This window comes from Arthrobacter sp. StoSoilB22, from assembly GCF_019977315.1.
GTDB lineage: Bacteria > Actinomycetota > Actinomycetes > Actinomycetales > Micrococcaceae > Arthrobacter.
The window spans coordinates 681,764-738,629 of sequence record NZ_AP024652.1 but is presented as its reverse complement, the minus strand read 5'-3'; the positions used below and the strand labels follow the sequence as shown (position 1 = coordinate 738,629).

At 62.7% G+C, this 56,866-nt stretch carries 54 protein-coding genes (2 of these 54 cut by a window edge); 33 read left to right on the top strand and 21 right to left on the bottom strand.

What is annotated here, in order from left to right:
- The 5 genes from LDN70_RS03545 to LDN70_RS03525 all read left to right on the top strand — a co-directional run.
- A protein-coding gene (locus LDN70_RS03545) for an MFS transporter (protein ID WP_223941751.1) crosses the window boundary here: on the top strand, window positions 1-1,191 show its 3' portion. Its footprint begins 210 nt before the window's first position; 1,191 of the gene's 1,401 nt are visible here — the last part of the coding sequence; the start codon falls outside the window, past its left edge; it ends in the stop codon at window positions 1,189-1,191.
- A 145-nt stretch (window positions 1,192-1,336) separates the two neighbouring features.
- Window positions 1,337-1,999: a response regulator transcription factor gene (locus tag LDN70_RS03540; RefSeq protein WP_166841351.1), complete on the top strand. Its 663-nt coding sequence runs from the start codon at window positions 1,337-1,339 to the stop codon at window positions 1,997-1,999.
- Window positions 1,996-3,408, top strand: coding sequence for a sensor histidine kinase (locus tag LDN70_RS03535; protein WP_223941750.1), 1,413 nt, complete (start codon window positions 1,996-1,998; stop codon window positions 3,406-3,408). Before LDN70_RS03540 ends, LDN70_RS03535 begins: the two co-directional genes overlap by 4 nt.
- Window positions 3,401-4,378, top strand: coding sequence for a TAXI family TRAP transporter solute-binding subunit (locus tag LDN70_RS03530; protein WP_223941749.1), 978 nt, complete (start codon window positions 3,401-3,403; stop codon window positions 4,376-4,378). Before LDN70_RS03535 ends, LDN70_RS03530 begins: the two co-directional genes overlap by 8 nt.
- Before the next feature lie 65 nt (window positions 4,379-4,443).
- On the top strand, window positions 4,444-5,280 hold the full coding sequence (locus tag LDN70_RS03525) for a hydroxymethylpyrimidine/phosphomethylpyrimidine kinase (RefSeq protein WP_446698031.1): 837 nt from the start codon (window positions 4,444-4,446) through the stop codon (window positions 5,278-5,280).
- A gap of 96 nt (window positions 5,281-5,376) precedes the next feature.
- On the opposite strand, the gene LDN70_RS03520 is transcribed toward LDN70_RS03525, so the two are convergent.
- Window positions 5,377-6,309 carry a cytochrome b/b6 domain-containing protein gene (locus tag LDN70_RS03520; protein ID WP_223941748.1) on the bottom strand — a complete coding sequence of 311 codons (933 nt, stop codon included), beginning with the start codon at window positions 6,307-6,309 and terminating at the stop codon, window positions 5,377-5,379.
- Window positions 6,310-6,611: 302 nt separating this feature from the next.
- Here LDN70_RS03520 and LDN70_RS03515 point away from each other — a divergent pair, with 302 nt between their 5' ends.
- Window positions 6,612-7,226 carry a TetR/AcrR family transcriptional regulator gene (locus tag LDN70_RS03515; protein WP_166841347.1) on the top strand — a complete coding sequence of 205 codons (615 nt, stop codon included), beginning with the start codon at window positions 6,612-6,614 and terminating at the stop codon, window positions 7,224-7,226.
- 50 nt (window positions 7,227-7,276) lie between these two features.
- Here LDN70_RS03515 and LDN70_RS03510 read toward each other — a convergent pair whose 3' ends face one another.
- Window positions 7,277-7,660 (bottom strand): DUF1304 family protein, encoded by a 384-nt coding sequence (locus LDN70_RS03510; RefSeq protein ID WP_142936711.1) that lies wholly within the window; start codon window positions 7,658-7,660, stop codon window positions 7,277-7,279.
- A gap of 226 nt (window positions 7,661-7,886) precedes the next feature.
- Window positions 7,887-9,401: an XRE family transcriptional regulator gene (locus tag LDN70_RS03505; protein WP_142936712.1), complete on the bottom strand. Its 1,515-nt coding sequence runs from the start codon at window positions 9,399-9,401 to the stop codon at window positions 7,887-7,889.
- Between the two features lie 145 nt (window positions 9,402-9,546).
- Here LDN70_RS03505 and aceA point away from each other — a divergent pair, with 145 nt between their 5' ends.
- Entirely contained in the window at window positions 9,547-10,863 is a 1,317-nt protein-coding gene (gene aceA, locus LDN70_RS03500; RefSeq protein ID WP_223941747.1) for an isocitrate lyase, read from the top strand.
- A 221-nt stretch (window positions 10,864-11,084) separates the two neighbouring features.
- On the top strand, window positions 11,085-12,737 hold the full coding sequence (gene aceB, locus LDN70_RS03495) for a malate synthase A (RefSeq protein ID WP_223941746.1): 1,653 nt from the start codon (window positions 11,085-11,087) through the stop codon (window positions 12,735-12,737).
- Between the two features lie 203 nt (window positions 12,738-12,940).
- Here the strand turns inward: aceB and LDN70_RS03490 are convergent, their stop codons facing one another.
- Window positions 12,941-14,134 (bottom strand): MFS transporter, encoded by a 1,194-nt coding sequence (locus LDN70_RS03490; protein ID WP_223941745.1) that lies wholly within the window; start codon window positions 14,132-14,134, stop codon window positions 12,941-12,943.
- Between the two features lie 82 nt (window positions 14,135-14,216).
- On the bottom strand, window positions 14,217-15,434 hold the full coding sequence (locus LDN70_RS03485) for an ROK family transcriptional regulator (RefSeq protein WP_223941744.1): 1,218 nt from the start codon (window positions 15,432-15,434) through the stop codon (window positions 14,217-14,219).
- Between the two features lie 218 nt (window positions 15,435-15,652).
- On the opposite strand from LDN70_RS03485, the gene LDN70_RS03480 reads away from it, so the two are divergent.
- From LDN70_RS03480 to LDN70_RS03455, 6 genes are read left to right on the top strand one after another with little or no spacing between them, the layout of a single operon-like run.
- A complete protein-coding gene (locus tag LDN70_RS03480) occupies window positions 15,653-16,432 on the top strand; it encodes a sugar phosphate isomerase/epimerase family protein (RefSeq protein WP_142936716.1) in 780 nt (259 codons plus the stop codon).
- Window positions 16,429-17,550: a Gfo/Idh/MocA family protein gene (locus tag LDN70_RS03475; protein WP_223941743.1), complete on the top strand. Its 1,122-nt coding sequence runs from the start codon at window positions 16,429-16,431 to the stop codon at window positions 17,548-17,550. The genes LDN70_RS03480 and LDN70_RS03475 overlap by 4 nt, the downstream gene beginning before the upstream one ends.
- 17 nt (window positions 17,551-17,567) lie before the next feature.
- On the top strand, window positions 17,568-18,731 hold the full coding sequence (locus LDN70_RS03470; RefSeq protein ID WP_223941742.1) for a Gfo/Idh/MocA family protein: 1,164 nt from the start codon (window positions 17,568-17,570) through the stop codon (window positions 18,729-18,731).
- Between the two features lies 1 nt (window position 18,732).
- A complete protein-coding gene (locus LDN70_RS03465) occupies window positions 18,733-19,734 on the top strand; it encodes a sugar phosphate isomerase/epimerase family protein (RefSeq protein WP_223941741.1) in 1,002 nt (333 codons plus the stop codon).
- Window positions 19,735-19,738: 4 nt separating this feature from the next.
- Complete coding sequence (locus LDN70_RS03460) at window positions 19,739-20,758, top strand: Gfo/Idh/MocA family protein (RefSeq protein WP_223941740.1); 1,020 nt, start codon at window positions 19,739-19,741, stop codon at window positions 20,756-20,758.
- On the top strand, window positions 20,755-21,225 hold the full coding sequence (locus LDN70_RS03455) for a heme-degrading domain-containing protein (RefSeq protein WP_142936721.1): 471 nt from the start codon (window positions 20,755-20,757) through the stop codon (window positions 21,223-21,225). Before LDN70_RS03460 ends, LDN70_RS03455 begins: the two co-directional genes overlap by 4 nt.
- Here LDN70_RS03455 and LDN70_RS03450 read toward each other — a convergent pair.
- Together LDN70_RS03450 and LDN70_RS03445 are read right to left on the bottom strand one after the other, a co-directional pair.
- Complete coding sequence (locus LDN70_RS03450) at window positions 21,222-21,593, bottom strand: type II toxin-antitoxin system death-on-curing family toxin (protein ID WP_142936722.1); 372 nt, start codon at window positions 21,591-21,593, stop codon at window positions 21,222-21,224. The genes LDN70_RS03455 and LDN70_RS03450 overlap by 4 nt on opposite strands.
- On the bottom strand, window positions 21,590-21,796 hold the full coding sequence (locus LDN70_RS03445) for a ribbon-helix-helix protein, CopG family (protein ID WP_223941739.1): 207 nt from the start codon (window positions 21,794-21,796) through the stop codon (window positions 21,590-21,592). The genes LDN70_RS03450 and LDN70_RS03445 overlap by 4 nt, the downstream gene beginning before the upstream one ends.
- 177 nt (window positions 21,797-21,973) lie before the next feature.
- On the opposite strand from LDN70_RS03445, the gene LDN70_RS03440 reads away from it, so the two are divergent.
- Window positions 21,974-23,005, top strand: a complete 1,032-nt coding sequence (locus LDN70_RS03440; RefSeq protein WP_223941738.1) for an LLM class flavin-dependent oxidoreductase — start codon at window positions 21,974-21,976, stop codon at window positions 23,003-23,005.
- A gap of 333 nt (window positions 23,006-23,338) precedes the next feature.
- A complete protein-coding gene (locus LDN70_RS03435) occupies window positions 23,339-23,509 on the top strand; it encodes a type II toxin-antitoxin system RelE family toxin (protein WP_353618875.1) in 171 nt (56 codons plus the stop codon).
- 17 nt (window positions 23,510-23,526) lie between these two features.
- Here the strand turns inward: LDN70_RS03435 and LDN70_RS03430 are convergent, their stop codons facing one another.
- Window positions 23,527-24,195: a response regulator gene (locus LDN70_RS03430; RefSeq protein ID WP_223941737.1), complete on the bottom strand. Its 669-nt coding sequence runs from the start codon at window positions 24,193-24,195 to the stop codon at window positions 23,527-23,529.
- The gene (locus LDN70_RS03425) at window positions 24,192-25,772 is read right to left on the bottom strand and encodes a sensor histidine kinase (protein WP_223942586.1); all 1,581 of its coding nucleotides are present in this window, start codon (window positions 25,770-25,772) and stop codon (window positions 24,192-24,194) included. Before LDN70_RS03425 ends, LDN70_RS03430 begins: the two co-directional genes overlap by 4 nt.
- 298 nt (window positions 25,773-26,070) lie before the next feature.
- Here LDN70_RS03425 and LDN70_RS03420 point away from each other — a divergent pair, with 298 nt between their 5' ends.
- From LDN70_RS03420 to LDN70_RS03405, 4 genes are read left to right on the top strand one after another with little or no spacing between them, the layout of a single operon-like run.
- Entirely contained in the window at window positions 26,071-27,075 is a 1,005-nt protein-coding gene (locus tag LDN70_RS03420) for a Bug family tripartite tricarboxylate transporter substrate binding protein (RefSeq protein ID WP_142936725.1), read from the top strand.
- Window positions 27,072-27,575, top strand: coding sequence for a tripartite tricarboxylate transporter TctB family protein (locus LDN70_RS03415; RefSeq protein WP_142936726.1), 504 nt, complete (start codon window positions 27,072-27,074; stop codon window positions 27,573-27,575). The genes LDN70_RS03420 and LDN70_RS03415 overlap by 4 nt, the downstream gene beginning before the upstream one ends.
- Window positions 27,575-29,167, top strand: a complete 1,593-nt coding sequence (locus tag LDN70_RS03410) for a tripartite tricarboxylate transporter permease (protein ID WP_223941736.1) — start codon at window positions 27,575-27,577, stop codon at window positions 29,165-29,167. The genes LDN70_RS03415 and LDN70_RS03410 overlap by 1 nt, the downstream gene beginning before the upstream one ends.
- Window positions 29,164-29,556, top strand: a complete 393-nt coding sequence (locus LDN70_RS03405) for a universal stress protein (protein WP_142936728.1) — start codon at window positions 29,164-29,166, stop codon at window positions 29,554-29,556. The genes LDN70_RS03410 and LDN70_RS03405 overlap by 4 nt, the downstream gene beginning before the upstream one ends.
- 94 nt (window positions 29,557-29,650) lie before the next feature.
- Here LDN70_RS03405 and LDN70_RS03400 read toward each other — a convergent pair whose 3' ends face one another.
- Complete coding sequence (locus tag LDN70_RS03400) at window positions 29,651-30,979, bottom strand: NosD domain-containing protein (RefSeq protein ID WP_223942585.1); 1,329 nt, start codon at window positions 30,977-30,979, stop codon at window positions 29,651-29,653.
- A 332-nt stretch (window positions 30,980-31,311) separates the two neighbouring features.
- Between LDN70_RS03400 and LDN70_RS03395 the strand changes: the two genes are divergently transcribed.
- The 8 genes from LDN70_RS03395 (at window position 31,312) to LDN70_RS03360 (ending at window position 40,163) form a co-directional block, all read left to right on the top strand.
- Entirely contained in the window at window positions 31,312-32,586 is a 1,275-nt protein-coding gene (locus LDN70_RS03395) for an ABC transporter substrate-binding protein (RefSeq protein ID WP_223941735.1), read from the top strand.
- A gap of 88 nt (window positions 32,587-32,674) precedes the next feature.
- Window positions 32,675-33,562, top strand: coding sequence for a carbohydrate ABC transporter permease (locus LDN70_RS03390; protein WP_223941734.1), 888 nt, complete (start codon window positions 32,675-32,677; stop codon window positions 33,560-33,562).
- Complete coding sequence (locus tag LDN70_RS03385; protein ID WP_223941733.1) at window positions 33,562-34,494, top strand: carbohydrate ABC transporter permease; 933 nt, start codon at window positions 33,562-33,564, stop codon at window positions 34,492-34,494. The genes LDN70_RS03390 and LDN70_RS03385 overlap by 1 nt, the downstream gene beginning before the upstream one ends.
- An 85-nt stretch (window positions 34,495-34,579) precedes the next feature.
- On the top strand, window positions 34,580-35,629 hold the full coding sequence (locus tag LDN70_RS03380; protein ID WP_223941732.1) for a LacI family DNA-binding transcriptional regulator: 1,050 nt from the start codon (window positions 34,580-34,582) through the stop codon (window positions 35,627-35,629).
- Window positions 35,630-35,670: 41 nt separating this feature from the next.
- A complete protein-coding gene (locus LDN70_RS03375; protein WP_223941731.1) occupies window positions 35,671-37,230 on the top strand; it encodes a glycoside hydrolase family 32 protein in 1,560 nt (519 codons plus the stop codon).
- 12 nt (window positions 37,231-37,242) lie between these two features.
- The gene (locus LDN70_RS03370; protein WP_223941730.1) at window positions 37,243-38,178 is read left to right on the top strand and encodes a carbohydrate kinase family protein; all 936 of its coding nucleotides are present in this window, start codon (window positions 37,243-37,245) and stop codon (window positions 38,176-38,178) included.
- 35 nt (window positions 38,179-38,213) lie between these two features.
- A complete protein-coding gene (locus tag LDN70_RS03365) occupies window positions 38,214-39,554 on the top strand; it encodes a NosD domain-containing protein (protein ID WP_223941729.1) in 1,341 nt (446 codons plus the stop codon).
- Window positions 39,555-39,632: 78 nt separating this feature from the next.
- Window positions 39,633-40,163, top strand: a complete 531-nt coding sequence (locus LDN70_RS03360; protein WP_166841335.1) for a GNAT family N-acetyltransferase — start codon at window positions 39,633-39,635, stop codon at window positions 40,161-40,163.
- Here LDN70_RS03360 and LDN70_RS03355 read toward each other — a convergent pair.
- Both LDN70_RS03355 and LDN70_RS03350 read right to left on the bottom strand, forming a co-directional pair.
- Entirely contained in the window at window positions 40,160-42,295 is a 2,136-nt protein-coding gene (locus LDN70_RS03355; RefSeq protein ID WP_223941728.1) for an amylo-alpha-1,6-glucosidase, read from the bottom strand. The genes LDN70_RS03360 and LDN70_RS03355 overlap by 4 nt on opposite strands.
- Window positions 42,292-43,413 (bottom strand): glycosyltransferase family 4 protein, encoded by a 1,122-nt coding sequence (locus LDN70_RS03350; RefSeq protein WP_223941727.1) that lies wholly within the window; start codon window positions 43,411-43,413, stop codon window positions 42,292-42,294. Before LDN70_RS03350 ends, LDN70_RS03355 begins: the two co-directional genes overlap by 4 nt.
- Before the next feature lie 148 nt (window positions 43,414-43,561).
- Here LDN70_RS03350 and LDN70_RS03345 point away from each other — a divergent pair, with 148 nt between their 5' ends.
- Window positions 43,562-44,260 carry a DsbA family oxidoreductase gene (locus LDN70_RS03345; RefSeq protein WP_166841332.1) on the top strand — a complete coding sequence of 233 codons (699 nt, stop codon included), beginning with the start codon at window positions 43,562-43,564 and terminating at the stop codon, window positions 44,258-44,260.
- 30 nt (window positions 44,261-44,290) lie between these two features.
- Here the strand turns inward: LDN70_RS03345 and arfA are convergent, their stop codons facing one another.
- The 7 genes from arfA to LDN70_RS03310 all read right to left on the bottom strand — a co-directional run bounded on the left by arfA (window position 44,291) and on the right by LDN70_RS03310 (window position 52,382).
- Window positions 44,291-45,829, bottom strand: a complete 1,539-nt coding sequence (arfA, locus tag LDN70_RS03340) for an arabinosylfuranosidase ArfA (protein WP_223941726.1) — start codon at window positions 45,827-45,829, stop codon at window positions 44,291-44,293.
- A 48-nt stretch (window positions 45,830-45,877) separates the two neighbouring features.
- Window positions 45,878-46,780 (bottom strand): carbohydrate ABC transporter permease, encoded by a 903-nt coding sequence (locus LDN70_RS03335; protein ID WP_223941725.1) that lies wholly within the window; start codon window positions 46,778-46,780, stop codon window positions 45,878-45,880.
- A gap of 2 nt (window positions 46,781-46,782) precedes the next feature.
- Entirely contained in the window at window positions 46,783-47,703 is a 921-nt protein-coding gene (locus LDN70_RS03330) for a carbohydrate ABC transporter permease (RefSeq protein WP_223941724.1), read from the bottom strand.
- A 35-nt stretch (window positions 47,704-47,738) separates the two neighbouring features.
- Window positions 47,739-49,073: an extracellular solute-binding protein gene (locus LDN70_RS03325; protein WP_223941723.1), complete on the bottom strand. Its 1,335-nt coding sequence runs from the start codon at window positions 49,071-49,073 to the stop codon at window positions 47,739-47,741.
- Between the two features lie 239 nt (window positions 49,074-49,312).
- Window positions 49,313-50,314, bottom strand: coding sequence for a LacI family DNA-binding transcriptional regulator (locus LDN70_RS03320; protein ID WP_223941722.1), 1,002 nt, complete (start codon window positions 50,312-50,314; stop codon window positions 49,313-49,315).
- A 155-nt stretch (window positions 50,315-50,469) separates the two neighbouring features.
- Window positions 50,470-51,261, bottom strand: coding sequence for a TIM barrel protein (locus LDN70_RS03315; protein ID WP_223941721.1), 792 nt, complete (start codon window positions 51,259-51,261; stop codon window positions 50,470-50,472).
- On the bottom strand, window positions 51,258-52,382 hold the full coding sequence (locus LDN70_RS03310) for a Gfo/Idh/MocA family oxidoreductase (RefSeq protein WP_223941720.1): 1,125 nt from the start codon (window positions 52,380-52,382) through the stop codon (window positions 51,258-51,260). The genes LDN70_RS03315 and LDN70_RS03310 overlap by 4 nt, the downstream gene beginning before the upstream one ends.
- 107 nt (window positions 52,383-52,489) lie before the next feature.
- On the opposite strand from LDN70_RS03310, the gene LDN70_RS03305 reads away from it, so the two are divergent.
- Both LDN70_RS03305 and LDN70_RS03300 read left to right on the top strand, forming a co-directional pair.
- Window positions 52,490-53,488, top strand: a complete 999-nt coding sequence (locus LDN70_RS03305) for a LacI family DNA-binding transcriptional regulator (protein ID WP_223941719.1) — start codon at window positions 52,490-52,492, stop codon at window positions 53,486-53,488.
- A gap of 80 nt (window positions 53,489-53,568) precedes the next feature.
- Window positions 53,569-54,273: a TetR/AcrR family transcriptional regulator gene (locus tag LDN70_RS03300; protein WP_166841326.1), complete on the top strand. Its 705-nt coding sequence runs from the start codon at window positions 53,569-53,571 to the stop codon at window positions 54,271-54,273.
- Here the strand turns inward: LDN70_RS03300 and LDN70_RS03295 are convergent, their stop codons facing one another.
- Window positions 54,274-54,921, bottom strand: a complete 648-nt coding sequence (locus LDN70_RS03295; protein ID WP_223941718.1) for a LytR C-terminal domain-containing protein — start codon at window positions 54,919-54,921, stop codon at window positions 54,274-54,276.
- Window positions 54,922-54,943: 22 nt separating this feature from the next.
- Window positions 54,944-55,243, bottom strand: a complete 300-nt coding sequence (locus tag LDN70_RS03290; RefSeq protein ID WP_024819465.1) for a type II toxin-antitoxin system VapB family antitoxin — start codon at window positions 55,241-55,243, stop codon at window positions 54,944-54,946.
- Between the two features lie 145 nt (window positions 55,244-55,388).
- Between LDN70_RS03290 and LDN70_RS03285 the strand changes: the two genes are divergently transcribed.
- Together LDN70_RS03285 and LDN70_RS03280 are read left to right on the top strand one after the other, a co-directional pair.
- Entirely contained in the window at window positions 55,389-56,309 is a 921-nt protein-coding gene (locus tag LDN70_RS03285) for a Cof-type HAD-IIB family hydrolase (protein ID WP_223941717.1), read from the top strand.
- Between the two features lie 241 nt (window positions 56,310-56,550).
- Window positions 56,551-56,866, top strand: partial view of a stealth family protein gene (locus LDN70_RS03280; protein WP_142937104.1) — the 5' portion only. It continues 1,100 nt past the right edge of the window; only the first 316 of its 1,416 coding nucleotides appear in the window; its start codon is at window positions 56,551-56,553; its stop codon lies beyond the right edge, outside the window.

Here is a 56,866-nt window from a genome sequence, read left to right as displayed (position 1 = left end):
TTCCTCATGCGTCCCATCGGTAGCTGGTTCTTCGGCCGCTATGCCGACCGGAAGGGCCGCAAGGCTGCGCTGACGCTCAGCGTGACGCTGATGTCGGCCGGTTCCTTCGCCATCGCGATCCTGCCGACGCAGGACGTGATCGGCCTCTGGGCCCTGATCCTGCTGGTGTTCATCCGTGTGGTGCAGGGCTTCTCGGTTGGCGGGGAGTACGGCACCAGCGCTACCTACATGTCCGAGGCGGCGACGGCCAAGCGTCGAGGCTTCTTCTCCAGCTTCCAGTACGTGACGCTGATTGGCGGTCAGATGCTGGCACTCCTGGTGCTGGTCATCCTCCAGAACACCATGAGCAAGGAAGACCTGACAGCGTGGGGCTGGCGGATTCCATTCGCCATCGGTGGCGTCGCTGCTTTGGTTGTTCTCTGGCTCCGCCGTTCCATGGAAGAAACGCTGTCCTCCGATCAGCTCCGCGCCGCCCACGTCAAGGTTGAGGGCGAGGCCCAGCCTGGCACTATGAAGCTCCTGCTCACCAAGCACTGGAAGCCACTGCTCATCTGCATCGGCATCACCCTTGGCGGCACCGTGGCGTTCTACACGTACACCAACTTCATCCTGAAGTTCATGAACGATACATCCGGCATCGCCAAGACCGATACCTCAGTGATCAACTTCTGGGCGTTGTTGATCTTCATGCTGCTGCAGCCTGTGTACGGCCTGATCTCGGACAAGGTTGGCCGCAAGCCCTTGCTGATCTGGTTCGGCGTGACCGGGGTGCTGTTCACCTGGCCGCTACTCTCCGCCCTTGCTGGAACCAAGGATCCGTTCGTGGCGTTCCTGCTGATGTTCGGCGGCCTGCTGATGGTGGGTGGCTACACGTCCATCAACGCGCTGGTGAAGGCTGAACTGTTCCCGGCATCCATCCGTGCCCTCGGCGTCGGGCTCGGATACGCGATTGCCAACTCGCTGTTCGGTGGCACGGTTCCGCTGATCGGTGCGGCCCTGCAGAAGTCGGGTCAGGTGGACCTCTTCTTCACCTACGTGACGGCCGCAATCTTCATTTCGCTGCTGGTGTACATCTTCGCCCTCAAGAACAAGAAGGCGACGCACTTGGATGCGGAGCAGGGCAACGCCTTCGTCGCCAAGGGCACCGCAAAGGAAACCGACGACGGCATGAAGGCTCGCGTCGACGCCTAGCCTGCCTGCCTTGTGAGGCCCGTTCTGCGCACTTTGGATACTCCGAAGGGCGCAGAGCGGGCCTCGCAACGTTAAGCTCTAGTAGCGAACCAGCCCAGCGAACCCCACCAGTGAAGCCAGCCCAGCGAACCGAAGGACCCAGACAGTGCACGTGCTCATCGTCGAGGATGACGACGCCATGGCGTCGGCCTTGAGCGCTGCCGTCGCCTCCGCTGGCCATAAGCACACCCGGGTTTCCCGCGGCGAGGACGCACTCCTGGCCCACCGCCAGCACGAGGTCATCCTCCTTGACCTCGGCCTTCCGGACCTGGATGGCTTGGATGTCCTGCGGAAGCTCCGCCAGGTCACGCAGATCCCCATCCTGATCCTGACGGCCCGCGACGACGAACGCAGTGTGGTTCTTGGACTTCGTTCGGGAGCGGATGACTACCTCGTCAAGCCGGTGAAGCTCGTGGAATTGCTGGCCAGAATCGAGGCCGTGACGCGCAGAACCAATCGGGCGGGCAATGCAACGCCGCACAGCATCGTGCTCGGAGAACTGGAAGTAGACCTCGATCGCCGCACGGCCGCCGTCGGGGAAAGACAACTGGCCCTGACCGCCACGGAGTTCGACCTCCTGAGCCTCCTCGTCAGGAACGCAGGCTCGGTTGTCACGCGTGAGCAGATCCTTGACGCGCTCTGGGGCGACGCCTTCCTGGCCCACTCACGTTCTTTGGACGTGCACCTGACCGGCCTCAGGTCCAAGCTCCAGCTTCCCGGATTCATCATCAACGTCCGCGGCGTCGGCTATCGCGTCGAGCAACCGTGAAAGTCCGCGTCCTCGGCATCCTGAGCCTGCTGGTGGTGATCATCGTGGTGACGGTATCCAGTGTGATCCTGACCTCGGCCAGCCGGGAACTCACCCAGGAACTACAAATCAACCGCGTCGCAGCCCTGAACCGCTTTGCGCAACTGGCCAGCGAAGCTGCGGAGGATAACGACACCACCCAACTCCAGCGCGAGATGGACCGATACTCAGAGCTATATGATGAAGGAATTCTGATCCGGCTCCAACAGAAAACCCTCCGTTCCGGCGGCCTCAGCGAGGACCAGCCCGAGGTCAGGGATGCTCTGAACCGGGCGAGCCTCAACCTCAGCGACACCACGCTCAGCCCCATCCGTGCCTTTGGCTCCGGCGGGGACACTATTTCAAGATCTTTCGGCACCGCCAGCCAGGTACTCGGCGAGGTAGTCCTTGAAGTGGACCTCGACGCGGCCCGGCAGAAGCTACGGGAGCGCTGGCTCGCCGTCGGAACCGCCGCCTTGGCGCTGGGTGCGCTGCTCCTGCTGGCGGCATCGCGCATCACCGGCTGGGTGCTACGCCCCGTCCACAGACTGAGCAAAGCTGTCCACGAGTTGGAATCCACGGGCAAAACCAGCCAGCTTCCTGAAGCCGGTCCGCCTGAGCTGCGCGAGCTGAGCCGCTCCTTCACCACTATGGCCGACGCCGTGACCGAAAGTATGGAGTCGCAGCGCCGGCTCATTGCCGACACTTCACATCAACTCCGGAACCCTGTTGGCGCGCTGCGCCTGCGCATCGATCTGCTGCAGCTCGCCTTGCGATCGGAACCCGAGAAGGAGGCAGCCGCCGGCGTCGTTGCGGAACTCGAGCGGGTGGAGGAAATGCTCGACGGCGTGCTGAAGCTGGCCGCGGCGGAACACCGCGCCTTTGAGGGGGCTGCGCGCGTGCAAGAAGCAGAGCACAAACGCTTGGCCGTCATCGACCCCTACCCGGTCCTGCAGGGTGAAGTGGAAAGGGCGGCGCCGGCCGCTCACCGTGCAGGATCGCAGCTGACGCTGTTGGCCCCAACCTCGGAAAACCACATCATGTGCGACCCCGACGAACTCGCGCACATGGTGGGCGAACTCCTCGCCAACGCCATCAAGTACGCCCCCGCTGCGCGTATCTCCGTGGCGACCCAGCCGACGCAAGGCGGCACCGCCGTCGTGATTTCCGACGACGGGCCCGGCCTCCCAGCCGAGCAACTGGCCGCGTCCACCACCAGGTTCTGGCGGGCGCCGCAGCACAGCAAGATTCCCGGCAACGGTCTGGGCATGACCATCGTGGAGCGGCTGGCGCAGGCAAACGGTGGGCGACTGATCCTGGAGCCGGGCGATCCCCATGGCCTGACGGCCCGCCTCGAGTTCGTGAAACCCAAGGAGGGCACGCATGCCTGACTTACCCAGGTTCTCCCGGCGGAACGCCCTCAAAACCGCCATCGCGATCGGCCTGGGCGGCAGCCTGCTCGCGACGACCACCGCCTGCACGCCGGAGGAACCCCTGCAGGAGCTCACGGTTGCCGGTGGTGAATCCGGTGGCTTCTATCTGGAGTTCGCCACTCTCCTGGCAGGCCTGTTGCAGCGGGAGCGCATCGCCGAAAGGGCCGTCGCATTGACCACTGGCGGCAGTCTGGAGAACATCCAGCGGGTCTTATCCGGCGAGGCGACGTTCGCCGTCGCACTGGCAGATGCAGCAGCCCAGGCCGCTGCCACCAGCCGGACCGGAGAGGGTTTGGTGGCGCTGGGCAAGGTGTACCAGAACTATGTCCACTGCATCGTCCGCGAAGACAGCGGGATACGGACCCTGGCAGACCTCGCCGGGAAGACCGCGGGCGTGGGTGAAGTGGGCTCGGGGACCACCCTGACCGCTGGACGCATCCTGACTGCTGCGGGACTTTCTGAGCCGCCCCGCGCCGTGAAGCAAGTCAACCTCGGCCTAAACCAGGCCCTGGCCTCACTGCAGGACGGTTCAATAAACGTGATGATCCAATCGGGAGGAGTGCCCACCGCTCCCATCGCTGCCGCAGCAAAGGACATTGGACTTCGGCTACTGGATATTTCCGAGCTCATCCCGGCGACGCGGGCTCAGTCGGGGTTCTTTTACGATCGCGTCCTGATCCCCGCAAACAGCTATGGCAACGCTCCCGCCGTCTGGACGGTGGGCGTTGCCAACCTACTCCTGTGCCGCAGGGACCTGGCCGACCATGTTGTTCGGCAAACTGTGGAGGTGCTGGTGGAACAAGCCCAGGATCTGGTTCCCACATCCAGCACCGGCGTGCAATTCCTTAGCCCGGAGACGCTCATCAACACCGCGGGTATCCCGCTGCATCCGGCGGCCGAAGCTGCCTACAGGGCGCTGCACGGCTAGGCCTCACGAGCACCTTTCACGGGCCGGAATCGGCGTACGACCGGGAAACTGGCAAAATGGAAACCATGACTTCAGCCGTTGCCCCTGCCATTGCCCTGACCATTGCCGGCTCCGAAGCGACCGGAGGCGCCGGCGCGCAGGCCGACCTCAAGACCTTCCAGGAACTCGGCGTGTTCGGCATCGCGAACCTCACCTGCATCGTTTCCTTCAACCCGAAGGACAACTGGAACCACCGTTTTGTGCCGGTGGACCAGCAGGTCATCGCAGACCAACTGGAGGCCACGACGGCGGCCTACGGTGCCGCTTCCGGCGCACCATCGGTGCTGGACACCGTCAAGATCGGCATGCTCGGAAGCCCGGCAACCATCAGCACGGTGGAGAAGGCGCTGACTGATGGCGCGTTCAAGCACGTGGTGCTGGACCCGGTGCTGATCTGCAAGGGCCAGGAACCGGGACACGCGCTGGACACCGACCAAGCTTTGAAGGCACAAATCCTGCCGCTGGCTACCTTCGTGACTCCTAACCACTTTGAAGCCGAGTCCCTGTCCGGGCTCACCATCACCGACGAAGAGTCCCTCAAGGCTGCCGCCGTTCGCATTCATGAAATCAGCGGCGCAGCAGTCCTCGCCAAAGGTGGGGTGCGGCTGGAAGGCCCTGACGCCGTCGACGTTTACTACGACGGTGAGACGCTGGAGGTCCTGCGCGCCCCGAAGGTTGGCGAAGTGGCCGTGTCCGGTGCCGGCTGCTCGCTTGCTGCCGCTGTGACCGCCGAACTGGCCAAGGGCGCGACGCCCCTTGAAGCCGCCCGCACCGCGAAAGCTTTCGTGACTGCCGGTATCAAGAACCGGGTGTCCTCCGGCGCTCCGTTTGATGCACTGTGGCAGGGTGGGGCTCTGTCCTAGCCTCTCTCGTTACAGACGCAAGCAGCCGCCCCGGAAACACTTCCGGGGCGGCTGTTTTCTTTGCGCGAAGTTTTTCTTTGTGCGAACGTGGGGACGCTAACGCGAGACCTTGCCCATCAGCGAGGCAATGGGCCGCAGGAACAGTGGTCGGGCCAGGAACCAGGCCGCCGCGGTGAAGACAATGGACGCAGCGAAGATGCCGAAGCCCCACCAGCTGTTGTTATCGTCAGTGGACGCGTACATGTGGTTGAGGTTCCTGAGAGCGCCGGTTGCCAGCACCAGCGTGACGTGGACAATCACGAAGGCCACGAAGTAGATCATCACTGGGAAGTGGATCTTGCGGGCAAGCTCGATTGGGTAGAACTTGTTGATCGCGGCCCTCTTGGGCCACGCACCGGACATCCTGATTCCGGTAATGATGGCCAGCGGGGCCGCGATGAAGACCGTGATGAAGTAGGTCAGGAGCTGCAGGCTGTTGTAGTTGTTCCAGCCGTTTTCGACGGGCCAATTCAGCGAGGCGTATTGCAGGCCTGCTGAGACCGCGTTCGGGAAGACGTCCCAGTTGGTGGGGACAATGCGCAACCACTGGCCGGTGGCGAAGAGGAGCACGATGAAGATGATGCCGTTCAAGACCCAGAGTGCGTCCAGCGTCAGGTGGAACCAGAGATCCAGGCTGATCTTGGTGGGTGGGTTCTTGGTCTTGATGAGACCTTTGTTGTTTCTGGTCCAGTTGGCGGCCGGGCGGGTGGTGGTGCGTACCTGCCAGCCCGAACGGATGATCAGAACGATGAAGAACATGTTGAGGAAGTGCTGCCACCCGAGCCACGCGGGGAAGCCAGTGGGGGTGCCCTCGGGAATGGCCGAGTGCCCGGGGTAGTCCACCAGGAACTGCTGCACGGGCTGAAGGGTCCGGAGCCATTGAGCAACGAGCACCAGGATCAGTGCCACCACCAAAGCTCCTGCGGTGACGACGACGGGCTTGAACCACCTGTTCGACGTGATCCCGGACGACTTGCTTGAAACGGACATCAGGCCGCGTTCCTCTCTGGCTTGTTTGGCTGCGACCAGTTGGCGCTATATAGCGATTCAACCAGTTGCAGCCCGACGGTAAAAACGGCACCCGGGTTTCGGGGCGTCCTGCGTCAAAAATCGCAGCATTCGGATACATGCCGCAATGTGTATTTCTAGAACAGACTTCCAGAATTATTTCCCGCAGTTCAAGGCTCAGTCAAGACTTGTTGTTGGCTATGTGGATTCTTTCGGAGGTAGGATTCCAGAAAATAGCCGTCCGACACTCCGATCTACGTCCTGCCTGCGAGAGGAGCCCAAGCGTGGTCCGTAAGACGTCCGAAGTAGCCAGCAACGCGGGCTCGTGGCAATGGACCCGGACAGCAGCCACCCAACGCAACCTGCTGGACGCTGCCACCCACGTTTTCGTGGAACATGGCTTCACCGACGCGAGCATCTCCGACATTGTTTCCCGCGCGGGATCCAGCGTTGGCAGCCTCTACCACCACTTTGGTGGCAAAACCGAACTCTTCCTCGCACTTTGGGACGACTACCAAAACGAACACGAAAAGCTCGTTGCCGCGGCCGTGGCCAAAGCCCGGAAGGCCGGCGAATCCGATCCCCTGGCACTTTTCAACGTAGGCAGCCGGAGCTACTTCGACTACACGTGGAAGCACCGGGACCTGGAGCGCGTGTTCATCGAGGGCGACACTCCCCCAGGCTTCGAAGTCCTGCGGCGGGAACGTGGGCGCGAGTGGGTCCGGCAGAACACCGTGCTCCTCGGCGCCAGCGACGACACCCTGGGCCGACTCACCGTAGCCGTGATCACGGACATCGTGACTGTGTCCGGCCAGGAAGTTGCCCTGAGCGCCTCCAAGCACGAGGCCGACGAGGTTGTTGATGCTGCGGCCGTGCTGGTGAAGCGACTGGTCCGCTGATCCCTGGCTCGCCCGCTGCCCTTTGACCAGCCTTCGCCAACTACCACCCCCTAGCGAAATACAAGGTAAAAGACGATTGCCAACGCCGGGAAGAGCGCCTGGCCGATGGCGCTGAGCAGGAGGCGCTTCTCTGTGACCCACAGCCAGAAACCAAGGAAGACGTGGCACGCGCAGCAGAAAATCACTATGGCTGACCCGCTGGCGGGAGTGCCTGAGAAGTTCACTAGCCACAGGCCCACTGCGATGCCAAGGCCGAAGGTGATGTTGTAGGCTCCAACATTCATCGCCCACATCCGAACTGCGCGCACGTCTTCCGGCCTGATCAGGAAGATCCGGTGGAACCGTTGGTCGCCATGGAAGAAGATCTCCAGGACGCCAACGCTTATCAGTGCCAGGCCGGTGGATCCAGCGAGTATCTGGCTTAGCACATTCATGCCGCGCTCCTAGGCCAATCCTGCAATCTCCGCTTCTTGCGTGCAGGCTACTCCTCAGGCGCGAAGACCTTCAAGGGGCCGGGCGCCGCCGCATTGACTGTTGAGCACCAGCCATCTCATGAAGTAGCCCGGCCCTCTAATCTGAGGGTTTGGCAGCAAGCGCCATAGCCCACTACGCAGGACGTGAGAGAGCGATCGGCTCTAACACGCGGGACGTGAGAGAGCGTCAGCGCTCGGAGTGGGCCGCCAGGAAGCTGTACACCTCGGTCTCGTCCACGCCCGGGAACGCACCCGGGGGCATGGCGGCCAGCAGGTGCGAGTGTGCGCGGGCGGAGGGCCACGCATTGCCGGCCCACTCGTTCGCCAGCGAGGCCGGGGGACGCTTGCAGCAATTCGGGTCCGGGCAGTTTGACGTTGCCCGCGCCGTGGTCTCCCGGCCACGGAACCACTTCACATGCTGGTAAGGCACGCCGATGCTCAAGGAAAATTCACCAGCCGCCGAACGTTCCGTACGCGCCGTGCACCAGTACGTGCCCGATGGCGTGTCCGTGTACTGGCTGTACGCGCTGAACTTGTCCGGCACATCGAACACTGCACGGGAAGTCCATGCCTTGCACGACGGCTGACCCTCGATGGCCCCCGTGTGGTCCTGCGGGAAGGCCACGCCATCGTTCTCGTAGGCCTTGTAGATGATGCCGGACTGGTGGGTCTTCTGGAAGTGTGTGGTGATGCCCAGGTGCTTGGTGGCCAGGTTGGTGAAGCGGTGCGCAGCGGTTTCGTAGGAGACTGCGAAGGCGTCGCGGATGTCCTCCACGGCGATTTCCTTGGCGGCCTTGGCCTTCTGCAGGAACTCCACCGTGGCCTGCTCCGGCAGCAACAACGCCGCGGCAAAGTAGTTGGTGGCCACCCGCTGCGCCAGGAAGTCCCCGTAGTTCCGGGGAGTTTCATGACCCAGGACGTAGTGTCCCAGCGCCTGGAGCAAAACAGACCGCGGATCGTGATCCTGGCGCTGGTTCTGCGTAAGATAAATTCTGCGGTTCTTCAAATCGGTCACGGACCGCGTGGAGTGCGGCAAATCGCCCACGTGATGCAGCGTAAATCCAAGGTTCTCGGCGATGTCCGCAATGACGTGCTGGCTGAGCGGACCCGTGGTGTAGCCGACCCCTTTGAGGACCTTCTGCGCCTCCGCCTCATACTCGGGGAAATAGTTACCGCGCTCGCGCATCATGGCACGCAACTCGCCGTTCGCGCGGCGGGCTTCTTCCGGCGTCGCCACCTGCTCATTTAGTTTGCGTTCGAGTTCCTGAAGCAGCCCCACCTGCGACTCCAGCACATCGAGCGGAAGCCGCGAGCTGATGCGGATTTTGGGCAGATTCAGGGATTCGTACAGCGGCCCGCGCTGGTACCGTTCCAGCTCGATTTCCAAGGCTGCCCTGCGGCTGGGCGGCTCGGCCCCCAGCAGCTGATCGATGGTCACATTCAGTGACGCGGCGAGCTGCTGCAGCAGCCCCAGTTTGGGTTCGCGCTTGCCGTTTTCGATCAGGCTCAACTGGCTCGGGGCGGTCCCGACGGCGGCACTCAAGTCATCCAGCGTCAGCCCGGCCTGCTTGCGCAGATGGCGCACGCGGCGGCCAAGGCTGATGACGTCCAGTTCAGGGGACGCAGCGGACAACGACGGCGATGCTACTTCGCGATTCCAGCTCACAGGCGACATTTCTTGAGAATACGCGAAGAAGTGCATTTCTTTCCATAGTTTTCCTCTAGCAACCCTCTTGGAAGTGCAGAAAAGTAGGACTTACGAAAAAGAAATACAGATCCCGGGCAAGCCGGCCAATGCAGCAAAGGCGCAGCGGTGGCCGGCCCGGGCACCACATAGGAGATCAAAAATGACCGCATCATTTGAACCCGCAGAGCAGTCCGCAGAGCAGCAGGCCGCAGCGCTGGAACTTGAATGGTCCGCCAACCCGCGGTGGGAAGGCGTCACCCGTGATTACTCGGCCACCGACGTCGTCCGCCTCCGTGGTCGCGTCTCCGAAGAGCACACCCTGGCCCGCCGCGGTTCGGAGAAGCTGTGGAAGCAGCTCACCGAGGAAGCTCCCACCGGCGGCTACACCAACGCCCTCGGGGCCCTGACCGGCAATCAGGCGGTGCAGCAGGTCAAGGCTGGCCTCCGCGCCATCTACCTCTCCGGTTGGCAGGTAGCCGCTGACGCCAACCTTTCGGGCCAGACCTACCCGGACCAGTCCCTGTACCCGGCCAACTCGGTACCCCAGGTTGTCCGCCGCATCAACAACGCGCTGCTCCGCGCAGACCAGATCGAGTATGCCGAGGGCGTCAAGACCGTTGAAGACTGGTTGGTCCCGATCGTCGCCGACGCCGAAGCAGGTTTCGGTGGCCCGCTCAACGCCTACGAGCTCATGAAGTCCATGATCACCGCAGGCGCCTCGGGCGTTCACTGGGAAGACCAGCTCGCATCGGAGAAGAAGTGTGGCCACTTGGGCGGCAAGGTCCTGATTCCCACCCAGCAGCACATCCGGACCCTGAACGCAGCCCGCCTGGCAGCCGACGTCGCCGGTACCCCCACGGTGGTCATCGCCCGCACCGACGCCGAGGCAGCAACCCTGATCACCTCAGACGTTGACGAGCGCGACCAGGAGTTCATCACCGGCGAACGTACCGCCGAGGGCTTCTACAAGGTCCGCAACGGAATCGAACCCTGCATCGCCCGTGCAAAGGCCTACGCACCGTACTCCGACCTCATCTGGATGGAGACCGGCACCCCGGACCTGGAACTGGCCCGTAAGTTCGCCGAATCGGTCAAGGCGGAGTTCCCGGACCAGATGCTCTCCTACAACTGCTCCCCGTCCTTCAACTGGCGCAAGCACCTGGACGACGCCACCATCGCCAAGTTCCAGCGTGAGCTCGGTGCCATGGGCTTCACGTTCCAGTTCATCACCCTGGCCGGATTCCACGCCCTGAACTACTCCATGTTCGACCTCGCCCACGGCTACGCCCGTGAAGGCATGAGCGCCTACGTCGAGCTCCAGGAGAAGGAATTCGCCTCCGAGTCCCGCGGCTACACCGCCACCAAGCACCAGCGCGAAGTCGGCACCGGCTACTTCGACGACATCGCAACCGCGCTCAACCCGAACGCATCCACTTTGGCCCTGGTGGGATCCACCGAAGAAGGCCAATTCCACTAATCAACACCCGACGGCAGCTGGTCCCGGCCTGAACCTCCGGCCTACAGACCGGCAACGCTCTGCCTGCTATCCCCATATCCGCCCTATGACCTCGTAGAACTCGGTCGAGGGCGGATACAGGGCCCCTTTACGCAGGCTGCCGCATTACCGGCCCTTCGGCCTCGTGCGCACCTCACGGACGTGCCGCCGTCGAACATTTGCTTCTCATAGGAGAGATTGAAATGAACAGCTTCACTGACAACTTCACTATCAATGGCATCACCATCACCGCGCAGCCCATTTGCCGGCAGAACGAGGTCCTCACGCCGGACGCCCTCGAGTTCATTGGCAAGTTGCATCGGGCGACGGCGGATCGTCGTCAGGAGCTGATGCAGGCACGGCACGCCCGCCGCAACCAGATTTCAGGGGGCCAGGATCCGCGGTTCCTGCCGCAGACCGAGGCCATCCGGAATGACCCGTCTTGGCGGGTCGCTCCCCCGGCGCCCGGGCTGGAGGATCGTCGTGTTGAGATCACGGGCCCGGTGGATAAGAAGATGACCATCAATGCCCTGAACTCTGGTGCGAAGGTGTGGCTGGCGGACATGGAGGACTCGTCCACGCCGACGTGGCGCAACGTGATTCAGGGGCAGCTGAACCTGACGGATGCGCTGGAGCGGCGGATCGATTTCACTTCTCCTGAGGGCAAGGAGTACAAGCTCAAGGCCGCCGAGGACCTGCCCACTATTGTGGTTCGCCCGCGTGGTTGGCACCTGCCGGAGAAGCACATGCTCATTGACGGGAAGCCGATCGCCGGCGGCATTGTGGACTTTGGGCTGTTCTTCTTCCACAACGCCCGCCGGCTGCTGGCCCAGGGCAAGGGCCCGTACTTCTACTTGCCTAAGATCGAGAACCACCTCGAAGCCCGGTTGTGGAACGACATCTTCGTCCTGGCGCAGGACCTGCTGGGCATCCCGCAGGGCACCATCCGCGCCACGGTGCTGATCGAAACCATCACCGCCGCGTTTGAGATGGAAGAGATCCTGTACGAACTTCGGGACCATGCTTCGGGTTTGAACGCCGGCCGCTGGGACTACATCTTCTCCCTGATCAAGAACTTCCGCACCCGTGGACCGCGTTTCGTGCTCCCGGACCGTGGCCAGGTGACCATGACCCAGCCGTTCATGCGTGCTTACACCGAGCAGTTGGTCCGGGCCTGCCACCGCCGCGGTGCCATGGCCATTGGGGGCATGGCAGCAGCGGTTCCGAACCGGAAGGACGAGGCCGCGAACACGGCGTCGTTCGAGAAGGTTCGTGCTGACAAGACCCGCGAGGCCAACGACGGCTTTGACGGTTCGTGGGTGGCCCACCCGGATCTGGTGCCCGTGGCACGCGAGGTCTTTGACAAGGTGCTGGGCAACAAGCCCAACCAGTTGGACCGCTCCCGCGAGGACGTCACCCCGGATGACCGTGCACTGATCGACATCGCCAGCACCGAGGGCACCATCACCGAGGGCGGGGTTCGCCTGAACATCGAGGTGGGCATCCGCTACATCGAGTCCTGGCTGCGCGGCAACGGGGCCGTGGCCATCCACAACCTCATGGAAGACGCCGCCACAGCGGAGATCTCCCGTTCCCAGCTCTGGCAGTGGATCCACTCCCACGCCATCACGGACCACGGAGACATCATCACCGCGCAGTGGGTGGAGGACATGCTGGATGAGGAATACGCCCGCCTGGAACGCTTCGACGGAGACCGCTTCGCTGACGCCCGCGCCATCTTCGAAGAAGTCACCTTGGCCGAAGAATTCCCCACCTTCCTGACCATCCCCGCGTACGCCCGCTTCCTCACCGAGGCCCGTGAAGAGGCCACGAAAGAGGAGCTCGTCGCCGCTTAGATCTACTGAGTAGCGACACAATCAAGCCCCGACGCTGGGCTGCCTGCACTTTTCGCAACAAGTGACCCCGACCGCCGGGGAGGCAGCCCAGCAGCGGGGCTTCTCTATGCCCGGGCCCTCCCGATTCGATGGCTCGCTGCACACCGTGCCGTGCGAACGGCATCCTCCGCAGGGAACCCCCGAATCGGGCACGCGAGAAGAGCTCAGCGCTGACGGGCCACCCAGCGCACGGACAAGGTGGTGCACACACAGAACGCGAGCACCGAGCCGAGGATCACGAAGAGCGGCACCGTCCACCCATCGGTCTCACTGTGCACGAACCCAACAACAGTGGGAGCCAACGCGGCGAAGCAATAACCAACCCCTTGCACCACAGCGGACATCTTCCCGGCCGCGGCCTGCGACTGCGCAAACTTGATGATGGCAATGAAGATCACCGTGATCCCGCCACCCTGCGCAACACCGCCCAGCGAAGACCACAACCACCAGAAACCAGGAGCCAGCAACAAGCCCACGGGAACCGTAAGCCACAGCGCGCTCAAGGTGACCGCCACCGTCGTCGTACTGGTGAAACGGGCCAGGAGTGGCACGCCCAGGCCGCCCACGATCGCGAAAATCTGAAACAGCGAGGACCCCGCACCGGCTTCGGCGGTACCCATGGCGAGTTCGTCGGCAAGAAAACTGGGCAACCACGCGGTGACCCCGTAGTAGGAGAACGCCTGACCCGCGAAGCCGAGAGTCAGGCCCACAGTCAGCCAGCGAACACCCGCAACAGGACCGGCCCCGGAAGCAACAGGCAAGGGAACCGCAGCGGGAACAAACGCCCGCCGCGCACCCACTGTTGGAACCCAGAACAGAATGGCCGCCAACGCCAACAGAGCGCTCGCAGCCAGGGCAAGCCGCCAGCCCACTAGTTCGGCGAGGGGCGCGGTGGCCACGGAGGTAAGGAATGAGCCCACGTTGAGTGCAGCAGTGTAAACGCCCATGGCGGTTGCCTGACGCCGCGGTGCGAAGTCTCGACGGATGATCAGCGGCACTGCAATATTGCCGATGGTGATGGCCACGCCAATGATGACCGTGCCCACCATCACCGAGGCGCCACCGCCGCTGGATCGAATCACCACCCCGGCCAGTACCCCCAGCAGGGTGAGCATCACCGCGAATTCGGCGCCCAGGCGGCGCCCGGCCAACGAAGCCAAAGGCGAAGCAAGGGAGAAACACAGCACGGGAATGCCGGTCAGGAGCCCGAGTTCCACAGGCGAGAATCCGAGATCCTGCTGTAACGAATCCACCACGGGCGCCACCGCCACGAAGGGTCCGCGCATGTTCAGGGCAATGAGGCCGATGCACGCGAGGATCAGCCAGCCGCGGGGAATTCTGGCGAGGAACCGGGTCATTGGGCGCACGGGGAAGCGAAGAAAGTACTCATCACTTTCATTGCTATCACGCTCCCACGCCGCGGAAGCCCATAAGAAGGGCTTAGCCCGCCGCTTGGAGCGTGGCCTCAATCACGGACGGTGACAGAACATGCTGGGTCACCAGGTGGCTGGCGCCAAGGATCGCCGCGCGCTGACCGGCCATGGAAATGCCGATGCGCAGGTGCGTGGTGGCCAGGGGCAAGGACCGCCGGTAGACCACTTCGCGGATCCCGGCCACCAGGTGCTCACCCGCCTCCCCCACGCTGCCGCCGATGATGATCATGGACGGGTTGAGCAGGTTGACCACGGTGGCTAAAACATCGCCAACATCGCGTCCGGCCTGCCGAAGCGCCTGGATGGCCTGCAGGTTTCCTTCGCCAACGAGTCGCAGGACGTCGGCGCCGCTGGCAGCTTCCAGCCCTTGTGCCTGCAGTTGACGCGCGACGGCGGGACCTGAGGCAAGTGCCTCGAGGCAGCCGTGGTTGCCGCAGCGGCAGAGGACGTCGTCACCGCGGGGCACACGGACGTGGCCGAGGTCGCCGGCGGTGCCGTTGGCGCCGCGCTGTAATTGTCCGCTGCTGATGATGCCCGCGCCGATTCCGGTGGCCACTTTGATGAAGAGGAAGTTTTCATGGTCCGGCCAGTACGCGGTGCGTTCACCGAGGGCCATGATGTTGACGTCGTTGTCCACCAGGACTGGAACCGGCAGGGAGCGCTGAACGTACGTGACGACGTCGAATCCGTCCCAGCCAGGCATGATGGGCGGCTTGACCGGCCTGCCGCTGGCGTGTTCCACGGGACCGGGCAGGCCGATGCCTATTCCGGCGAGCTCGCCGGGTTCGCGGCCGGCTTCGGCCAGGAGTTCCATGCCCGCTGAAACCACGCGGCCCAGGACCACGTCCGGCCCGTCAGCGACCTCCTGCGTCAACCGTCGCTCGGCCACGACGTCGCCGCCGAGATCGGTGACGGCAACAATCACGTGGGTAGCTCCGACGTCGACGGCCAGGACAACGCGCGCGGCGGGGTTGAAGGCAACGCGCGACGGCGGCCTGCCGCCTGTGGAGCTCGCCTCGCCAGCAGGGCCGACGAGCCCTGAGCTGATGAGGGCGTCAATCCTTGAGGCAACGGTGGAGCGGGCAAGGCCAGTGGTTTCTGCAAGCTCAGCCCGGGTGCGCGCCTTACCGTCGCGGAGGAGTTGGAAGAGATTTCCGGCGCGGGAGAGATTGCCGGCTTCGGGCACGGAGCTATTTCCGGCGTCGATTCCGGCCTCAGATGTCATGCAATTAGTGAAGCATGATTGCTTATGCATGTCATCCAGCAGAAGTTTTGCGGAATTCTTGCAACTTTTGCTAGACGCTCGGCAAAAGTCCCTTTAGGCTGAAAGGAGTTGGTGTCCAGTCCATTGACGTGCGGAATCGGTGGCTCCCCGAGGGGGTGCTCACTAGACTGGCGCCAAGGCCCTGAAATCCCGGAAAAGCACTCCCGAAAAGGATCCCCATGTCGTATTCGCTCCAGCTGTATACCCTCCGAGATGCCATCCAGGAGGACCTGCCAGGCACCATCAAGAGGGTTGCCGAGATCGGTTTCACGCAGGTGGAGCCCTATAACTTCGTGGCCACGGCCAAGGAACTTGGCGCGGCGTTAAAGGAGAACGGCCTGACGGCTCCGTCCGGCCATGCCCCGCTGTTGAGCCAGGACCAGGATGAGATCTTTGCAGCAGCCAAGGAGCTGGGCATCACCACGGTGATCGATCCATTCCTTCCCGCCGAGCACTGGCAGTCGGCCCAGGACATCCAGGCCACCGCGGCCAAGCTCAACGCAGCAGCGAAGAAGGGTGCCGAGTACGGCATCCGCGTCGGCTACCACAACCACGCATGGGAGCTGGAGTCCACCATCGAAGGCAAAACCGCCCTGGAGTACCTCGAAGGTTTGCTGGATCCCGAACTCGTCCTTGAAGTAGACACGTACTGGGTTGCCGTCGGTGGCCAGGACCCCGTGGAACTGCTGGCACGCCTGGGTGACCGCGTGAAGCTCATCCACATCAAGGACGGCCCGGCCACCACAGACACCAAAGCCCAGCAGCCTGCAGGCCAGGGCACCGTCCCGGTGCTGGATGTCATCGCCGCTGCCAAGTCCCTGGAAGTGGGCGTGGTGGAATTCGATGACTACTCCGGAGACATCTTCCAAGGCATCACCGAGAGCTTGAACTACCTCACCGCAGCGGCCAGCGCAGACGCTGCAACCGACACCCAGGCAGCAGAAGGAGCCAAGGCATGAGCTTCGCACCGTCTACCCGCAAAGGCCCCGTGGGCGTTGCCGTCATCGGCGCGGGCAACATCAGCAAGCAGTACCTGGACAACCTCACGGTCTTCCCGGACCTGAAAGTCCTGGTGATCGCGGACCTCTTCGAAGAGGCAGCAAAGGCGCGCGCCGAAGAATACGGGATCCCCGAATTCGGTGCCCCGGAGCTGGCCCTGAACCACCCCGACGTCGAGATCATCGTGAACCTGACCATCCCGGCAGCGCACGTCGAGGTCGCCACCGCAGCCGTCAACGCGGGCAAGCACGTCTGGACCGAGAAGCCCTTCTCCTTGGACCGCGAATCCGGGCTCGGCCTGCTCAAGGCAGCCGACGCCGCTGGGATCCGCCTGGGCACGGCCCCGGACACGTTCCTCGGCGCCGGGCTGCAAACCGCCCGACGCATCATTGAGCGCGGCGACATCGGCACACCCCTGACCGGCATGACCACGTTCCAAACCCCCGGCCCGGAGTCCTGGCACCCCAACCCCGCGTTCCTGTTCCAGCACGGCGCCGGCCCCCTGTTCGACATGGGCCCGTACTACCTCACCGCCCTGATCCAGACCTTCGGATCGATCCGCAAGGTGGCCGCCGTCGGTTCCTCCGCCAAAGCGACCCGCGTCATTGGTTCCGGCCCCAAGGCAGGCGAGGAATTCGCCGTCGAGGTCCCCACCCACGTCTCCGCGATGGCGCAGTTCGAAGGCGGCCAGTCCTCCCACAGCGTCTTCTCCTTCGAATCACCGCGCCTGCGGATGGGCTTCGTGGAAATCACCGGCTCTGAGGCCACCCTGTCCCTCCCGGATCCGAACTACTTCGACGGCGACCTCAAGCTCTGGCGTCCCGGCGCGGAAGAGCCGGAGATCATCCCTGCAACGGGTCCGGCCAACGGCCGTGGCCTGGGTGTTCTGGACATGGCCCGCGCCCTTCGTGCCGGTACTGCCCACCGGGCCACCGGCGACCTCGCCTACCACGTGCTGGACAGCATGGTTTCCATATCCGAATCCGTGGAATCGGGTACTTTCGTGGACGTCACCAGCAACGCACCAGCCTCGGCCGCCCTCCCCGAGGACTGGGCACCCGAAACCGCCACCCTTTAGAGCCGGCGAGGAACCAGATGACTATTCCTACCTCCTCGCCGCTGGGCGTCGCGGCAATCGGTTACGCCTTCATGGGTAAGGCCCACTCGAATGCTTGGCGGAACGTCTCCAGCTTCTTCGACGTCCCGGCCTTCGAGCAAAAAGTGCTGGTGGGCCGGGACGCAGATGCCGTCGCGGAAGCCGCCGCCAAGTACGGCTGGGCCGAGTCCGCCACTGACTGGCGCTCCGTGATCGAACGGGACGACATCCACATCATCGATATCTGCGCACCGGGCTGGATGCACGCCGAAATCGCCATCGCGGCTTTGGAAGCAGGCAAGCACGTTCTGGTGGAGAAGCCGCTGGCCAACACCTTGGGTGAGGCCGAGCTGATGACCGCAGCCGCCGCAAAGGCCCGGGACCGCGGTGTGCAGTCGATGATCGGCTTCAACTACCGCCGCGTCCCAGCGCTAGCCCTCGCCAAGGAACTCATTGCGGAAGGTCGTCTCGGCACAGTCCGGCATGTTCGCGCCGCGTACCTGCAGGACTGGCTGACCGACGCCCAGTCCCCCATGTCCTGGCGCCTCCGCAAGGAAACCGCCGGATCCGGCGCCCTGGGCGACATCGCCTCGCACGCCATCGACCAGGTCCTGTACCTTCTGAACGATGCTGTCACCGAGGTTTCGGGCCGCCTGCAGACTTTTGTTGATCAGCGCCCCGGCGCAGAGGGTCCGGAGGATGTCACGGTCGACGACGCCGCCTGGGTAAACCTCTCGCTCGCCTCAGGAGCAATCGCCTCAGTTGAAGCTTCCCGCGTAGCGACTGGCCAGAAGAACTCCCTGAGACTGGAAATCTACGGCTCGCTTGGTTCAATGACCTTTGACCTGGAGAACCTGAACGAACTCTATTTCATGGACACCACAGTGCCCGTCCGTGAGCAAGGCTTCCGGCGGATCCTGGTCAACGAGGCCGAACACCCGTACCTGGAAGCGTGGTGGCCGCAAGGTCACGTCATCGGCTGGGAACACACATTCACGCACCAGATCCGCGACTTCCTCACCGCGATCGCCGCGGGTGAGTCGCCGTCGCCGTCGTTTGAAGAGGGCCTGAACGTCCAGCACATCCTGACCGCCGTGGAAGAGTCCGCGGCCGCCAAAAGCTCACTGATCCAGCTCACCGCATCCGTTACTGAAGGAGCCTGACATGCCCCGCCCGTACACCCTGTTCACCGGCCAGTGGGCCGACCTCCCCTTCGAGGAAGTCGCGCGTCTTGCTTCCGGCTGGGGCTACGACGGCCTGGAAATCGCCGTCTCCGGAGACCACCTGGACGCCTGGCGCTGGGACGAACCCGGCTACGTCGAATCCAAACTCGCTGTCCTGGAAAAGTACAACCTCAAGGTCTGGGCCATCTCCAACCACCTCAAAGGCCAAGCCGTCTGCGATGACCCCATCGACTTCCGCCACGAAGCGATCGTTGGGTCCAAGGTGTGGGGCGACGGCGACCCCGAAGGCGTGCGCCAACGCGCTGCCGAAGAAATGAAGCACACCGCCCGCCTCGCCCGCGCCCTGGGCGTTGACACCGTCGTCGGGTTCACCGGCTCCTCCATCTGGCAGTACGTCGCCATGTTCCCTCCCGTCCCGGAGAAGGTCATCGACGCCGGCTATCAGGACTTCGCCGACCGTTGGAACCCCATCCTGGACGTCTTCGACGAATGCGGGGTCCGCTTCGCCCACGAAGTCCACCCCTCCGAAATCGCCTACGACTACTGGACCACCGTCCGGACCCTCGAAGCGATCGGCCACCGGCCAGCCTTCGGGCTGAACTGGGACCCGTCGCACTTCATGTGGCAGGGCATCGATCCCGTGTCCTTCATCTGGGACTTCAAGGACCGGATCTACCACGTGGACTGCAAAGACACCAAGCTCCGCCCCACCGGCCGGAACACCGTCATGGGCTCCCACCTGCCCTGGGGCGACCCCCGCCGTGGCTGGGACTTCGTCTCCGCCGGACGAGGCGACGTGCCCTGGGAATCGTCCTTCCGTGCCCTCACCGCCATCGGTTACAACGGACCCATCAGCGTGGAATGGGAAGACGCCGGCATGGACCGCCTCCACGGCGCCCCCGAAGCCCTCGCCGCCCTCAAGAAGTTCGACTTCCCGGCTTCGCAGACCTCCTTCGACGCCGCCTTCAGCAGCAAGGACTAAGCACGTGACCCTCAGCAACGGCACCTCCGACGGAACAATCCGCTGGGGAATCCTCGGCACAGGATTCATCGCAGGGCTCCAGACCAAGGACTTGAAGGAGAACGGTTTCACGGTGCAAGCCGTGGGATCGCGATCGTTAGAATCGAGTGAGTCGTTCGCTGGGGAGCACGGCGTGGCCACCGCGCATGGCAGCTATGAGGACCTTGTTGCAGATCCCCTGGTTGATGTGGTCTACGTGGCCACGCCGCACCCTTTCCACCATGAGAACGCCCTCTTGGCGTTGAATGCGGGCAAGCACGTCCTGGTGGAGAAGGCGTTCACCATGAATGCCCGCCAGGCACAGGACATTGTTGACCTCGCGGAATCCAAGGGGCTCGTGGCGCTGGAGGCCATGTGGACCCGGTTCCTGCCGCACATGATTCGCCTCCGGGACATCATCGCTTCAGGAACCATCGGTGCAGTACGCAAGGTGGTGGCCACCCACAACCAGAGCCTTCCCAAGGATCCCGCCCACCGGCTCAACGATCCCGCCCTGGGCGGCGGGGCGCTGCTGGACCTGGGCATCTACCCGGTCTCCTTTGCCTTCGACATCCTGGGCACTCCTGCGTCCATAAAGGCCAGCGCCTCCATGTCGGCCACCGGAGTCGATCGTCAGACCGCAGCGATCTTCGAATACGCCAGTGGTGCCCAGGCGATGGTGGATTGCGAACTCGACGCCGCCAGCGCCAACCGTGCCATGGTGATCGGCAGCGAAGGGTGGATCGACATAGAAAGCACTTGGTACAACCCGGTTCCCTTCACCGTTCATGCCGTGGACGGCAGTGTCATTGAGCGGTATGACCAGCCCGTCACCAGCCGCGGCATGCAGTATCAGGCTGCTGAACTGGAACGCCTGATCCGCTCAGGTGAGACTGCCGGAACCATCCTGCCGCCAGCCGAGACCGTGGCCATCATGGCCGCCATGGACGAAATCCGGCGCCAGGTAGGACTGAGCTACGACGCTGACCGGGGTGGCGCGGCATGAGCGAATCTGCACGCATGGTGGAGCTGAAGCAGCAGGAAGATGAACTGGTGTTCGGTTCGTTCGATCACCATGACGCATGGCGACTCGGCTCACTGATCGCCAACCACGCCATTGCGTCGGACTTCGGCGTCGCGATCGATATCCGCAGGCACAACATTGTGCTGTTCCGCTGCGTCCTGCCCGGTGCCACGGGCGACCAGGAAGAGTGGATCCGCCGCAAGTCCGCCGCCGTGCTGCGATTCGAGCACAGTACGGCATTGTTGGGTGAACAATTCGCCGAGCGCAACCCGTTGGGCGGCGGATGGCTTGCCCCCGAGGACTACACCCTCGACGGCGGTTCCTTCCCCATCCGCGTCCGGGGAGCCGGTGTGATCGGTGCTGTCACGGTTTCGGGGCTGAGCTCTGACGAGGACCACCAGATGGTGGTGGACGGAATACGGAACTACCTGAAGACGGTAGGGGTCTAGCGGCGGGGCACCAAGTGCTGAGAAATCTCAGCGGAAGAATCCCGCAGTTCGATGGCGCCCGCGGCGACTCCAACCACAAGCTCGAAGCCTTTTTCCGTGGTGAAGTCATGCTTATATCCGTTGATCCACAGCAACAGCACCATGAGCGTCCACGCAGTTCGCTTGTTCCCATCTATGAGGGGATGGAACCGGGCGACAGACTCCAATAGCGCAGCTGCCTTAATTGCAAGATCAGGATAGGCTTCCGCTCCCATGACAGTTGTAGCCGGCCTGGCCAACGCCGAGGCCAACAAGCCAACATCGCGAATATGAAAGCCGTACCGGTCAACGACGTGAAGGGCGTCTTCAATGTCCAGGTACGCTGTCACGCGTCCTCAAGGCGCGTCAGCAGCTCAGCATCATGACTCATCACGAAATCAAGGCCTTCACTGATTTCGCGTCGACGCGCATGACGCTGCAGAACCAACTCTGCCCCCTGCAACAGGAGTGCGGACTTGGACGTGTGTTCCTCTGCGGCCAACTTCTCCAGCCGTCGATCGAGGTCTTCTGGGACGCGCAGATTCATAGCCATGGTTCGATGGTACCAAAGCGGTACCTTGAACCTTGGAAGCCGTCATCAGTCACGTCGCTGTGAAGAAGCTGTGCTTGGCGTAACGTGCACCCATCACAAAAGGTAACGTCCCGCCGTCGTCCTCGGTACCGGCAATTATTCTGGGCAGTAACCTCACGCCCAGCCCGAAGGAAGCCCATGCCAACCCAAGAACATACCCTCCGCAAGCTTGGATTCCTCACCATCGGCCTGTTCGACCCCACCGATCCGGCCGCCGGGCACCGATCCACGCTGGAGATCATTGAACTCGGCGAGCGGCTGGGGTTCGACAGCGCATGGTTGCGGCACCGCCATCTGCAGTTCGGCATCTCCTCCCCCGTGGCGGTGATGGCCGCCGCCAGCCAGCGCACGTCCAGGATTGAACTCGGCACCGCAGTAACGCCGCTGGGTTGGGAAAACCCGTTACGCCTGGCAGAGGACCTGGCCACCGTGGACCTACTCGCGGGGGGACGGATCAATCCGGGGCTGAGCGTGGGCGAACCCATAAACTACCACACCGTGAAGCATGAGCTGTACCCGGATTCTTCGGAATCAGAAGACTTCTCATATGCCCGCGTGGACCGGTTCGCACGGTTGGTGGCAGGCGAAAAAGTAAGGGACTTCTCCGGCAAGCAGGGCGTTGTGGAGGAGTACTCCAACCGGGTGGAGCCGCACTCACCCGGACTGCGCAGCCGCCTTTGGTACGGGGCGGGCAGCATGAAGTCGGCCGTATGGGCGGGGGCCAACGGCTTCAATCTGCTGTCCAGCAGCGTGATTTTCCCGGATAAGGACCAGGAACCGGACTTTGCCAGGGTCCAACAATCACAGATCCGGGCGTACCGTGAAGCCGCAGCAGCGTCCGGAAACACCGCCCGGGCTTCGCAGGGCCTGGTGGTCATCCCCACCGATTCGGCTTCCGCGGCCCAGCAGGAGAAATACCAGCGTTACGTCGATCAGCGCACTCCGCGGACCAGCGCTCCGCAGGGGCCCAAGGGCATGCTTTTCGCAAAGGACCTTATTGGCACCAGCGACGAAATCGCCGCGCAACTGTACGCCCATGAGGGCTTTCAGGAAGTGGACGAAGTCGCCTTCGCCCTGCCGTTCAGTTTTGACCACGAGGACTACGTGCAGATCCTTAGCGACATCGCCGGGAAGCTGGGGCCGGCATTGGGCTGGAACCCGACCGCATGAGCACCTAGCGCTGAAATGTACATTTCAGCGTAGAAAAGCCTAATTGGTGTATGAGCGAGATGACAGTCACTGTTGCGCGAAGTCGGCTTTCCGAAGCGGTTGATACCGCGCGAGTAAGCCACGAACCGGTGTATTTGCTGCGCCGTGGTCGCCGCGTCGCGGCACTGAGCTGCTCGAACCGAAATGACCGAGACCGGCAGTGGTGCCGTGCCATGGGAGGAAGTCAAAGCGGAGCTGGGCTTGGCTTGAGCTATTCAGTGCAGCTCGCGCCTGCCGCCGTCCGTCAGTTGCGAAAGCTCCCGCCGGACGCACGCCGACGTATTCAGGCTGCAATTGAACTCCTCGCCGAAACACCTCACCCGCCAGAGGCAAAAGCTATCCGGCAACAGTGGTGACTGGCGTGTCCGTACCGGCGACTTCCGGATTATCTATGAGATCCGGGACGCTCAACTTATTGTTATGGTAGTCGCCATGGGCCACCGTCGTGATATCAACCAGCACTGATTCGCACCCCTCAGGACTCACCGCCCCTTCAGCACATATCGCCTTTCAGGGCGTCCGACGCCGTACTTGAGTCTGACCTCCAGCGCCCCCTCGTCGTGGAGGTACTCAAGGTAACGACGGGCGCTGACCCGGGACGTACCCAACTGTTCTGCAAGCTCGGCGGCTGAGAGGTCACCGGGCGCAGACTTGAGCGCCGATTCAACCAATTCGAGCGTCTCCACGCTGCAGCCCTTGGGAAGGGTCCGCTCGGAAACACTCAACCCGAAGACGCGGTTTACATCGGATTGCTCCGCTTCAACCTTGGACGCGTCCAGGCCCTGGTAAGCACTGAGATAGTGCTCCAGCCGCTCCTGTAGGTCGGATTGGGAGAACGGCTTGATCAGGTAATGGACTATGCCGCCGCGCAAAGCCTTCCGCACAGTCTCCACTTCGCGGGCAGCGCTGATCACCAGGACATCCAGCTCCGGGGCAATATCGCGGAGCTGGTGCATGAGGTCAAGCCCGTTGATGTCCGGGAGATGGATGTCCAACAGCACCAGGTCCGGCTGCAGCCCCTCGGTCTCCACCAGGGCCTGCGCACCCGTATGGGCTACGCCCACCACTCCGAAGCCGGGCGTCCGTTGGATGAACCCGGCATGGACCTTGGCCACCATGAAGTCGTCGTCGACGATCAGTACTTTAATCACGGCTGAGTTGCCCCCTTGTTGCTGAAGCGTGCAGAGAACACCGCTCCATGGTCGTTGGAGAAGCTCAGGTCCCCTCCGGATCGCCGGCAGATCACCCGTGACAACGCCAAGCCAAAACCGCGGGCGTCTCCCGGGCCGGGCTCTTTGGTGGAGAAGCCCTGCCGGAAGATGTCCTCGGCGGAGCCGGAGGGTACACCGGGGCCGTTGTCCCGGACCGTGACGGCCACCTCGTCACCGGAGTCTGCTACCAACACCCGGACCGATGCCCCCTGAAGGCCGGTAACGGCGTCGAACGCGTTATCCACCAGGTTGCCCACCACGGTGGTGAGGTCCCTGGAGAGTTCCTCGTCCACCCGGGGCAGCGCGGACTGCGGGTCCAGCTGCAGTTCCACGCCCCGTTCGGTGGCCAGACTGGCTTTCGCGATGAGGAGGGCGGCGAGCGCGGGGTCCTGGATGCGGCTGGTGACGTCGTCGTTGAGCCTGGTTCGGTCCACGGTGGCGCCGTTGACGAACTGGACCACGGAATCGTATTCGCCGATTTGGATGAGGCCGGAGATGACGTGGAGTTGGTTGGCGAACTCGTGGGCTTGGGCCCGCAGGGTGTCCGTGACGGTGCGGGTGGCGCCGAGTTCGCTCTCCAGGGACGACAACTCGGTCCGGTCCCTCAGCGTTGTTACGGAGCCGATGTCGCGGCCGTGCGAGCGCAGTGCCACGCGGTTCATGACCACCAGCCGCTCCCCCACGAGCACCAGCTGATCGGGGTCTGACTGCTCACGGGTAAGGACGATTTTCAGTGCAGGATCCACGTGCAGGGATCGCAGCTTTTTACCCACGCAGTCCGGTGGCAGGCCAAGGAGTTGCCGGGCGCTCTGGTTTGCCACTGTGATGCGCTCGTGGGGATCCAGCGCCACCACACCTTCTTTGAGGCCCTGCAGCATCGCTTCACGGTTTTCCACGAGCCCCGTGATTTCCCGCGGTTCCATGCCCAGGGTTTGCCGTTTGACGCGGCGGGACAGCAGAAGGGATCCGGCCACTCCGAGGACACTGGCGACGCCCAGATAGGTGAGGAGGTTGGGAACGGCGTCTCCCAGCCGCTCGATGGTGGAAGGGTAGTTCCGGCTGATGGAGGCTATGCCGATCATTGTTCCGGCGTCGTCCAGGACGGGGACGTGGGCGGAAAGTACGGCACCGTTACTGCCCGGCAGGACGCCTGTCCAGGCACGGCCTTCCATGACCCTGCTGTCACCGAGCGGCATCGACTGCCCCACCAGGCTTGGATCTGAGGAGGCCACCACGGTGCCGTCCATCCTGGCGAGCGCCACGTGGGAGGATCCGGAGACGGTGCGGACAGATTCGGCAACGGCGGGAAGTGCTGATCCGGTGCGGGGTTCGGCAGCAGGTAGCAGTGCACGCACCGTAGGGTTGTTGCCCAGGGCTTCGGCTGCAGAAAGCGCCCGGCGGCCTTCGGTCCGTTCGAAGGCGGCGGCGGATTGCGCCAGCGAAATAGCCACCACGGCAACAAGAACCGCCAGGACGATCAGCAACTGCAGCACAAGGTATTGCCCTGCCAAGGACATCCCTCGTCTTCGAGGCAGTCGAGTCAATCGCGTCACTGCTGGTTTCCTTTGGTGGCGCCTGTGAGCGGGGTGCGGGCAACTGCTCCCCCTGGCGTATCGGAACTATACCCCAGCGGCACAGAAGACCCCAGTGGTACAGAAGGCCAGCTCAGACCGTCAAAAACCGTGAACGCAATGAACTTAAAGATCACTGCGAACACAAGAGTGATCCCTGTCACTTACGGACCTAGCATCAAATCAACGGGGCACAACGCTGATCGCCCTGCACTGAATTTTCGATGATGAGAAGAGGAACACCATGCGCCAGATCCGCGCATTGCGAGTCGCCGCCGTCGCCGCCGGCATCGCCCTGATGGCCACCGGCTGCGGTGCCACAGGCAAGTCCACCAGTTCTGACAGCACCGGCGCAGCAGGACCCATCACCGGCCTCCAGATCATGGTTCCCAACACCCCCGGCGGTGGCTACGACACCACGGCGCGTGCAGCTGCGAAGGTCCTGGACGACGAGAAAATCTCCACCAACACCGAGGTCTTCAACCTTGCCGGTGCGGGCGGCACCGTGGGCTTGGCCCGCATCGTCAACGAGAAGGGCAACGGTGATCTCACCATGCTCATGGGCCTGGGCGTTGTTGGGGCGAGCTACACCAACAAGTCCGAGTCCAAGCTGACCGAAACCACCCCGCTGGCAAAGCTCATCGAGGAACCGGGCGCCATCATGGTGGGCAAAGACTCCCCGTACAAGACCATTGATGATTTAGTGAAGGCATGGAAAGCCGACCCTGCTTCCATCTCGGTTGGCGGCGGCTCCTCTCCCGGCGGTCCGGACCACCTCCTGCCGATGCAGTTGGCCGGCGCTGTTGGCATTGACGCCACAAAGGTCAACTTTGTTTCCTACGACGGCGGTGGCGACCTTTTGCCGGCCATCCTCGGTAACAAGCTCGGCTTCGCCGCTTCAGGTGCCGGCGAGTACCTGCAGCAGATCAAGTCCGGTGAGATCCGCGTACTGGCCACCAGTGGCGAGAACCGCCTGGACGGTGTGGACGCTCCCACACTGAAGGAATCCAACATTGACCTGGTCTTCACCAACTGGCGTGGCGTTGTGGCCCCTCCGGGCATCAGCGAGGACGACAAGAAGTCCCTGATCGCCGCCCTTGAGAAGATGCACGCATCCGCTGGCTGGAAGGAAGCTCTCAAGACCCACAGCTGGTCCGATGCGTTCGTTACCGGTGACGAGTTCAAGACGTTCCTGACTGACCAGGACAAGCGGGTGGCGGACGTCCTCACCAAGCTCGGGTTGGCGTGAGCTCCTTAGCCACAGGCCTTAAAGGCCGCGCCGAGCTGGGGGTAGCCCTCCTGCTCGGCGCGGTGGGCGTCCTGGTCTTCCTGGATGCGAACGGCCTGGTGACCCCGTACTCCCAGTCGGACCCGGTGGGTCCGAAGACTGTTCCGTTCATTGTTTCCGGACTCTTGATTATTTGCGCCATCCTCCTTGCCATCAACGTCCTCCGGGGCGGCAAGGGTGAAGCCGAAGGCGGCGAAGACGTGGACCTCGCCCACTCTGCAGATTGGAAGACTGTCCTTCCCCTGGCAGGAGCTTTCATCCTGAATATCCTGCTCATCGACTGGGCCGGCTGGGTCATTTCCGGAACGGTGCTCTTCTGGGGCAGCGTGCTGGCACTGGGCAGCCGCCGCTACATTCGTGACGGCCTCATTTCCGTCGCCCTGGCCCTGCTGACCTTCTACGGTTTCTACCTCGGCCTGGGCATCGCACTGCCGGCCGGGCTCCTGGAAGGAATCCTCTAATGGACGTCTGGTCCTCCTTGATGGACGGTTTCGCCACCGCCCTGACCCCCATGAACCTCTTGTTCGCCGTAATCGGCGTCCTCTTGGGCACCGCCGTCGGCGTCCTTCCCGGACTTGGCCCGGCCATGACTGTGGCTTTGCTCCTGCCGGTGACCGCTGCGTTGGAGCCCACCAGTGCCTTCATCATGTTCGCCGGTATCTACTACGGCGGCATGTTCGGCGGTTCCACCACCTCCATCCTCCTCAACACACCGGGAGAATCGTCGTCGGTGGTGACGGCGATCGAAGGCAACAAGATGGCCAAAGCGGGCAGGGCCGCGCAGGCGCTTGCCACTGCGGCCATCGGTTCCTTCATTGCCGGTACCATCGGCACTGCCCTGCTGGCCGTCTTCGCACCTATTGTGGTGCAATTCGCCGTCAGCCTGGGCGCTCCCAGCTACTTCGCGATCATGATTCTGGCCCTCCTTGCCGTCACCGCAGTCCTTGGTTCCTCAAGACTCCGCGGCTTCGCTTCGCTGGCCCTGGGCCTCGCAATCGGGCTGGTGGGCATCGACTCCGTGACCGGCCAGCGGCGCCTGACGTTCGGCCAGCCCCTGCTGGTGGACGGCCTGGACATTGTGGTGGTGGCTGTTGCCATCTTCGCCGTGGGTGAAGCGCTCTGGGTTGCCGCCCACCTGCGCCGGACCCCGCTGCACGTCATTCCCGTTGGCCGCCCATGGATGGGCAAGAACGACTGGCAGCGTTCCTGGAAGCCTTGGCTTCGCGGCACTGCCTTCGGCTTCCCGTTTGGCGCCCTTCCAGCTGGCGGCGCGGAAATTCCTACGTTCCTCTCTTACGTCACCGAGAAGCGGCTCAGCAAACACCCCGAGGAGTTCGGCAAGGGCGCTATTGAGGGCGTCGCCGGACCGGAAGCGGCAAACAACGCCGCCGCTGCCGGAACACTGACCCCCATGCTTGCCCTGGGCCTGCCCACCAACGCAACGGCTGCCGTGATGCTCGCTGCCTTTACGTCCTACGGCATCCAGCCGGGCCCGCAGCTGTTCTCCAGCCAGGGCCCCCTGGTGTGGGCGTTGATCGCCAGCCTGTTCATCGGCAATTTCCTGCTCCTGCTCATCAACCTGCCCCTGGCGCCGGTCTGGGCCAAGCTGCTGCAACTCCCCCGCCCATACCTCTACGCAGGCATCCTGTTCTTTGCCACGCTGGGCGCCTACTCGGTCAATCTGCAGGCTTTCGACCTGGTGATCCTGCTGGTACTGGGCGCCCTGGGCTTCATGATGCGGCGCTTCGGGCTCCCGGTCCTGCCGCTAATCCTCGGCGTCATCCTTGGCCCGCGCATCGAAGGCCAGCTCCGCAAGACGCTGCAACTGAGCGCGGGCGACCCCGCAGGCCTCTTCAGCGAACCCATCGCGATCGTGGTCTACATCATCGTGGCGATCATCCTGGCGTGGCCGTTCATCTACAAGCTCATCCGCCGCAACCGGCCGTTGCCAGTGCTTGCCGGGCCGTCCGGACACACGACTCCCGTTGAACCGGAGGCGGCCGCCCCCACCGAATCAACCACAACAACCCACCAGAAGCAGGAGAAACCATGACCATCGTGGTGGGATACGTCCCCACACCGGAAGGCGAAGCGGCACTGACACAAGCCATTGCCGAGGCCAAGAAGAGCAACGACACCCTGCTGGTCATCAACTCCTCCAAGGGCGACGCCCTGGTGGATAACCGGTACGCCCAGGAACCGGATATCCAAAGCATCGAGGAGCGGCTGGCGGACCATGGAATCCAGCACATCATCAAGCAGCCGGTCCGCGGCCATGACGCAGCGGCCGAGGTCCTGGACGCCGCCGACGAAAATGACGCCAGCCTGATTGTGATCGGCCTCCGCCGCCGCAGCCCGGTGGGCAAGCTCATCATGGGCAGCGTTTCCCAACGGATCCTGCTGGAGGCAGACTGCCCGGTTTTGGCGGTCAAAGCGGAGTAGGAATCCGGTCAAAGGACATGAAAGCACGACGGCGGCTGGTCACCTTGGCGACCAGCCGCCGTCGTGCTTTCCTGCCGTGCTTTCCCTTCCGGCGTTAGGGTGTGGGCCGGATGGCAGTGTCCGGGCTGTAGGACGTGATGGTGGACGCAGCTCCGCTGTCGAGCACCTTCGATCGTGTGGTCGAGCCGTCAAGAACCACGTGCTGAGCGGCAACATTGCTGACCACATGGTTGGTGGCTATGACGTTGCCGTCCCCTCCTGCGATCAGGATCATGGTGGGCTGGGCACCGGCAGGGACAACCTTGTTTGGCGGGACATCGTAGGCGAAGAGGTTGTTGGAGATGAGGTTGTTATCACCCAGCGTATGGACGACGCCGTAGAGGTCATCGAGCCCGTTGGTGCGATCGATAAAGGGTGGGAATCCTTCCGTGCCACGCCGGAAGTGGTTGGAGGTGATGAGGTTTTCTTTGCATCCATTCAGAAGGCGCATCATGCCCGGATAGAAGCCCTGGAACCTGTTTGATGAAACGCTGCATCGGTTACAACCCGAGAATTCGAGGAGACTGCGTCCTCTGGGGAAGAAGTTGTTTCCCGTGACGAGCAACCCCTCGTGGTTCTCGGCCAGAAGCGTCACGCCCTCCGGGCCGGCCCCCATCAGATTGTCGCTCACTATGGTCGCCTGCCCTGCACCGGTCAGTTCAACACAATTCCCGCATTCGGCGATCATGTTGTCGTGGATCCGGAGGGCGTCGGCACCCCGAACTACTAGTGCATGCTCAAGATAAACGAACCCCATTCCGGTGATGTGGATGGAGTCATTATCCGACGCTACGTCGATGCCGGTCTTCCCGTTCTTGTAGCTGTTCGCGTCCGGGGTGAAAGAAACCCCATCAAGGCAAAAGTCCCTGAAGACGATCCCTGAGAGACGCGGACTCCCGTCACGACGCACAAGGAAGGCCTGGGGCGAAGACGTGGGCGTCAGGACCCGGATGTGGCTACCTCCAGGCTGAGTGTTCAACCACCCCGTAGTGTCAACGTTGTCCTTGATGCTGCGTGAGAAGAAGCCGTGACCGAACCCGGCGATGGTGATGTAGTCGACGTCCACCACCACTTGGGTGCGAAGGTCGTAATCCCCTGGGGGAATGATGACCACAGCGCCTGGCCTGGTTTCCGGAGTCGTTTGGCGCCTTTTGATGTCGGCAATGATGTCATTGATGACGGCGCCAATATCAGTTTGCGCTGTTGCCTTGGTATTTCCCTTGATCTTCCAGGCCGTGACGTCATAGGTGTTTGGGGAGTTGAAGGGTCCTCCTTTGCTCTCTTCGGCTGCCTCTGCTTTTGGGGATATCCCGAGGCTCAGAGCCGCTGCCAGAGTGCCCACAGCTCCGGCCCCAACGAGCATTCGGCGGCTCGGGTCAGTCATTTCAAGCTTGGTGCCAGTTCCCACTGGATCTCCTTCAGTTCTTGTCCTCTAGCCCTTCGCCTCGGCACCATGATCAGTCACTAGCGCGCCAAATCGTTTATCCAAGGGGGGTTGGGAGAAACCCTAAGAGCCCCGATCAGGGCTGTCAACGCCAAAATTACGGCACGAATTTTGGCAGCCGCCGCTCTGCCGGGCGCGTGGACGTGACCCTTGACACGGTAAATATTGTCGGCCTACACTTTTGCCAAGTCGTTTTGGCAAAACGATTTGTCACCCAAAGAACCTCATCACCGTTTTTGCCACTCCGTTCGAGAGAAAGTGAGTCGACAGCGATGTCCACTCGAAACACCATCTCCAAGCTCCTGACACTGGGCGGCGTCTGCACCGCCGTCGCCTTGGCCGCAACCGGATGTGGAGCTGGGGGCCCGGCACCGTCCGGTGGCTCCGCAAACAGCGTCAACGTCCTGGTCGAAGCAGGCGGCCACGCCGAACTGACCGGTGTCGCGGAGCAATGCAAGAAAGATGCCGGGATCGACGTCAACTTTGTCGAACTGCCCTACGACGGCATGTTCAACCGGCTCTCCAGCGAGTTCTCCTCGGGCAACGTATCCTTCGACGTCGCTGCCCTCGACTCCGTGTGGCTGCCGAGCTTCAAGGACGCGGTCCAGCCTATCGACGAGATCTTTACTGACGAGGCCAAGAAGGACATCTTCCCCGCGCTCGTCAAAGAAGCCAACGTGGACGGCCACTTCATCGGTCTCCCGGCCTGGACCAACGCTGAAATCATCCTGTACCGCAAGGACCTCTTCGAGGACGCCAAGAACAAGGCTGACTTTCAAGCCAAGTACGGCTACGAACTCGCCGTACCCACCACTTGGAAGCAATACCAGGACATCTCGGAATTCTTCACGAAGGACGGCATGTACGGCACGGACGTGAAGGGTGCCGTGGAAACTGAATGGCTGGCCCACGTCCTGCAGGCCGGCTCCCCCATGGTCCTTGACGGCGACAACGTCGTCATCGACAACGCAGCACACAAGGAAGCACTCGACTTCTACGTGAGCCTGACCAAGTCCGCACCTCCAGGTGCTGCGCAGGTTGACTGGGCCGCAGCGCAGAACCTGTTCAACCAGGGTAAGACCGCCATGACCCGATTCTGGGCCCACGCCTACCGCCAGATCCCCAAGGATTCGCCGGTGGCAGGCAAGGTGGGTGCCGCAGCGATGATTGGCGGCAGCGCCGGCGTCGCAGGTGTTCCAGGACCTTGGTACCTGTCCGTACCGAAGGCAACCAAGAACACTGACGCAGCCAAGAAGTTCGTCAAGTGCGCCTACGACCACAACAGCATGGGTATCGAATCCAGCTTGGGCCTCGCCTCCCGCATCTCAGCCTTCGAGAAGTACCAGGACCAGCCCGGGTATGAGAGCTTCAAGCCGCTGATCGAAACCCTCAACGGCAAAGCCACAGCCACCCGCCCGGCAACGGCCAAGTGGCAGCAAATCGTTGACACCGTCCTGATTCCCCTCCTGCAAAAGGCAGTGGCCGGCGGCGACTCCACGGCTCTCCTGGCCGAGGCCAAGAAGCAGATCCAGGACCTCCTGAAATAGGGTCCGACCTAAAGTAAAGCTCCGCGGCCGGCATACGGAACCATAAACCCCGTGCCGGCCGCGGCCCCAACCAGCAGAAGAGAAAATCGTGCGCATCACCGATCGCCGCTTCGCCCTATACCTGATGACCCCGGCGGCACTGTTCCTGGCCGTGTTTGTGGCCTACCCGTTGTTCCGCCTTGTTGCAGACAGCTTCTACAAGATTTCCCCTATTGCGGGCGGCGCCCGTGAATTCGTCGGATTCCAGAACTATGCCGCAGCTTTCGCCTCTGAAGCGTTCATGGGCGCCGGATGGCGAACCCTCGCCTACACCCTGGTGGTGGTAACCCTCGAGTTCGCGCTCGGGCTGGGCATGGCGCTCTTGTTCACCACGCTGGGACGCAAATCCCAAATTTGGCGGACCGTCTTCCTCTACCCGCTGATGATCGCGCCCATCGTGGCGGGCCTGCTCTGGAAGTTCCTGATGATCGACAACTTCGGCCTCATCGGGACCATCCTGCACCAAGCCGGGATCCTCTCCAACCCCAACCAGATCGGCTGGCTCTCGGACCCGAATATCGTCCTTTTCTCCGTGGCAGTCCCTGACATCTGGCTCACCACATCCTTCATGTGCCTGGTCCTGTTCGCAGGCCTCCAAAACATCCCCGGCGATCTCATCGAAGCAGCCCGCCTGGACGGTGCGCGGTCACCTGCGCTCCTGTTCCAAATCATTCTTCCGCTCCTCCGCCCGGTGATCGCCGTGGCCCTCGTGGTCCGCGGCATCGACGCGGCCAGGGCCTTCGACACCATCCTCATCCAAACCAACGGCGGCCCTCAGTCGGCATCCGAAACCATGAGCCTGCTGATCTATCGGACCATGATCCGCTTCGGCGATCCCGGGCTCGCCAGTGCCATGGGCACCCTCTATCTGCTGGCCATGCTCGCCGTCGCTTTCGTCGCGGTGTCCACCATCTGGCGGCCAGGAAAGGACAACTGATGAGCAACGCGAGCGTAGCCACCAAATCCCGGCAGGCGTCCTCGAACGCTTCCACCGCCGAGCACCCTCTCCGCAAACGGCGCGGGGTCAACCGAGAAGGACTCGAGGCAGGCCGGCGCAGCACCCGGACCATCTTGTGGATCCTCCTGGCCGCGGCCATGGTCCTGTACGGGTTCCCCTTCCTGTACTTGCTGTTTACGTCGTTCAAGACGCCGATCGACACCATCGCTGTTCCGCCCACCATCCTCCCTCGTGAGTGGACCCTGGAAAACTACACCAACGCCTTGGGTCGCAGCGGCGTGGTGGCTTCTTTCATCAACAGCATCCAGACCGCTGTCATCAGCACGCTGCTTTCACTGGTCCTGGCCGTGCCGGCCGCTTACGGCATCACACGGTACAAGACACCCAGCGGCCAGGTATTCATCATGGCCGCGCTGGTCACACGAATGGTCCCACCCGTGGCCATCGGCATCCCGCTGGCGTCAATGATGGCTTCGGTAGGCCTGTCTGATACTCCGATTGCACTGTCCATTGCGCACACCACCATCTCGCTGCCGCTCTCCATCTGGCTGATGTGCAGCTTCTTCGAATCGGTCCCCCGTGACTTGGAAGAAGCGGCAACCGTGGATGGCTGCAGCCGGCTCGGTGCCCTGTGGCGGGTAGTAATCCCGGTGGTCTCCGGCGGCATCGCCGTCACCGCGATCTTCGCCTTCCTGGCCTCCTGGAACGAGTTCCTGTTCGCCCTCCTCATGACAGCCATCCGGTCCCAGACAACGCCTGTGGTTATTGCGAACTTCCAGACCCAGTTCGGCCTGGACTGGGGATCCATGACGGCTCTTGCTGCGGTGTACTCGATCCCGGTCATCCTGCTGACGCTCCTGCTCCAGCGCAAGATCGTGGCGGGCATGACACTGGGCGCGGTCAAGGGCTAATCACGTCAAGTCCAGTGCCACCATCAACGAGTAGCCTACTGATAGCCCCAAAGGGCATCACCAACCTTAAGGACGTGGGAGTCGGATGAGTAACAAGACCATCGGTATCAAGGACGTAGCCGTCGCCGCCGGCGTGTCCGTCACTACGGTGTCCCATGTCCTCAACGAGGTGTCCTACGCCCGGATCAGCAGCGAAACCAGAGACAAGGTCAGGACCGCGGCCGAAGAGCTCGGCTACGGTCCCAACCGCCTGGCCCAGGCCCTTCGCACGCAAAGGACCGGCATGCTGGGGTTGGTGAGCGAGGAAATCGCCACCACTCCCCACGCCGGCCGGATTATTCTCGGCGCTGATGAGGCCGCCAAGGCCCGGGGTTACAACCTCATGATCATCAACACCCCGGGCTCGGCCAGCCTGGAATCCAGGCAAGCGGATGTCCAGGCTCTCTTGGAGCGGAAGGTGGACGGAATTCTTTATGCCACCATGTACCACCGCAATGTGGAACTCCCGCACAACCTGGGCAGCGTCCCGTCCGTGCTGGTGGACTCCGTCGCTATCGGCGGCAACATCACGGCTGTGGTCCCGGACGAGGACGGAGGTGCCCGCGCTGCTGTTGGGGCACTCCTCGACGCCGGCCACACCCGGGTAGGCTTCATCAACAACACCGACGACGTTCCCGCCACCCGCCAGCGGCTTCAGGCCTTCCGGGCCATGCTGAACGAAGCAGGGCTCGACGGCGATGCGGCACCTGTGGAGTCCGAGATCTCCGAGGTGCAAGGCGGCTATGAGGCGGCCAAACGGATCCTCACACGGGAAGACCGCGCTGATGTGCCTACGGCCCTGTTTTGCTACAACGACCGCATGGCCATGGGCGCCTACCGGGCGGCCGCCGAGCTGGGCCTGAGCATCCCGGCAGACCTTTCAGTAGTTGGCTTTGACGACCAGGAACTCATCGCCGCCAACCTCTACCCCGGGCTCACCACTGTGGCCCTCCCCCACTACGAGATGGGCGCCTGGGCCACTGAACACCTCATTGACGCCATTGAGGGCAAGGACGACCTCTCCTTGATGGCGCTCCACCCAACCATCCTGGGTTGCCCCTTGGTCAGCCGTGACTCCGTCGCAGCTCCCCGGTAACCCCAACAAGCCACTCCAACGTCCCAAAAGGAACGCACCACATGTCCAGTAGCCTTGATGCCGCACGCCCGGAAACAGCCCCGGCCCTGACTCCCCACTTCCGGCCTGCCATCCATTTCACGGCAAGGGACACCTGGCTGAACGATCCCAACGGATTGGTCTTCCACAACGGTTTATTCCACCTTTTCTTCCAGAACAATCCCTTCGGCAGCGTCTGGGGCAACATGTCCTGGGGCCACGCCACTTCCCCCGACCTCCTGCAGTGGACGGAACATCCCGTAGCCATTGCGAGCGATGACACGGAAGACATTTTCTCCGGAAGCGTGGTGGTGGACCACGGCAACACCTCCGGTTTCGGCACCGTCGAGTCACCGGCATTGGTGGCTGTGTACACCAGCGCCTTCAAGGCCGGGACGGTGCACAGCGGAACGCAGGCCCAGTCCCTCGCATACAGCACTGATGGCGGGATGATGTGGCGAAAATACGAGCAAAACCCCGTGGTCACAAGGAACTCCGAGCACTTCCGCGACCCCAAAGTGTTCCGGTATCACAGCACGGAAGGTTCCTTCTGGGTGATGGTCGCCGTCGAAGCGCAGCAGCAGAAAGTAGTTCTCTACCGGTCCGAGGACCTCAAGAGCTGGGAGTTCCTGAGCGACTTTGGCCCCGCGAACGCCGACGCCGGCGAGTGGGAATGCCCGGATCTCTTCCCCTTGGCGGTGGACGGGGATCCAAAGAACATCACATGGGTCCTGATCGTCAACGTCAACCCGGGTGCGGTGGCGGGCGGTTCGGGCGGACAGTACTTTGTGGGACATTTCGACGGCGTCCGCTTCGTTCCGGACGCCGGCTCGCTATCGGCCCCTGCCGGACTAAGCTCGCTGCCTAACACTGCTGCCCGGGCAGAAGCGCTGCAGCAGAGCCTGTGGCTTGATTGGGGACGCGACTGCTACGCCTCCGTGTCCTTCAGCGACGTCCCGGATAATCGGCGCGTCATCATCGGCTGGATGAACAACTGGGACTACGCCAACCAGTTGCCAACAGCGCCGTGGCGGTCTTCCATGACCCTGGCCCGTGAACTGCGCCTGGGTTCATTCAACGGCAACACCCGCCTGGTCCAGTACCCAATCCTCGGGGATCAGCAAGAGCAGCTGCTTCACACGGGCAACATCGAGTTGGGAGCGGATGCCCTCCGCTTGCCGGACGCCGCACCCCGCAGGGCGCAGGTGATCGAGGCGGAGATCGTGCCGGGAACCTCGGAACGGATTGATCTACGCCTGCTCGCAAGCTCAGACGGACGCCAAGGCACTGTCCTGAGTTACGCTCCCGGCAGCGGCAGACTCACCCTTGACCGGACCCAATCCGGGGACACCACGTTCCACGGGAAGTTCGCATCAGCCGAATCCGCACCGGTGCCCCTGGAAGACGGCGTCCTTATGCTGCTCATTGTGGTGGACCAGTGCTCCGTGGAGGTCTTTGCCCAGGGCGGCAAGGTGGCCCTGACCGACCTTGTGTTTCCGGAAGCCGGAAGCCAGGAAAACTGGCTGTCCTCCCACGGAGGTAACGCAACAGTTCTCAAGCTCGCAGTCTCAACACCCGCCTAAGGAGCAGGTCCCATGCAGATCATCCAAGAACAAGGTACGGCAACGGAAGTGGTGGTTGTCGGCGAAGCCTTGGTGGATATTGTCGTAACGTCCCACGGCACCGCTGAGCACCCGGGAGGATCCCCGGCAAACGTCGCTTACGGCCTAGGCCGGCTCGGCGTACCTACCTCCCTGCTGACATCCATCGGAGACGACCACCATGGTGCCGCCATCGAGCGACACTTAGCGAGCGCCGGCGTCGAACTCCTGACCGGTGCCCCCACCGGCGGCCGAACCGCCACCGCCACCGCCACCCTGGCCTCGGACGGCTCGGCCCAATACGACTTTGATATTCATTGGGAGCTCCCGGCTATCGCCCCCTTGTCTCTGCCCAAGATCCTGCACACGGGATCAATCGCTACCTTCCTGGAGCCTGGCGCGGCAGCGGTTCGCGAGCTTCTGGCGCAGGTGCATCAGCGCTGCGTGGTGACGTACGATCCCAATATCCGGCCAGCCCTTGTGGGCAGCCAGGCACAGGCAATCACCGTTTTTGAGGAACTCATTCCGTTTACCGATGTGGTCAAACTCAGTGATGAGGACGCGCATTGGCTCTATCCCAAGGACTCGCTGGAGAACATTTCCCAGCGCGTGCTGGACCTCGGGGCCGGGCTTGTGGTGGTCACCAAGGGCTCCGAAGGATCCATGCTTTCAACACCTGCTGCCCGGGTCTTGGTCCCGTCCGTCAGGTCCACCGTGGCTGACACCATCGGCGCCGGCGACTCCTATATGTCAGCCCTGATCTACGGGCTTCTCCAGACCGGAGCGAACGGCCTCACACCTGAGGTATTGAAGACCCTGGGCAGCCGGGCCACCAAGGCCGCAGCCATTACTGTGCGTCGCGCTGGAGCCAACCCGCCGACGTCGGACGAGCTGCTGGCCGAACTGCCCGAGCACCAACCCGCCAACTGACCCACGTCCAAAACCTTCAGGGGGACCCACACATCATGTCCAGCAGCAACTACTACGACGTGACCGCCTGGCCCGTCGGCAACCCGTCCGAGGACATCGGCGAGGTCATTAACAGCATCATCGCCGACGTCAAGGAACGCCAAAACGCCACGGACGTGAACGACGGCGGCAAGCCAGGTGCGGTGATTTACCTGCCGCCGGGCGACTACCGTCTGCGCACGCAAGTCCTGATCGACATCAGTTTCCTCAGGATCCAGGGCTCGGGCCATGGGTTCACATCCTCCAGCATCAGGTTCAACGTCCCCGAGGACGAATGGCCTAACCTCCACGAGCTATGGCCCGGCGGGAGCCGCGTGCTGGTGGACCTTCCCGCTAGCTCTGCCCCGTTCAATGCTGACCCGTCCATGGGAGCTGCCTTCCGTGTTGAGCGGGCAGGCAGTCCCCGGATCAGTTCGGTGGAGTTCGTCAATTTCTGCATCGATGGGCTGCACTTCACCCCGGATGGTTCGGACCTGCCGGCCGAGAATACCTACGTCAATGGCAAGACCGGCATCCACGTTGCGAGTGCCAACGACTCCTTCCGGGTCAACGAGATGGGCTTCATCTACCTGGAGCACGCCCTGACTATCCACAACGCAGACGCACTCTCCATCCACAACAACTTCATTGCCGAATGCGGAAGCTGCATTGAATTGCGCGGTTGGGGTCAGGCATCCAAGATCACAGACAACCTGATCGGCGCGGGATTCAAGGGCCACTCGATTTATGCGGAGAACCATGGCGGGCTTCTGGTGACGGCCAACAATGTCTTCCCCCGCGGCGCCAGCAGCGTCCACTTCAGCGGCGTCACGCGTTCCAGCATCACCAACAACCGCCTGCATTCCTTCTATCCGGGCATGGTGGTCCTTGAGGGGAACAGCTCGGAAAACCTTGTGGCCACCAACCATTTCCTCCGCGACCATGAGCCCTGGACGCCCTTCCTGGGGATAGACAACGGGCTGGACGACCTCCACGGAGTCCTCAGTGTCAGCGGGAACAACAACTCGGTAATCGGCAACCACTTTTCCCAGATCATCGATTCGGACAGTATCCGCCCCCAAGATGCCACACCGGTCATCATCCGTTTGCGCGAAGGCCGCGGCAATTTCGTGTCCAACAACCATGTGGTTGCCATGGACGTCCACGCCACCACCAGCGACGACTGTTTCGAAGCGCAAGTGGATGCCCTCCTGACCACCGACGCTGCAGAAGACCTGGCCGTAACCGCTGTCCTGGTGGATCCCCCGTCCACACGCAATACCATCCTCGACTCGGGCCGGGAGACCCAAGTCATCGCTGACCAGGCCGCCAACGCTTTCCGGCCAACACCCGGCTGAGAGTTTTCGGACAGCTAATGCCCCTAAGATTCGTTCTTGGGGGCATTAGCTGTCCAAAAACTCGCAAGGGGGACTCACGTGACTGAAACCATTCGCACCGCAACAACGCACGACGCCGGGAAGCTGGCTGAGCTTGCCGCCATCACCTTCCCGCTGGCCTGCCCGCCTGGCGCCTCACCGGCGGACATCCAGGCCCACATTGAAAAGACCCTGAGCGAAGACAACTTTGAGGACTACCTCGCCGACGCGAAAATCACCATCCTGGTGATCGACGACGACGGGCAGCTCAACGGGTACACCATGCTGATTGCCAAGCCGACCAGCGACCCCGACGTCGCATCCGTCTTGTCCGCGCTCCCCTCCACCGAGCTGAGCAAGTGCTACGTCCACCCGGACCACCACGGCAAGGGCGCAGCATCAGAACTCATCAGGGCCTCGTTGGCGAATGCTGCTGACAAGGGCGCAGCCGGGGTGTGGCTGGGCGTGAACAGCGAGAACGCGAAAGCCATCCGCTTCTACGAGAAGAGCGGTTTCCAGCGGGTAGGCACAAAATCTTTCAAGCTCGGCAACACCGTGGAGCATGACTTCGTCATGGAAAACGAGCTCTAGCCGAACAAGTCCCCCGTCAGCGGCGGCCGAGGGTCTGAGCGCAGTTCGAGCCCTGCCGGAAGCCCGCTTACGGTACCGGACGAACTGGAGGCTTGCACGGTGATCCGCGAGCGCCCCAGCAGCACGTTGTCCGCGCGGAACGACCCATAAGCGTCCGGCAGGATCGGCGCCAGATGCAGCACGTTCCGGGTGAAGTCGGGGTCGAACCGCAGCAGGATCCGGGCGAGTTGGACCGGCGCCGCAGCCGCCCACGCTTGCGGGGAACACGCCGTCGGATACGGAACCGGCTCCGAAAGGTCGCCACGGTCAAAGCCGCAGAAAAGCTCCGGAAGTTGCCCGCCAAAGTACTCGGCGGCGTCGAACAGTCCGCTCGCAACCCGGCTGGCTTCCTTCACGAAGCCGTACCGCATCAGTCCTGTGGCGACGAGCGCGGTGTCGTGGGGCCACACGGAGCCGTTGTGGTAGCTGACTGGGTTGTACGCGCCCATGTCGGACCCCAGAGTCCGGATGCCCCAGCCCGTGAACATCTCAGGGGACATCAGCCGCTCCGCCACCAATGGGGCCTTGTCCTCATCCACGATGCCCACCCAGAGGCAGTGCCCCATGTTGGAGGTGCAGGAGTCCACGGGCTTCTTGTCCTTGTCCAGCGCCAGGGCAAAATAGCCCCGCTCCGGGAGCCAGAAGGCTTCGTTGAAGGCGGCTTTCAGCGCTTCGGCGCGGTCCGCGCATCGGCGTTCGACGGCGGAGTCCCCCGCTGCCCGCGCCAGCAGGGACCGTCCCACGTAGGCCGCGTAGGCGTAGGCCTGAACTTCGCAGAGGGCTATGGGCGTCTCTGCCATGCGGCCGTCGGCGAAGTTGATGCCGTCCCAGGAGTCCTTCCAGCCCTGGTTCACCAAGCCGTGCTGGTTGGGCCGTTGGTACTCGATGAAGCCGTCGCCGTCGCGGTCCCCGTACTGCTCCATCCATTCGATGGCGCGGTCAGCGTGCGGGAGGAGGGATTCGATGATGTCCGTGCCGAGGCCCCACCGGCTGAGCTCACCGAGCGTTGAGACGAACAGGGGCGTCGCGTCCGCGGTTCCGTAGTAGGCGGTCCCTCCCAGGGCGAGCCCTGCTGTGACCCCGAGTCGCACCTCGTGGGGCATGCGTCCCGGCTCTTCCTCGGAGTCGATATCAACCTTGGTCCCTTGGAGCGTGGCCAGGGTCTGCAGGGTTCCGGCCGCCAGGTTGGGATCCACCATGAGCGACATATAGGAGGCAAGGAGCGAGTCACGCCCAAACAGTGCCATGAACCACGGCGCACCCGCGGCTACGGCGGCGCGGCCTGGGTGTGCGGGGTCGAAGATCCGCAACGAGCCCAAATCACGCTGGCTCCTTTCCAGGACTTCCTCTACGTTGGCGTCCGTCACGGCAATCCGGGGAACATGCTCTTCCCATGCGACGTGGCGGCGAACGCCCGGCGTGTGGTGCAGCGGCGTGGTTTCGGTAAAGGGGTCGCTAGGTCCTTTTCCGTTGACCAGGGGAAGGGCGATGATGCTGGTGGACCACTGGCTGCGGGCAGGAATGGTGACGTGGAACCGTAGCCCATCATCGGAAACCTTGGCGCCTGAGGCCCGGAACGACACACCCCGGCGTTGCCCGCTGGAGTGGAGGGAATCGATGTGCAGTTCTTTCCTGTGGGCCTTCTTCACAGGGTTGCCGGCTTTGTTGGTACGGCCGCCTTTGACGTCGAAGAGGTCAGCGAGGTCGGCGTCGATCAGCAGTTCAATCTCGCACGGCGCGTCCTGGCTCGAATAGTTCCTGATGGTGATGTCGTCCCGCAGGCCGGCCCCCACGTGCCTTTGGTGCTGGACCACCAGCGGGCTGTCGAACCTGCCGTCTGCCGAGCAGGCCCTGCCAACGTACTCAGCCTGGAAAGCGGTGGGATTGCGGGTAGTCAACGGCTCCCGCAACGCGCCGTTGACCCGCAGCATCCAACGCGACACTATCCGCGTGTCCTGATAGTAGGCACCTTGGGAACCGCCTCCGTGAATGTCACCGGAATGCGAGGAAATACAGAACGATGAACCTTCGACGACCGTCACGGCGCCCAGCTCGGACGCCCCGGCTTCAGTCTCTTCGTTCCAGGCAGTCATGGCCGGCGGGCCTCCTCCGGAGTTTTCCTTGAGGGTGGGTAGCCTTGGAGGGCTTGCCTCCGATTCTCTTGCAATACGTCCCCGCCGGGAAGAGGTCCGGCGCGGAATTGTTCAATGACCTTCGCGTAAAAGTCAACGTGGTCCGCTGCCATGCGTTGCGCGCTGAAGGATTCTTCCACGGAGCGTCTGCAAGCCTCACGGTCCAGATCCGGGATGCGGCCAACACACTCCACCAATTTTCCCGTGGACGCCACAAAACCGGTGACACCATTCCTGACGATTTCCGGAGCTGCCCCGATGGGTGTGGCCAGGACTGGGGTTCCCGTGGCCAGGGCTTCGATCATGACCAGCCCAAAGGGTTCGTGCCACTGGATGGGGTTGAGCAGGGCCATCGCGTCGCCCATCAACTCGTATTTCGCCGGATCCGGGAGTTCGCCCAAGAACTCCTCGTTGGAAGCCAAGGAAGGCTGCACCACGTCATGGAAGTAGGCAAGTTCATCCGGTGCGTGCATCTTGGCTGCGATCCGCAGGGGGACATCCGCTGCCCGGGCAATACGCACCGCCTCCATGAGTCCTTTATCCGGGCACATCCGTCCCACGAAACACAGGTATCCCCCGGCGCCGCGGCCGGGACTCACCGCGGAGAGGTCGATCCCGTGATGGATGACCGCCGAGATTTCCAGGTCCTGGACCCTGCTGCACTGATCGTGGGAGATGGCGATGATGCCGGTGTCTTGTGCCATGTCCCGGTACAGGGTTGCCGCCCGTGGTGAGAGCTGCCCGTGGATGGTGGTCACTACGGGCACATCCTGCGGCCGGTGGGAGTAGAGGGGGCCGGCCAGGGTGTGATCGTGGATGATGTCCACATCGCCCATGTCCCGGTAGGCCCTGATCACATGGCCCAGCTCGCTCAGTGTGAGGCCGACTTCTTCCGGCTCACTGGGCCCAAAGCCCGGAAGCTGGGGCACCGGGCACGTGCTGTCCGCTGCCGTTGCAAGCAGTACCTCGTGTCCCGCATCCACGAACGCCCGTGCCAAGGCATCCACTACACGCTCAGTTCCGCCGTACTTTTCGGGCGGCACGGTAAACCAAGGGCCAACAATGAGTCCGATGCGCATGCTGGTGCCTCCGCGCAAAACCCCCATTCCAAGGGCTGGCTACATAACCCTTTACACAGACTATTTGCCTTGGCCTGCAACAACAACGGGTGAGGAAAATAACAGCCGTGTATGGAATGTGTGGGCGGCGCTCAGGGTTGCAGAGAGCATGAAGATTGAGATCTGGTCAGACGTCGCTTGCCCGTGGTGCTACATCGGCAAACGCCGTTTCGAGACCGCCTTGGCACAGTTCCCGCACCGCGATTCCGTGGACATTGAGTGGAAGAGCTACCAGCTGGACCCCTCAATCCCGGAGCATTACGACGGCACGGAGCTTGATTACCTGAGCAAGCGCAAAGGCATGGCTCCTGAGCAGGTCAAGCAAATGTTCGCCCACGTCACGGAGACCGCCAAGGGCGAGGGCCTGGACTACCACTTCGAAAAGGTGGTGGTGGCCAACAGCTTCACCGCCCACCGGCTCATCCACCTTGCCGCTGCCCACGGACGCCAGGATGCCGCCAAGGAACAGCTCCTCAGCGATCACTTTGAGCACGGCAAGGACATCGGCAGCAAGGAGTACCTCACGGAACTCGGTGCCGCGCTGGACCTCCCGGAAGATGAAGTGGCTGAGCTCTTCACCTCGGACAAGTACGCGGATGAGGTCAATCAGGACATCAACGAGGCCCGCGCTATTGGCGTCACCGGCGTCCCGTTCTTCGTGATCGATCGCAAGTACGGCATCTCCGGCGCCCAGCCTGCCGATCTTTTCAGCCAGGCCCTGAACCAGGCGTGGCAGGAAGCCAATCCGCTCATCCCGGTAGGCGCTTCCGACGCCGAGGCCTGCGGCCCTGACGGCTGCGCAATCTAGCCAGCCACCCGCCGTCGTGCGTTAACCCGGCTAGCCTTTCACCACATCAAGCTCGACGACGGCCCAGGACAATGCGGGCAGCGTCAGGCGCAGCTCCGAACCGGTCGCCTTCACACCTTCCAGAGCAGTCAGGCCAACGCGGCCCGGCTGATCCTGGCTGTTGATGGTGAAGCGGTCACCGCCCTCGGGAATCTCCAGGACCTCTGCGCGGAGCACCTGCCGGGCGTCGAAACCGCGCAAAGCAACCTCGACGTCGGCGGCTTCTTCCAGCCCGCGGTTGGCGAAGAACAATGCCATGCGGCCCGTCTCCTCGTTCCATGTTGCGCTGACGTCCACCAGGTCTGTGTCCCCAAAGCGCGCATTCGAGTACTTGTCCGAGTCCACCGAGAGCCGCAGGATCTGGCCCTTGGCGAGCTCGGCCATGCGTGCGAACGGGTGGAAGATCGTCTGCTTCCACGCCGGGCCGTTCTCCTCCGAAAGGATCGGAGCAATGACGTTGACCAGTTGTGCCTGGTTGGCGATCTTGACACGGTCACCGTGGCGCAGCAGCGAGTTGAGCAGTGTCCCCACCACCACGGCATCGGTGACGTTGTACTTGTCCTCGATCACGCGGGGGTGCTCCCGCCAGCCTGCCTTGGCCACGTTGTGCGGCTGGTCCTCGGTGTCCAGGCCTCGCTGGTACCAAACATTCCACTCGTCGAAGGACAGGTTGATGTGCTTCTTGTGCTTGCCCTTCGCCCGGACAGCGTCCGCGGTGGCGATCACTGACTCGATGAAGTAATCGGTGTCGACGGCGGAGGCCAGGAAGCTGCCGACGTCGCCGTCGTGCTCCTGGTAGTAGGCGTGAAGGGACACGTAATCCACTTCGTCGTAGGTGTGCGTGAGGACGGTCTGTTCCCACGCGCCGAACGTCGGCATCGAAGAGCTGGAGCTTCCGCAGGCCACCAGTTCAAGGGAAGGATCCACAAACCTCATGGCCTTGGCGGCTTCCTGGGCCAGGCGGCCATACTCGTCGGCGGTCTTGTGGCCGATCTGCCACGGCCCGTCCAGTTCATTGCCCAGGCACCAGAGCTTGATGTTGAACGGGTCCTTGTGCCCGTTCTTGGCGCGGAGATCGGACAGGTAAGTTCCGCCGGGGTGGTTGGCGTATTCCACGATCTCGCGGGCCGCGTCCACGCCCCGGGTGCCCAGGTTGATGGCTTCCATGATTTCCGTGCCGGCTTGCTTGGACCAGTCCACAAACTCGTGAAGGCCGAATGCATTGGTCTCCACGGTGTGCCAGGCTCCGTCCAGGCGGCGCGGCCGGTTTTCCACGGGGCCGATCCCGTCTTCCCAGTTGTAGCCGGAGACGAAGTTGCCGCCGGGGTACCGGATCACCGTGGCGCCCAATTCCTTGACGAGCTTCATGACGTCCTGCCGGAAACCGTTCTCGTCGGCCTCAGGGTGGCCGGGCTCGTAGATTCCGGTGTAAACACAGCGGCCCATGTGCTCCACGAAGGAGCCGAAAAGCCGGCGGGGTACCTCGCCAATGGTGAAGTCGCGGTCGAGGGTGATGCGTGCGCGGGACATGGATCTCCTTGGTTGTGTACTGAAACTGTTGTTGAGAATTGGTACCGGTCAGGTTCCGGCGAGTCCCGTCGTCGCGACGCCTTTGATGATTTGGCGCTGGAAGAACAGGAAAACGACAATCAGCGGCAGCGCGGCGAGCAGAGCGGACGCCATGTTCTGCGCGTACTGAATGCCGTAGGCGCTCTTGATGGTCTGCAGGCCAACGGGGAGCGTGAGCAGGTTGCCGTCGTTGGTGGCGATGAACGGCCACAGGAAGTTGTTCCACGCGCCGATGAACACGAAGATCGCGACGGCGGCCAGGATGGGCCGGGACAACGGCAGGATGATCTGGGTGAAGATCCGCAAGCGGCTGGCACCGTCCATGACGGCAGCTTCCTCAAGTTCACGCGGGATCTGGTCGAAGAATTTCTTGAGCACGAACACCATGGCCGGGTGGATGACCTGCGGCAGGATGATGGCCCACGAGGTATCGATCAGGTTCAGCGCCAGCATTTGGTAGAACAGCGGAATGATCAACACGGGCGGCGGGATGATGATGGACGCGATGATCACGGTCATCAGCACCTTCTTGCCCCTGAAGTCGATCCTGGAAAGCGCGTAGGCCACCAGTGCCGAGATCACCAGTGTGATGGCCGTAATGGCCGCGGATGTGTAGAGCGAGTTCCAGGTCCACAGCGGGATGTTGCCGTCCTGGAACACCTTCACGAACGCTTCGGGTGTAAATCCCGACGGCGGCAGCCAGGTCACGTCCGGAGCTGCGGCGTCCGTTTCGGTTTTGAAAGCGGTGGCCGTGGCCCATGCGAAGGGAATCAGCCACAGCACTGCGATGAAGGCAGCAACGACGATGGCGGCGATCCTGCCGACCGTCAGCTTCTTGCGCGGCTGGCGGATTGTGAGGCTATCTGCGGTTGTGGCATGTGGTGCGGGACGGGTCAGGGTAGGGGTTGCCATGGTTATGCACTCCTGCGGCGGGTGATGACGAACTGCATGACCGAGATGACCACGATCAGTCCGAAGAAGATGTAGGAGATGGCTGCCGAGTAACCCAGCCGGTAACCGGTGAACCCGGTTTCAAAGATGTACTGGACCACTGGCCGGGTGGATCCACCGGGGCCACCCGCGGTCATCTGGTACACCTGATCGAAAATCTTCAGTGACGCCAGGATCTGCAACAGCACAATCATCACCGTGGTGGGAGTGAGCTGCGGCAGGGTGATGGAGAAGAATTGACGCCACGCGCCCGCACCGTCCAGCGATGCTGCCTCATAGTGTTGGGCCGGAATATTCTGCATCGCGGCCAGGTACAGCAGGAAGTTGAAGCCCACGGTCCACCAGAGAGTGGCGATGACGATCGCCCACATAGCTACGTTGGGATCATTGAGCCAAGCAACCCTGGGGAGGCCGATGCCCGTGAGGAACTCGTTGATCAGGCCTAGTTGAGGGTTGTACATCCAGGTGAAGAACAGGCTCACCACGGTTGATGCCAAGAGATAGGGCGCAAAGTAGGACAGGCGCCACAGCCACTGCGCGGGTAGCCCGATATTGAGCAACGCGGCCATGACCAGCGCGACGAGGACCAATGGGACGGTGCTGATCACCGTGAAGTAGAGGGTGTTGCCCAAGGAACGCCACATATCGGCGTCGGCCAGAGCTTCGGCGTAGTTCGCGAAGCCGATGAGGCTGTCGTTCGCTCCAGTGAGGGACTTGCCCGTGAGGCTCATGTAGAAGCCGTAGAGAATGGGCCAGACCAGGAAAGCAAGGAAGAAAACAAGGAACGGCGCGGCGAATCCCCAGCCGCTCAGGTTGCTTCGGGTGCGGCTGCCGGGTTTGCGTAGATTCTGCGGCCTGGGCCGGGACAGCGTAGAGGTACTCATTCAAGAACTCCTTTGGTCGCTCGGTACGGGGCCGGTTAAACCGGGTTGGGGCGGGAGAGGAGGGTGTTGGTGCGTTGTTCGAAGGCATCCCATCCTGCAGCTGCCTTGTCCCTTCCCAGAAGGACGTTCTGGACGTTCTCCGCGAAGTAGGTTTGCCAGTCCGAGCCCGAACCGCTGAACCAGGATTCGGGATCGTAGGCGATGATCTCCGCTGCGTTGGCGTAGTGAATTTGGGGCGTGAGCTCACGGTAGGCCTGTGACTGGACCACGGGCTGGTAGCCGGGGATGTGTCCGGCTTCAGCCCAGGACAGCGATCCTTTGAGGACATCGGTGACGAACTTGTAGACGTCCCTGCGCTTGTCCTCGTTGAGCTTCAGTTGGCGCGGGAGGACAAAGGAGTGTGAGTCCGCGTAGGACGCGGGTGTCCCGTAGAGGGTGGGTATGGTGGCCGCATCGACGGGGATGCCGGCTTTTTTCATGGTGGGCAGCTCCCACACACCGCTGAACAGCATGCCCGATCCTCCGCGGGCAAACTCCGCGATGCCCGTGCTGATATCCCCGGCCTGGGCTGCGATGGTGTCGTCAAAGAGGGACGCCATGAATTCCAGCGACTCGATAGCCGCTTCCCGGTCCACCTTCATGGGCTGACCCGGTGTCAGTTCCATGTCAACGCCGTGCTGCTTGTAGAGGGTGTAGAACAGTCGCCACATCTGCGAACCACTGCCAAGGTAGCCGAAGGACAGGCCGTGGGCCTTGGTAACCTTCTGCATTTCCAGGGCCATGGCTTTGAACTCGTCCGGCGAACTGACCTCCTGAAGCTGACCGTTGCTGGCCAGCACGCCCGCTTTTCCTGCTATATCCGTGTTGTAGAACATCACGAACGGGTGGGAGTCCAGTGCGATGGAAAAGACCTTGCCGTTGTGCTGGCTCTTCTCCCAGATCCTGAGGGCAAAGTCCGCAGCGGTGACTCCGTTTTCCGCCAGCAGGTCCAAGTCCCACGGCTCAATGAGTCCACCTGGCGCATACCCGGGAACCCGGCTGGCGTGCATGATGGCCACCTCCGGTGGGCGCCCTCCCGCCGATGCCATGGCCAGCTTGGTGTAGTACGGCGGACCCCAGGCAAGCACGGTGGGGTGCACCTTGAATCCTGGATTGGCCTGGTTGGCGGCGTTGATCATGGCCTGCATCTTGATGCCGTCACCGCCGGAAAGGAGGTGCCAAAACCCGATGTCCTGAACCGCCGCGGCCTGTGCTGCACCTCCGCAGCCTGTGAGGCCTGCCGCCAGGAGGCCGCCGCCAAGGAGGGCTGACCCTGTCATTAATTGTCTCCGGGACAACTGTTTCCCGGTCAAAGATTCAAACTGCTTCACCCGTCACTCCTTTGGATGGGTCCGCTGAAAGGTCACTGCTGTGCTGCGTTTACTGGAGTGCGTTGCTGCACTGCTACTGCATGGAATTCCGGCTCCGGCGCGTCCCCGCTCTGGAGTTAAGGTTGGCCCCAGGGTGACGCAGGTCTCACATTACATCGATGTAATAGGCAGGGCAAGAGAAAATTGTTAGCGCACACAATTTGATGGATGACTCCCGACTTATCCTTGCGGCGCAGCCTCTAAGTGCGGGTGCTGTCCCGTTCGACGATGGTGTATTCAACGCTGACCACGCGCTGCGCGGAGCCCCTGTCCGCCATGCGCTCTGTCAGCAGACGTAGTGCCTCGCTGGCGATGGTGCGCTTGTCGAAAGAGACCGTGGTCAGCGAAGGAACGGCGTAGCGGCCATCGGCTATGTCATCAAAGCCCGCTACCGCAATGTCCTCCGGAACCCGCAAGCCCCGCTTCCAGAGCACGTTCAGCGCACCAATTGCCATGGAATCCGTGAAGCAGAACAATGCTTCGGGAACGGGGTTCGCTTCCAGATAAGCACCCAGGGCTTTCGCGGCGGTTTCCGGCGTCCACTTTTCGCACGGGATCATCAGCGATTCATCGCGCGGAATCCCGAGGCTGTCCAGAGCCGCTTCATACCCCTGGGTACGCTGAAGGGCCGCCGCGGATCCACGCCCCTGGGTGGTGCCCAGCACGGCGATACGCCGCCGTCCGGAGCTGGCGAGCGCCAGGGTCATGTCCCGCGCGGCTGCGAAGCTGTCCACAAACACCCGGTCAGCCAACTGCTGGGACACCTCACCGAGCAGGACCACAGGAGGCAGTGCAATGCCAACTTTCACGGCGCTTTCATCCAGAACCACGGGATTGAGGATCAGGCCGTCGATGAGGTTGGCCCGCGCACGTGTCATCAACTCCTGCTCACGCTGTGGATCCGAGCCCGTTTCCTCGATCTGCACGCTAAAGCCTTGCTCGTGGGCAATCTCCACAATGCTTTGGGCAATCTCTGCGGAAAACGGAGTGGCCAGGTCCGGCAACGCCAGCCCAATGACCCCTGAGCGCCCGTTCCGCAGTCCGCGTGCCGAAAGGTTGGGGACGTAATCCAGCTCAGCCATGGCCTGCTCAACCCTGAGCCGTGTGGGGCCGCTGACAGGCACGATCCCATTCATCACATTCGAAACCGTTTTGGGCGAGACCCCCGCACGGCGCGCTACGTCCTTGACCGTTGCGCGCAAGACGCCCCCTAGCTGCTGTTGGCCGGCGCTGCTGTTGACCGGTTTTCCTTGATGCTACGCGAGTTTTGGCCCGCGGACGCAGAGGACTGGCGCCCGCGGGCGTCAACGCAAAAGCTCACGCCGTCATCTCGGACGGATGCGTCGGCCGCACCCAGCTAGCTATCAAAGGCCGCACGGAAGGCCGCCAGCGCGGTGTCCCCTGCTTCCAGGCCGGATCCTCCCGCGGCATTCGCCTCCAAACCCACCACGCCCTCGTATCCGGCCTTCTTCAGGGCTGATGCCACACCGGTGTAGTTGATTTCCCCGGTGCCGGGTTCACAGCGGCCGGGGACGTCGGCTACCTGTATTTCTCCTACCCAAGGCAATGCGGCCCGGACGAGTTCAATGAGGTTCCCCTCACCAATTTGGGCGTGATAGAGATCCAGCATCATCCTGACGTTGGGGTGGTTCACCGCCGCCACCAGCGCCAAGGTGTCTTTGGCGCGTGCCAAAGGGATTCCGGGGTGGTCCAGGACGGTGTTCAGGTTTTCCAAGGCGAAGACCACACCGTGCTTCTCGCCCAAGGCCGCCAGACGTTCGAGCGTGCTCCGGCCCGTCAGCCACATCTCGCCGGTAGACCGGTGAACGGGGCGGACAGCCCTGCCGCCTTCTCCGAGTTCTGCGGGATGGACCACCATGCGCTGGATACCAAGTTCAAGCGCCACAGGAATCAGTTTCTCCGCCGATGCCAGCACTTCATCTGCGCTACCGGGGTCAGTGAGGCTACCGCCAAAGTAACCGCTCATCGAAGAGAACCGGGCGCCCGTTGCTGCCAGGGCCGGGATGTCCCCTCCCCGGGTGTCCCACAACTCCACCTCGAAGCCTTGCTCATGAATTCTCTTCACACGCTCTATCAACGGCAGTTCGCCGTAGAGCATCTCAGCGCAGGCAGCCAGGCGGAAGCTCATGCTTTATCCCCCACCCTTTGCAGCGCGGGTTCCGCTGGGCTAAGGACGGCAATATCTGCCACATCAACCGGCAACCCGGTTTGGGCTGAACGGGTGGCGGCAAGGGCCACGGCAAGGGCGTTCCGCGCATCGATTCCACCGGGAGCTTTGGGAGCAGCGGAGGCCTGAATGCCGTCGCGGTCAGCCTTCACCGACTCCACAAAGTGGGCGAGTTCGACTGTGTACGCATCATGGAAGAGGTCAACATTCAGGCGGACGGTGTCCGCATTGATACCGGCGGCGGTGTAGCTTGTGGCCGTGGTGGCCTGGGGGCCTCCCGCCGTCACCATTCCGGCAGAGCCAAAAACTTCTCCCCGCACGTCATAGCCGTAAAGCGCGTTGAAGTTGGCCTCGGCCACGGCAATGGCCCCGTTGCTGTAGGTCACAGTGACCACGGCAGTATCCAACAGGCCACCCTCCTTTGCTTCAGGAGCCACCAGCGCGTCAGCCACAGCATGAACGCGAACAGGGACAGCGCCCGGGTTCAACCAGTTCAGGGTGTCGAAGTCGTGGATGAGTGTTTCAAGGAAGATGGTGCCCGGCGGAATCCGCTCCGGGTTGGCGATCCCGTCCGGGCTGCCTGGATCGCGGGTCAAGGACCGAAGCAGTTGCGGGGTCCCTACGGCGCCGGCATCGATGAGTCGCCGGGCGGCAGCGAAGTCATTCGCGTAGCGGCGGTTGAAACCGAACTGGACAACCACGCCTGCGGCGTGTGCTGCTTCCAGGGCCGCATCAAGCTCTTCCACCGTTCGGCCTCCCGGCTTTTCACAGAAGGTATGCTTACCTGCCCGCGCTGCTGCCGCGATCAGCCCGGAATGAAACCGCGCCGGAGCGGAGATGAGGACAGCATCCACGTCCGGATCGTTCAGTACATCCTCGGCGTCGGTGCTGATCTTGCCCACACCCAGGCGGCCCGCCAATGCCTCGACGGCGGGAAGAGCGGGGTCGGCGATTGCTTCAAGCCGGGCAGAGGGGATGCGTTGCGCCACGGATTCAGCGTGGAAAGTCCCAATCCACCCCGCTCCAATCAGACCAATACGAACCGGCCGGTCTTCTCTGGCCGGATGCTGAAGGTAACCCATGCTTGCTCCTAAAAAATTCTTCTAGATCGTTCTAGTCGATCCATAGTGGCATGCGATTCGCACTGCGTCTAGATCGTTCTATACACTGAACGCACTTGGAGGAAAATATGTCCGAACCGCAGCGCCGCCCCACCCTGATGGACGTAGCCGAGGCCGCCGGTGTCTCACGCGCACTTGTTTCCATCGTGATGCGGGGTGCACCCGGCGCGGCGGAATCAACGCGGCAAAAAGTCTTGGAGGCGGCCCGCCAACTCGGATATCGCGCGGACTCCCGGGCCAGGCTGCTGCGAAGCAGCCGAACCAAACTCCTGGGCCTCATCTTTTCCAGTTCACAGCCTTTTCATGCCGAAATCGTGGATGCCGCCTATGCCGAGGCCTCGGCCAGAGGCTATGAAATAGCACTGAGTGCAGTGGCCAACGGCAGGCCTGAGGCCCGCGCCATCGAGACTTTGCTGGATGTAGGTGCGGAGGCGCTGATCATCATCGCTCCCACCCTCAGCGCGGAAGACCTGGCACTGCACGCCCGCCAAGTGCCGGTTGTGAGCTTGCTACGCGACGACGTAGGCGATTCTGTGGACTCGGTCAGCAGTGATGATTACGCCGGCATCTCGATAGCCGTGGACCACCTGGTGAGCCTTGGCCATCGACGGATCGTTCATGTGGACGGCGGCTCGGCCGTCTCGTCGGACAAACGTCGGGAGACGTACTGTACCGAAATGATCCGGCACGGCCTGCAACCTGTGATTATTCCAGGCGGCCCCGGCGAGGAGGACGGCATGGGTGCGGGGCAGATCCTTCAGGCGGATCTGCCCACGGCTGTCATCGCCTTCAATGACAGGCAGGCGCTGGGAGTAATGGAAAGCTTCAAGGCCGCGGGGATCAGCATTCCCGCGGATGTCTCCATACTCGGTTACGACGACAGTCACTTCGCCAGGCTAAGTTACGTGCAATTGTCCTCTGTCAGCCAGGACGCTCCGCTCCTTGCTGCCGCCGCCGTTGGCCGGGCGGTAGACCGAATCGAGGGGACACAGTCACCAGGCAGCGTGATCCGAACTCCGCACCTGGTCCTCCGAAAAACCACAGCCCAAACGTCAGCGGGAAACTGACACCAAGCCTGCGGGCCACCAAGGGGCGACACCCACCTAAACTCGCAGCTCTTAGTGACAGATCGCGGTAAAGTGTCTGTATGCCAAGGATCACGGCCGCCACGAATGCTGCCCAACGCGCCGCGACCCAACGTCGGATTCTCACCGCCTTTGGAGAGCTCCTCTTCACCCATGGACTCCCCGGCCTCACCATGACCGACGTTGCGCGCCACGCCGGCGTGGGACGCACGGCTGTCTACAACTACTACGCGGACATGGAGCAACTGCTCATCGCGTATGCCTTGGACGAGACCGAGCGCTTCATTGTGGACCTCCGCGATTCACTGGCCGCGCTGGAAAACCCGGTTGACCGCCTTGCCCTTTACGTCCGCGCCCAGGTGGAGGATCTCAGCCGACGCCATCTGCCCCCTGGCCCGGCCATGGCCGCAGTCCTCTCCCCCGGGTCCTTCGCCAAGCTGGCCGACCACGTGGGAGATCTCAACGTACTGTTGCAGGACATCCTCCAGGACGGAGTACGGCAGGGCTATCTGCCGGACGTCGACGTCGAGCAATTGGCGCGGCTCATTCTCGGAACGCTCTCAGCCAGCGCCGCACGCCGCAACCGAACGCCCGACGGCGAGACTCCCGCGCCGTCGCCGGCCTCCGACGTCGAGCCTCACTCAGCTGTTGAACTTCATACGGCACAAACGGTGCGTTTCATTCAGTTGGGCGCTGGTGCCCGGTTCGACGACGCCGGGAGGCCCGTCAGGCTCGAAGCGCCAGCCCACGACGCCTTGGCTGGCTAACTACTGACCCGCCGGAAGCGTGGGAATAATGGGCCACTTGGAGTTGTCAGCGATCCGCAGGTCCTCCCGCGGGCACTCCAGCGTACCCGGTGTCTGGTCCACCAACTGTGGCTCCACCAAACCTTCGAAGCCTGGCGTGAGGATCACGTCCACGGACTCGTCCTCACGGTTGTCCTCGAAGTAATCCGTTCCTGCAAGGTTCCGCTGGATATTGAACGCCGCGGCCTGGCCTTTGACGCCCGAGACCACCACGCCAATGCCCGAATAGGCGGTATCGCTGTTGTCCACCGAGGCCACCTTGTAGCCCCGGGCCGTGAACTGTTCTGCCACTGTGCCGGCCAGCCCTCCGCGTGAGGTGGCATTGAAGACGTTGAGCGTCACGGTCTCGTTCGGGACGTAGTCGAACGTGGTGGAGGGACACAGGCTAATGGGAGCTTTGCTGGCGATGGCGCTGGGAACCTTGACCACGCCGTTCATGATCGCCCACGCACCCACCGCGCCGGCAGCTATGACACCCACCAACAGGACAAGGACGATTCCATGGAACAGCCTCCGCCGGAAGCGGCCTTTGTGCGCCAGCTCGTCCTCGGCAAAGGTCGCCCGAAGTTCGGGACCTGTGACTACCCGGTGTCCATGGAGTTGCGTCACATCTTTGGGACGCCTGCCCTTGCTAGCCATCGATTACCAATACACGTGCGTGAATGGCTGTCCTTTGGTGGAGCGCGGTTCGGACCGCCCTGTGAAGTCCGTCTTCGAGGTACATGACCCCTTGATACTGGACCACGTGCGGGAACAAATCACCGAAGAACGTTGAGTCCTCAGCCAACAGCGCCTCCAGGTCCAAGGTCCGTTTGGTGGTCACCAATTCATCGAGGCGGATGGGCCGCGGGGGCAGGGCAGCCCAGTCCCGCGGCGCAGAGAATCCATGGTCAGGGTACGGGCGTCCCTCGCCCACAGCTTTGAAGATCACCCTGCAAGCCTATGGAAGATGCCGCGCTAACGGAACTTGTGACCCGCAGCACAGGCAGGTTGTGGCCAAAAGGTGACTAACCTTCGCATGGCGTCACAGAAGTCATAGCTGTGATGGGAACCTCCGGGACTGACAGAATGGGGGCATGACTCAACCGCTCCAAGGTACTCACCGGACCGCTGCCCGTGCGACGCCCGCGCTGGCGCTGCTGCTGGACGTCGATGGTCCCATCGCCAGCCCTGTGACGCGCGACGTCAAGCCGGACATCATTGCGGACATGGTGGCCCTGGCTGCCGCGGGCATACCGGTCATCTTCAACACGGGGCGCTCGGATGCGTTTATCAGCGAGCAGGTCATGGAGCCCATGATTGCGGCGGGCATGCCGGCTGACACTGTCATTCACGCAATCTGCGAGAAGGGCGCCGTCTGGTTCAGCTACACCGCAGAAGGGCCCGGTCCCATCCATGTGGACCACCAGCTCGCCGTGCCCGCAGCGTACGGGGACGATATCCGCAGGCTTGTTGCCGAGGACTACTCGGCGCACATGTTCTTCGATGAGACCAAGCGCGCCATGGTTTCGGTGGAGCAGCACGTGGACGTGGCCAGCAAGGACTACCTGGCCGAGCAGAAGCTTTTCGACGCCGATGCACTGGAGATCATGGGACGCCACGGCCTCAACGCCGCCATCCTGGACCACCACGCACCGGAGTCCGATGACACTGCGGACTACCGCCTGGACCCCACCATCATCTCCACGGACATCGAATCCGTCCGCCTGGGCAAGGACCTCGGGGCCAGCCGGGCCGTTGAACTCCTGGCGGCCCAGGGCATCACCCCGCTCTCCTGGAGGACTGTGGGTGATTCCCGTACGGACTACGCCATGGCAGACTGGCTTCACCACAACGATCACGATGTGAAGCACGTGGACGTCCGGCCGGCAGATGGCATACCCGTCAAGCCCTACACCATCCTGACGGCGGCCGACCTTGATCTGGCCGACGACGTCATCCACGACGACGCCGGCGGCGCATTCCTCCGCAGCTGGCGCGAGGCCCTTTCGATCTAAGTTCCAGCGCATCATAGTTGTAGAGTTTCAGAGCAACCCGCACCGCAAAGATCCCGGAGATACAGCCATCACACAAGCACAGGTCGATCCGATTTACCACGGCAGCCCGTCCATCGAAGAGGACACGATTGCTGAGGCAATCTCGCCTGCCGTCGTCGCGCATCTTAAGCACAGGTCCGACGTCGTTCGTCACCGCGGGCGGTACGCCCTGGTCAACGACGACCTGACCCCGCAACAGGCCATGGTGTCCGATCTCCTGGCTGTTCGGGCCGCTTTGGACGCTGCCGGTATCGACTTCATCCTGGTGCGCGGAAATGATGAGCGGCCCGTCATTGCCGTGGACTGGGAGTCCCGCAAGGACGTCCGGGAGGCGCTGGTCTCGGCTTTCCGCAATGAGCCGTTCTACTCCATGACCGTGGATGCCAAAAAGAAGACCTCGGTGCTGGTTGCAGATGGCGAGCTGTCCGCAAACCGGAAAGCCCGGATCTTCCGCCTGTACCGGCCGCGCGTCGAGATCGGCGGCGGTCTCTGGTACGGCCCCGCCCTGGGCGTACAGC

Excerpts from the sequence above, each read along its gene's own strand:
- LDN70_RS03530 (WP_223941749.1), top strand. The coding sequence starts at position 3,401 with ATGCCTGACTTACCCAGGTTCTCCCGGCGGAACGCCCTCAAAACCGCC.
- LDN70_RS03525 (WP_446698031.1), top strand. The coding sequence starts at position 4,444 with ATGACTTCAGCCGTTGCCCCTGCCATTGCCCTGACCATTGCCGGCTCC.
- LDN70_RS03520 (WP_223941748.1), bottom strand. The coding sequence starts at position 6,309 with ATGTCCGTTTCAAGCAAGTCGTCCGGGATCACGTCGAACAGGTGGTTC.
- LDN70_RS03510 (WP_142936711.1), bottom strand. The coding sequence starts at position 7,660 with ATGAATGTGCTAAGCCAGATACTCGCTGGATCCACCGGCCTGGCACTG.
- LDN70_RS03505 (WP_142936712.1), bottom strand. The coding sequence starts at position 9,401 with ATGCACTTCTTCGCGTATTCTCAAGAAATGTCGCCTGTGAGCTGGAAT.
- aceA (WP_223941747.1), top strand. The coding sequence starts at position 9,547 with ATGACCGCATCATTTGAACCCGCAGAGCAGTCCGCAGAGCAGCAGGCC.
- aceB (WP_223941746.1), top strand. The coding sequence starts at position 11,085 with ATGAACAGCTTCACTGACAACTTCACTATCAATGGCATCACCATCACC.
- LDN70_RS03490 (WP_223941745.1), bottom strand. The coding sequence starts at position 14,134 with ATGACCCGGTTCCTCGCCAGAATTCCCCGCGGCTGGCTGATCCTCGCG.
- LDN70_RS03485 (WP_223941744.1), bottom strand. The coding sequence starts at position 15,434 with ATGACATCTGAGGCCGGAATCGACGCCGGAAATAGCTCCGTGCCCGAA.
- LDN70_RS03480 (WP_142936716.1), top strand. The coding sequence starts at position 15,653 with ATGTCGTATTCGCTCCAGCTGTATACCCTCCGAGATGCCATCCAGGAG.
- LDN70_RS03475 (WP_223941743.1), top strand. The coding sequence starts at position 16,429 with ATGAGCTTCGCACCGTCTACCCGCAAAGGCCCCGTGGGCGTTGCCGTC.
- LDN70_RS03470 (WP_223941742.1), top strand. The coding sequence starts at position 17,568 with ATGACTATTCCTACCTCCTCGCCGCTGGGCGTCGCGGCAATCGGTTAC.
- LDN70_RS03465 (WP_223941741.1), top strand. The coding sequence starts at position 18,733 with ATGCCCCGCCCGTACACCCTGTTCACCGGCCAGTGGGCCGACCTCCCC.
- LDN70_RS03455 (WP_142936721.1), top strand. The coding sequence starts at position 20,755 with ATGAGCGAATCTGCACGCATGGTGGAGCTGAAGCAGCAGGAAGATGAA.
- LDN70_RS03445 (WP_223941739.1), bottom strand. The coding sequence starts at position 21,796 with ATGGCTATGAATCTGCGCGTCCCAGAAGACCTCGATCGACGGCTGGAG.
- LDN70_RS03440 (WP_223941738.1), top strand. The coding sequence starts at position 21,974 with ATGCCAACCCAAGAACATACCCTCCGCAAGCTTGGATTCCTCACCATC.
- LDN70_RS03425 (WP_223942586.1), bottom strand. The coding sequence starts at position 25,772 with ATGTCCTTGGCAGGGCAATACCTTGTGCTGCAGTTGCTGATCGTCCTG.
- LDN70_RS03420 (WP_142936725.1), top strand. The coding sequence starts at position 26,071 with ATGCGCCAGATCCGCGCATTGCGAGTCGCCGCCGTCGCCGCCGGCATC.
- LDN70_RS03410 (WP_223941736.1), top strand. The coding sequence starts at position 27,575 with ATGGACGTCTGGTCCTCCTTGATGGACGGTTTCGCCACCGCCCTGACC.
- LDN70_RS03405 (WP_142936728.1), top strand. The coding sequence starts at position 29,164 with ATGACCATCGTGGTGGGATACGTCCCCACACCGGAAGGCGAAGCGGCA.
- LDN70_RS03400 (WP_223942585.1), bottom strand. The coding sequence starts at position 30,979 with ATGACTGACCCGAGCCGCCGAATGCTCGTTGGGGCCGGAGCTGTGGGC.
- LDN70_RS03395 (WP_223941735.1), top strand. The coding sequence starts at position 31,312 with ATGTCCACTCGAAACACCATCTCCAAGCTCCTGACACTGGGCGGCGTC.
- LDN70_RS03385 (WP_223941733.1), top strand. The coding sequence starts at position 33,562 with ATGAGCAACGCGAGCGTAGCCACCAAATCCCGGCAGGCGTCCTCGAAC.
- LDN70_RS03380 (WP_223941732.1), top strand. The coding sequence starts at position 34,580 with ATGAGTAACAAGACCATCGGTATCAAGGACGTAGCCGTCGCCGCCGGC.
- LDN70_RS03375 (WP_223941731.1), top strand. The coding sequence starts at position 35,671 with ATGTCCAGTAGCCTTGATGCCGCACGCCCGGAAACAGCCCCGGCCCTG.
- LDN70_RS03370 (WP_223941730.1), top strand. The coding sequence starts at position 37,243 with ATGCAGATCATCCAAGAACAAGGTACGGCAACGGAAGTGGTGGTTGTC.
- LDN70_RS03365 (WP_223941729.1), top strand. The coding sequence starts at position 38,214 with ATGTCCAGCAGCAACTACTACGACGTGACCGCCTGGCCCGTCGGCAAC.
- LDN70_RS03355 (WP_223941728.1), bottom strand. The coding sequence starts at position 42,295 with ATGACTGCCTGGAACGAAGAGACTGAAGCCGGGGCGTCCGAGCTGGGC.
- LDN70_RS03350 (WP_223941727.1), bottom strand. The coding sequence starts at position 43,413 with ATGCGCATCGGACTCATTGTTGGCCCTTGGTTTACCGTGCCGCCCGAA.
- LDN70_RS03345 (WP_166841332.1), top strand. The coding sequence starts at position 43,562 with ATGAAGATTGAGATCTGGTCAGACGTCGCTTGCCCGTGGTGCTACATC.
- arfA (WP_223941726.1), bottom strand. The coding sequence starts at position 45,829 with ATGTCCCGCGCACGCATCACCCTCGACCGCGACTTCACCATTGGCGAG.
- LDN70_RS03335 (WP_223941725.1), bottom strand. The coding sequence starts at position 46,780 with ATGGCAACCCCTACCCTGACCCGTCCCGCACCACATGCCACAACCGCA.
- LDN70_RS03330 (WP_223941724.1), bottom strand. The coding sequence starts at position 47,703 with ATGAGTACCTCTACGCTGTCCCGGCCCAGGCCGCAGAATCTACGCAAA.
- LDN70_RS03315 (WP_223941721.1), bottom strand. The coding sequence starts at position 51,261 with ATGAGCTTCCGCCTGGCTGCCTGCGCTGAGATGCTCTACGGCGAACTG.
- LDN70_RS03310 (WP_223941720.1), bottom strand. The coding sequence starts at position 52,382 with ATGGGTTACCTTCAGCATCCGGCCAGAGAAGACCGGCCGGTTCGTATT.
- LDN70_RS03305 (WP_223941719.1), top strand. The coding sequence starts at position 52,490 with ATGTCCGAACCGCAGCGCCGCCCCACCCTGATGGACGTAGCCGAGGCC.
- LDN70_RS03300 (WP_166841326.1), top strand. The coding sequence starts at position 53,569 with ATGCCAAGGATCACGGCCGCCACGAATGCTGCCCAACGCGCCGCGACC.
- LDN70_RS03285 (WP_223941717.1), top strand. The coding sequence starts at position 55,389 with ATGACTCAACCGCTCCAAGGTACTCACCGGACCGCTGCCCGTGCGACG.